This window comes from Planktothrix sp. PCC 11201 (assembly GCF_900009135.1).
In the GTDB taxonomy this organism is placed as follows: domain Bacteria; phylum Cyanobacteriota; class Cyanobacteriia; order Cyanobacteriales; family Microcoleaceae; genus Planktothrix.
Map to the genome: position 1 here is coordinate 301471 of NZ_LT797711.1, position 57671 is coordinate 359141.

Below are 57671 nucleotides of genomic sequence, written 5' to 3' on the forward strand. Positions count from 1 at the left end.
TCACATCAGGAAACGGAAACTGCACTACAAACCGAATTCTTCGCAAAAATGCACTATCTAATGCCCCCTTTAAATTCGTAGTTAAAATTGCTAACCCTCCATAGGCTTCCATCCGTTGCAATAAATAACTAACTTCAATATTGGCATGGCGGTCATGGGAATCTTTCACATCAGAACGTTTGCCAAATAAAGCATCCGCTTCATCAAAAAGTAAAATCGCTCCACCCGTTTCCGCCGCATCAAAAACCCGTCGCAAATTCTTCTCCGTTTCCCCAATATATTTACTCACCACCGAACTCAGATCAATCCGATATAAGTCCAAATTTAACTCCTGAGCCATCACTTCCGCCGCCGTGGTTTTTCCCGTCCCACTAGGGCCAGCAAATAACGCACTAATTCCTAAACCCCGTCCGCCTTTTTTAGCAAACCCCCAACCTTCATAAACTTTAACGCGCTGACGAACATGGGCAATCACCGCTTTCAGAGTTTGTGACTGCATTTCAGGTAATACCAAATCCTCCCAACTCGCACTTGGTTCAATTCGTTGGGCCAAATCTTCCATACGAGGACGAGCTTGGGCGCGACAAGCCTCCCATAAAGTATCATTCAGGTGATCATAATTCTCACTTAGCCCCATTTGTCCGAGGGTACTAGCACAAGCCGCAGCAATGGCGGGGGCATTCAGGTTAAATTGTCCGACTAGGTGTTCTATAATCTCCGGCAACTCCTCCCGTTCCATCACCAATGCCTCCTCCCATAATAGGTATTGTTCTGAGTTGGTAGGCTTGCTAACTTCAAAATTCACTAACGGGCGCTGTCTCTGACTAATCCGATCTCGTGCGGTGATAATCAGAGGACTATTAATTTGTTCAATGATATGGGCGACGGCATTTCCGTCCCGATCTGAACCGTCTACTTCGTCGCAGTCCAGGACTAAAGCACTATTACACAAAACCGCTTCTCGATCCCACAACCGCAGCAGTTGAGACAGTTCGTTTCTGTTGCTGGGTAAGTGATCGGCCCTGAGTAAATGGGCATCTAGTCCCAATATTTGGCAGGCGGATAGGGCGATCGCCCGCTTGCTACTGGTATCTTCTCCACAGAGTTGCACGGCGGGCACAGTGTCGTTTCCGGCACTCTGAGACAGGGTTTCTGCCAACTGTTTAGCTAACTGTTGATGAGAAGGAACTAATTGATTTTCTCCTTTTAGTGGCTCAATTATTCCCATCAGTCGCTCATCTAAGTGTTGGACTCCCACCAAGTAATGCAGGATGCGCTCGTCAATACGGAGGGGACTCTGGGTAAGTGCCGATCCACTACCGATCTCAATCAATCGCCAGTGTCGTAGGGGAGCCGTAGGGGTGAGGGCGTTCCAATGGGGATTATCCAGGCTACTGAGGGCTAAACTGAAGGTGGGATAAAGTTTTTGCGAGTCCCCTTGAGCTAGGGCGCACAAGCTGGCAAAACTGGCGTCTAATTCCATACCTGCACAGATGATCAGTAAGTCTCGTTCAAAGGTGGACAGGCCAAAGATGCGACAGATCTGTTGTAGAGATGAATGCTCCGATAGTTCCAATGTAGCCGTCGGCTTTGGAGTGTGACTATCTTGACTGGCTTTCCATTCCAGTACCAGTCGCACTTGAGCCAGTGCCACCATTAGGGATTCTTGGTTCGCTTTTTGCCAGTTTTGCACAGAAACAGCGTTCATTTTGGGTGAGAAAATTCAATTGTAGTGAGTTTTTTAGGACTCTTTGCCATATTTGTATATAAGCCTTGAAGAAGCCCTGAAGGGCTTACTACTAGGGGATGGTGATCGTTGGACTAATATACTGATCAAAGGTGGGACTATGGCGATCGCCATCAATTTGACAGAGACTTTCTGCACCATCGACTTGAATCCTCACTAAATAGTTGCTATTTTTAATAGCTTTAAGTGAGAAGATAAGCCGAACAGTATTATTATTCCGAGGCTGGGCGTTAAAAATGTAAGCGGCAGGCTGTAGGGCGGTCTGTTCATTTAAAATCAGAATCACTCGCTGATCTTGACCGATCCTCACGTCTGTCACCACTTCTACCTCAGCATTACGAGGCTCGTCGTCCGTTCCTGACCCATCCAGCAAATTCACCTCCTTGATACCGGGTCGCAACACAAACGGAGCCACATTGGACTCAACCCGCTCCTGGATGGGGCTATTCGTGCTTCCCCTTTCTAACCTTTGACCGTGAATTACCTGTAACCCCTGAACCCCGGGTCGCAGTGCCTCTGGTGGCACTAAAGTCAGAGCTAAGGTAATCGACTGATCTTGCACCGTACCTGGTGCCACTTCCACACCCCCAATTCTAATCGAGGTATTGGCATTGGCAAGCATTTTACCTCGAATTAATAAGGTACTATGGGTGAAAATAGGCTGATATCGACCTTCGGTGGACATGACAAAATCAATCGTCGGTTGTTTGCTAAATGCCCAGGCGTTCAGGCTGCGATCGCGGATCGGCAGTGCTACCATGGCAGGTTCCTCACCATCTAACACCACAACTGTAATTTTATAGATCACAGATAAAACATAAGGGGTTTGAAAAAAGACTGACCAAACTTTCGATAATTCATCCGTTGAAACCGGAACAAATTCCGCTCGGATCATCTCAATTTGTTCCGATAAATCAGAATTTGCTAAAAAAGGATAACTGGGATCATTGACTGTTTCTCGAATCATTTGAGAGGATAAAACCGCTCTGTCTTCTAGTGTTCGTATTGCACTTCCTAATAAGCGCTGGGGTTCCAATTCTATCTCATTTCCATAACAACTTAACAAATAATATAAATCTACAGGTAATTGATTCCGCTTTGTTAATTCTCCCTTCCTTTGACGGGGTGGCATATCTGCATTTCCCAGGGATGTATTGCGCTTCAAATGGTAGAGGTAAATGCTAATTCCTGTTTCTGGAGTTCCCCCAGTATTTTCTGGACGGTTTGTTGTCACTCTTGCCCCCTCCACATCCATCTGCACAGATTGTTGTAACATCCTCTGCAATGTTGCCGTCACAGTGGCAATACCTAAATAATTACTCATACTTTAATTTGTCTTAAACAAGACCCATCTGTAACGACCGAACAATCGCTCGACTACGACTATCTACCTCTAGTTTTTCAAATATTGTTGTTAAGTGAGCTTTGACTGTGGCTACGGTAATATAAAGGGAACGAGCTATTTCTTGATTTCGGTATCCTTCTACCAACAATTTTAGGACTTCCCGTTCTCGATTTGTTAAATTATAGGGATTAGAGCTATTTAATTCTGTCAGTTGATTAGAGGGTTCCTGGGGTTGAGTGGCTGTTGATTGATCTTGGTTTATCTGAAAAGCTCGAAAGAATCGGGCCGTAACTTCTGGACATAAATAAACTTGATTATTCAGAGCCGCCGTCATAGCAATAGGCAGTTGCGTCGGTAAATTTTCCTTCAACAGATATCCCCAAGCTCCGGCTTGCATCGTCGCAAAAATACTACTTTCCTCTCCTAAAGAAGACAACACCAAAATTTTGCTGCCATTCTGATTCTGTTCTGATTTCTGACTTAAACTTCTGATCATTTCAATGCCCTGATCAGGTGCCTGAAATAAATCCCAATCTAGGAAAATCAAACCGGGTTTACATTGGGCAGCCATGGTCAGGACAGATTTGATTGAACTTGCTTCACCAACTAGCTTAATTTGCCATGACGAACTCAAATTATAAACTTTAAGTAATACCTGCAAACTCTTGCAAAAAGGCAATTCACAGGCTACCAGCATAACTGCAATTGTTTCTGGTAAAATGTTCTTAGGCATAAGCCTAGAAACACTGGCAGGCCCCCGATTAGAAGTGTGATTAAGTTGATGTACCCACATATCAAGTCCAATTAAAACTAATATGGTTTGATGCCCCAGAAGGAAGTTTGTGTCATGAACACTATGTTTTAATATAACATCTATCTTCAGATATAAATTTAATTTTTGCGACTCAGTTCTCAATACATTTGTATAGAAACCTAACAAATTAATAAGAAAAATAAAGTAATGTTAATTAAATATAGCAGTCCTAAATCATTATCAAGAGCATGATATAGCAAGTCTAAATGAATTGTACAGTCATAATGATCGGGGTTATTAACCCTAAAAAATACTTACATTCCCCCGTAGGGGCGAGGCGCGCCTCGCCCCTACAATTATTTGGATTTCCTGACATCCCGTTGAAATAGGCCATAACTAAGCCCTAGCATTAATAACCCATTCAAAAAGCCAAAAAATTTCGACCAAAGTCTATAACCCCTGGGGTCTATTTCACCTTAATCTAGGCACATTAACTAATAGTAATCAGGACAAACCCGATCTGGGCTGCATAGCAAATTGTTGAGCAGCACTCGAAGGCTAAATATTGATATAAGGAAAAGAAATATGGCAAGACTTGACTATTTTGCTCCAGGTGTGTATGTAGAAGAAGTTGATAGAGGAAGTCGTCCGATAGCAGGAGTCCCCACCGCGGTCGCCGGATTTTTGGGCTTTACCGAAGATGTGCGCGGTGGTGCCGAAATGTTCAAACCGATGTTAGTCACCACTTGGAGCCAATACCTCCAGTATTTCGCTCGCCCCAATTCCGACGGCTTCACCGACTTCAACGCCTACCTGCCCTTTTCAGTTTACGGCTGGTTTTTAAACGGTGGCGGCCGTTGTTGGGTAACCAGTATCGGCACCAGATTACCAGGTTCTGCTGCCCCAGCACCAACGGAATTAGGCACAGAGGTGATGAACCGCGCCAAACGTCCCGCCCTGCGGTTTTCCCTGAGCGATCCCGCAATTGCCTCAATAGAGAACATTAACGGCGCTTTAGTATCAGCTAACGAAAGAACCATCCGCGTTAGAATTACCGAAGGCCTACCCAAAGCTCCAGCACCCGCCTTACCCCCAACCTCCTCAGCAGAGGCAGGTACAGAGGCAGGTACAGAGGCAAGGGCAATAACTGCTATGCCCGCGAACACAGGGGAATACTTCACCGTTGTTATCACCCAAGGCGGCGAGGAGCTAGAACGCTACGAACACCTGACCATGAACGCCCAAGCCGACGTCGCCGTGGCAGATTATGTGTTCAATGCCCTGCAAGAGTCCCGCTATGTTCGGATCACAGACATTTCCCTCACAGGCAGCCCCCTAGCAAAACGCCCCAATAATGGCTTCTATGAAGTCAGTCCCCCGCCACTGGACGTTCAGCCCGAACTATTCAGTCAATATGTCGAAGGTGGACGGGATGATCGCACAGGGGTACGGGGTCTATTTGAAATCGACGACGTGACCATTGTTGCCTGTCCTGACTTAATGCGCGTGTACGAAGCTGGATTGATGAATCTCGATCAGCTTCATGGGATCATGGATATGATGCTCAGTCTCAGTGAAGGTGCGACGGCTGGTGATATCCCCAACCCACCAAACCGAATGGTGATTCTCGATACCCCTCCTGATCGGGTTAAACCCCAAGATGTGGCCCGTTGGCTCACCGAAGACTTTAACCGTCGTTCTCAATTTGCGGCCCTCTACTATCCTTGGATCAGAGTTCCCAACCCCCGGAATGCCGGGCGTCCGATTTCCATTCCTCCCTGTGGATATGTTGCAGGTGTCTGGTCACGGGTGGATGAAACCAGAGGCGTCCATAAGGCGCCCGCCAATGAAGTCCCCCGGGGTCTGGTCGGTTTGAGTTATGACTGCAACTTCCGGGAACAGGAATTATTAAACCCCTTGGGAATTAACTGTGTCCGCAGTTTCCCCAACCGTGGTCTCAGGATTTGGGGCGCCCGTACCCTGGTGGAAGCGGATAATATTCAATGGCGTTATATTAACGTCCGTCGCTTGATGAGCTACATTGAGAAATCCATTGAACAGGGAACCCAATGGGTCGTCTTTGAACCCAACGATGAAGACCTCTGGCAACGGGTTAAACGCACCCTCGGTAATTTCCTTGACTCCCTCTGGCGCGAAGGCGCTCTAGTTGGCGGTAGTCCGGCTCAAGCCTACTACGTCAAGTGTGACGAAGAAATTAATACCCCACAAACGATGCTCCTAGGCCGTTTGTACGTTGAAGTCGGTGTAGCCCCCGTGCGTCCTGCTGAATTTGTGATCTTCCGCATGAGTCAGATCACCGGCGATGAAAACGAAGAAGAAGGTAACGAATTCTCTTAAATCAACAAAGGTTTTGGGTATTAGGGAATTTAAGAGGATGACGCAGATTAAAATCCGTGAAATCCGTGAAATCCTCTTAAATCCGTGATCCCGATTTCCACACTAAAAACTTACAAAAGGAATAAAAACATGGTCGGAGTTGTTACTACTGTTGCCTCTCGGTTTTACGTTGAGTTTGATGGAATTACTCAGGCTCAAATTAAAAGTATGGCTCAAATTTCCTATGAAGGTAAAGTTACAGGAAATGCTAAACCCATAGGTTCATCAAAAGGCGGAATTCATGACCGACAAACCACCTCTGGCGGTTACGATTCTAACCCCGCCATGACCGTTGAAGTTTACCTGTGCGATTCCCCCCAAGGTGCCAGCGCCCAAATGTACAAATGGTTTCAAGAATGCTTACCCGTTAGTGAGGGCGGTAACGGCAACTGGTCAAATAACCGTAAAAGTGGTTCAGTTGTTGTTTATGATCCCAACGGTAAGGAAATCCTCCGGTGGAATTTAGAACGCGCTTGGCCGAAAAAATACTCCATTGCCGATGCGGATGTCACAGGTCAAGATCTGGCAGTAGAAACCTATGAACTGGTGGCTGAACGAATCAATAAAGTCAAATCCATCAGTGGTGCTGCTGTTACCTATGGTGGTCGGTGACATATAATGAATTACGAATTACGAGACAATTAGCTAACTCCTAATTTATTAATTCATTAATTCGTAATTGATAATTCGTAATTGGTAATTGCCAACATACCCCCCCGATAAATCTGGCTAGACGAGCGACAGTAAGTTAAAACAAAATCAATCTAATTATTGATCAGGAGGAATATTTAAAATGACAGCAGCAACTCAGAGAAGCTTAATGGAATACCTGACGGTTTCTCGCTTTTACTTAGAAATTAATAATAATACAAGGTTACTGATTTCCAAAGCTAGTGGACTTTCAATTACTATTGATCCAGCCTCTGAGGGCAAGCCCATCGGAACCCGTAAGGGCATGGCTACGGATACACAAACCACTCCCGCCACCGTCAGTTATCAAAATATTACCCTGGAGTTTGTAACAGCAATTGACAACGATATTCTCTTGCAATGGTATGTGGATTCACACCCACAAGCCATGGGAGGAGGCGGTCGGCAAACTATGGCTCGGCGTTACGAAGCTTCCCTGGTTTTCTACAAACAAAATGGTTCAGAAGGTGCCCGATGGAATATTAAAGATGCCATTCCCGCTAAATACAAAACTACTCAGGTAAAAGCTGACAGCGCTGATATTTTTAAAGAAACCATTGAGGTTGCCCACGCCGGGATGATTCGGGTTCCTGTCGGAGCAACGAAACTCTAACGATAGGGAATAGGGAACGGGCAATGGGCAATAGGTAAAGATATAGCAAGAGGCAATAAAGAATAGGCAATCTCGCTATAGGTAAATACTTACTGTGAGCAGCTTTTAGCTTTCAAGAATGTCCTAATAGATGTGGCGACTGCTATATTATCTATTTATTGCCTATTGCCTATTCCCCATTCCCTGTCTTTCTCCCATTGCCCATTCCTTATTGCCCGTTTTTCCGCCTGTTGCCTATTACCTATTCCCTATTTGATATGCAAATTAATCAAGACCAATTAAAACAAAATTTATCAGAGATTCTTACCATTGCTCGCTTTTATGTTGAGTTAAAACTCAATGGAAGCAGCGAGCCTGTTGATGCCTATTTTATGGAATGCAAAGGGTTTAAATATACCCAAAGTTTAATAGAATTAGCTGAAGTTTTTCCCCAACGGTGGGGGAAGGCTACACGGGGACGAGTCCTGCGAACAAAAATGCCTGGAAATGAAAAAGTTAATAATATTAATTTGCGTCGGGGTCTAAGTGCATCAACTACCTTATGGAATTGGATTGAAAATGTGCAATCAGGTCAATGGGCAACTCAAAGCTATGATGGTTCTTTAGTTATCTATCGCCAAAGTAGTGAAGAAGGCGCTCGGTTTAATTTTAAAGGTGCTTGGCCGGTTTCCTACACCGTTGCTGATAGCATTGTTTCTGGTTCAGATCTCGCCTTTGAGGAACTAGAATTAGCAGTAGAAACCTTTAAGCGAGTTCCTACCCTTCCCAAATCCTTGTCATGATCCAAACTGAATTTGAGTTTACCCTACCCAAAGGATACCTAGATGAACAGGGGGATTGTCACCGTCAAGGGGTGATGCGGCTATCGCGGGCTATTGATGAAATTGTTCCCATGCGCGATCCTAGAGTTAAATCAAATCCAGCCTATGCGACCGTGATTATTCTCTCTCGCGTTATTACTCAGTTAGGCACTTTAGAAGAAATTTCACCAATGGTAATTGAAAATCTATTTGCCTCCGATTTAAGCTATTTACAAAAGTTTTATCGCTACATTAACGAGTTAGAGGGGGAAGATCAACCCGATCCTCCCACCCCATCCCCTGTTTATGATCAACCTGAATAGCTCTGAAACTCCCGCTATACCTGGTACTCCAGGTTAGCGGTGAGTAGTTCACCGATTGGAAATCGCATAATGGACTAAAGCCGCCATGCGTTTTCTCAGGGTTTCTAAACCTAACGCTTTAGAAGCAGAAATATAAACCGCTTGGGGGTATTTTTCCTGCGCTAATCGTAAATTTTCCCCATCAGTTTGATCGATTTTATTAAACACTAATAATCCCGGGCCAGGAGTCACCGGCATTTCCCTTAAAATCTGCATCACTGACTCAATTTGACTTTCCCAAGCGGGATGGGACAAATCCACTAAATGAATTAAGGCATCAGCGTCCGTCACCTCCTCTAAAGTAGCTCGAAACGCATCTACTAAAGGAGGTGGGAGTTCATGGATAAATCCGACTGTATCTGTAATAACCACCGTTAAAGGCTCCTCCGTTATCGTATCAGGAATCTCTAAACGGCGAGTTGTGGGGTCGAGGGTAGCAAAAAGTTGGTCAGCCGTATAGACTTCCGACTGGGTTAAAACGTTTAATAATGTTGACTTTCCAGCATTGGTATAGCCGACTAAAGCCAAGGTGGGAACCTCTCGAACTTGACGATTTTGGCGTAAACGGGAACGATGGGCTTGGAGTTGATTCACTTCCTGCTGGAGCCGGGAGATGCGGCGTTGGATGGCCCTGCGTTCCGTTTCCAGTTTGGTTTCCCCTGGCCCCCGGGTTCCAATGCCACCCCCTAAGCGAGACATAGCCCGACCTCTACCCGTTAAGCGGGGTAAACTATATTCCAGTTGGGCTAGTTCCACCTGTAATTTTCCCGCCCCCGACTGGGCGCGTTGAGCAAAAATATCAAGGATAACTTCAGTTCGGTCTACAACCCTGACCCCGATTTGGGTTTCCAGGTTCCGAACCTGGGCGGGGGATAGGTCACGGTCAAATACAATTAAATTAGCTCCGATGGTTTGGGCAACCAAGGCAATTTCCTGGACTTTACCCTCTCCGACAACGGTTTGGGGGTGAGGTTGCGATCGTTTTTGGCGTAAAGTTTGTAACACCTGACCTCCGGCGGTATCCACTAAACGCACCAATTCCGTTAGCCCATCTTCAAACCGTTGGGGGGATATTTTCTCTGTTTTCACCCCCACTAATAGCACTTTATCCTGACTAGAATCGACTTCCCGGGCAACAAATTCCCGTTCAAATTCCGTTTCTAGTTCGTTGACTAAATCGAGAAAATCCTGTTGCGATAGGGCATCCAGACTCATGGGCAACGACAAATAATAGGGAATCGCAGAAAAACCGTTATCAATTTGTTGATGATTTCCCGTGTCCATATCCGGGACAAGGTGAGCCAGATAGGTGTCTTTAATATAGCCTGTTTCACCCCCGCCTCGTCGCAGAAAACCGCTTCCGGTTAGGGTAAGAACCACTAGAACGTCTAACCGTTGAATGGCCATGGCAGTCAGGGCTGCTTCTTTGGGCGGTTCCGGGCTAGTTTGGGTGGCAATACAGCGAATGCCACTCAGGCGTCCATTCCCATAACGGGGCAGTTCTAAGGGGGGAATTTGAGTTTGGCGAGGAGTTCCGACTCCCACCCGCATTACTTGTCCCCTGCGGTTGATATAGGCGCACAGAGGCTGATCAATTTCTGTACTAATGGCCGCTAGTCGCTGGGCAAATTCTACGGTTGTAATCAAATCGCCAGGTAATCGTTGATGATACAGGCTTTGCAACCGTTTAAGCTGACTGGCTTTTAGACCTTGTAGTTGACCATAAATCGTTTCGATAGGCAGGTTTTACCAGTTTCCTGGCCCTCCATAAACAATAGGGGTTGATTTGAGATTATGATAGCTTGAATTTTGATCGGAGTGTGGGCTGTCGGCTGTTCAGACCCGACTGGGAACTTAATATTTTCTTGAGGATTATTAGATATCGAATCTGCCAAAATCCTTGGATATTTAGGGCTAAATTCATTAAATTTGTGATTAATCTTTAATCAAATGACAGGCTACAGAATGGTTTAAACCCATATCTTTTAATCGGGGTTCTTCCAGCCAACATTGTTCCATAACAGAGGGACAACGGCTACAAAATCGACATCCTGTTGGCGGGTTAACGGGACTAGGAATTTCTCCAGTTAATAAAATTCGTTGTCGTTTGGCTTCTAATTCCGGGTCAGGAATGGGAACCGCAGATAATAGGGCTTGGGTATAGGGATGCAGAGGATTTTCATACAAAGAAATTCTATCTGCAAGTTCAACAATTTTGCCCAAATACATCACCGCAACTCGGTCAGAAATATGGCGAACAATACTTAAATCATGGGCAATAAACAGATAGGTTAACCCTAAATTTTGCTGTAGATTTTGCATTAAATTAATCACTTGGGCTTGAATTGAAACATCCAAAGCCGCAATCGGTTCATCGCAAATAATTACATCAGGATTCATGGCTAAGGCTCTAGCAATCCCAATTCTTTGTTGTTGTCCCCCTGAAAATTCATGGGGATAACGATTGATGACATCATTATTTAATCCCACTAATTCTAATAATTCTTTAACGCGATTTTCGGCTATTTTAGGAGTAGCTAATTGATGAATAATTAAAGGTTCACTAATAATTTTTCCTACGGTCATTCGCGGATTTAAAGACGAATAGGGATCTTGAAAAATCATTTGCATTCGCCGACGAAAGGGCTGCAACTCTTTGGAATTTAAAGCGGTTAAATCGGTATTTTCAAAGTAAATTTTTCCCCCCGTAGGACGAGCAAGCTGTAAAATCATTCGTCCCGTTGTACTTTTCCCACAACCTGATTCTCCTACTAAACTTAGGGTTTCTCCCCTATTAATATTAAAGGTAATTCCATCAACGGCTTTAATGGCTGCTACTTGACGTTGTAGTAAAATTCCTTCCATGACTGGAAAGTGTTTTTGTAAGTTTTCCACCCGAATTATGGGAGTATTTTTGGGATTAGATTTAAGTTTGGATTCTAAGGTATTAACCATATTTTTATTATAAAAAATGTTTATATAGGAAATCAGGAAATTCGGCGATTGGAAATCGCGTCTACAGAAACGAAGTCCGCCTACGCGGACTGGGAAGGGAGCAGAGAATTGGCAATCGAAGATTCTTACAACCCGCGCAGGCGGGTTTTGTCTGTGTAGGCGCGATTTCAATCGCCAAGCAATTATAACGATTATAGGGAAATCCGGCGATTATAGATTATAGAGATCCGGCGAAAGGAAAGTTATTTGGTAGTCCGATTTTTGAGTATGACAGCCGAGAAAATGATGCGACTAAGCGGTGTCATATTCTCGTATGGCTAAAACAAAATCCCGAAACTTTGAACTCCGCAAAGTCGGCTTTTAACTTTTACTTGATTAATCTACTTTGTTCTCGCGCTAAAATCGTATTTGTCTATCACGAAGCTGGGAAAAAGTATCGCAAAGCACAGCAAATAGTCGGCGAGTTAGAAAAGAAACTTCCCGAATTCGATGAAATAGAAAGCGAACAAAATCGAGAAATTAAGTTGCAGAAATTAAAGAAATTGTTAGATAAAGTCCGAACTAAAATGTTTAATTTTTCTCAACAGATGCGGTATTTGCAAGAAGATAGAAATACCATTGATACTAATGCTGAAAATTATCGTGAGGCTTTGACAAAAATTAAAAGTTTGTGCATTGACGGCGACAATTTAGACTTTTTGCAGAAGTTTTTAGATTTAGCTGAGAATAAATATCAACGGCAAATTGAAATAGATTTAAACTACTTAATTGCTAGTCAAAATTTGTTCGAGCAGTCGATATCTACTGTGCGAGGGATGGTGGAAATTGAGCAGGTGGAATTAGATACGGAACAGGAACAAAATGAAAAAACGCGCGATCGCCAACTTGAGAATATCATCTTTTTTGTCGGAACTGCGATCGGCGGCGGACAAATATTTTCCGCAGCCTATCCTTTAATTAAGGATACACCAATTCAATGGCAACCCAATTTTTATCTACCTTTGCATCCCTTTTTTGCGACACTTATCTATAGTGTGCTATTCGGTTTAGGATTTGGCTTGCTAACATTGCTGATAGTTTGGGCAGCCCGAAAAATATTTCCCAAGTAAACCCTAAGACCTAACCACCCACCCCCACTGTTTCATTTCACTGTCAATCAGACTATTTATTAACAATCCATTTTAGGAACTACCCAACAAGCCACTTGATGACCAGGTTCAATTAATTCTAACCTAGGATTTTCTTGAAAACAATGTTCAATGGCAAATCGACATCGCGGAGCAAAGGGACATCCTGGGGGATAATCTATTAAACTGGGTGGCATTCCAGCAATGGCTTTTAACGGTTCTTGACGAATTTGATCCAGTCGAGGTAAACTTTCTAATAATCCAATAGTATAGGGATGACGAGGATTTTTATACAGTTGATGAACCGTGGCTTGTTCCACAATTTGCCCCGCATACATGACTATAATTCTATCGGCTAATCCTGCTAATAATGCTAAGTCATGGGTAATCCAAATCACAGACATTCCCTGTTGATTTCGCAGTTGTTTAACTAATTCTACAACCTGTGCTTGTACTGTTACATCTAAGGCAGTTGTAGGTTCATCTGCGATTAATAATTGAGGTTGACATCCTAAACCCATGGCAATCATTACCCGTTGACGCATTCCCCCTGAAAATTCATGGGGATAACTTTTTAAGCGTTTTTCTGGGCTAGAAATTCCCACCTGTTGTAATAGTTGAATAGCTCGGTTTTTAGCTTGTTCTGATGTTAATTTAAGATGAATTTGTAGAGCTTCAGTCAGTTGTTTACCAATAGTTAAAACCGGGTTAAGGGAAGTCATGGGGTCTTGAAAAATCATGGAAATTTCATGACCCCGAATTTGTTGTAATTGTTGAGGATTGAATTTAATTAAATTTTTACCTTCAAATAAAATTTCACCTTGGGTAATTTTCCCCGGGGGTGATGGAATTAACCCTAAAATTGATAAGACACTAATACTTTTTCCTGACCCCGACTCCCCAACAATTCCTAGGGTTTCCCCTGGATAAACTTGATAGGAAATTCCATTCACAGCATGAATTACCCCATCAAGGGTAAAAAACTTAACGGCTAGATTTTTAACCTCTAATAAAGGAATCATTACGAATGGGTAATGGGTAATGGGTAATGACTGATAACTGGTACGGGCGGGTTATTTTAGATTGTTGTTAATCACCTAAATCTTGATGAACCCGCCCCTACAACTGGTACGGGCGGGTTATTTTAGATTGTTGTTAATCACCTAAATCTTGATGAACCCGCCCCTACAACTGATGACTGATTATTTTACTACTCGTAAACGTTGCGTGACTAAGGTTAATCCTCCTTGACGCATTAAAATAGCAGAAATCCAATTGTTTCCGGCATTATCAGGGGCTTTACCTATTTTGAAAATACCGCCAGAGGGTAAAAATTCTAATTGTAAAAGATCAGAATTGTTATAGGTTTCTGCGGTGATAGGTTGTGTAATGGCGGTTCCAATTAAAATATCATTCTCCAAAGGTTCTTGAACAATTGCATCAATATGAAATTCCTGACCCGCTTTGACTTGTCCTGGGAGATTAAAAACTACCGTCGGTGGTTTATTCCCTAAAGTCAGTTGATTTTTTTCCGCTAGAATTTCCTGTTTAATAATTTTTTCCCCTTGAATTTGTTGCTGTGATGTGATGGTTGAGGTTAAAGAAAACTCGCGATTATCAATTTTTTTAGTTCCGGTAATTTCCGTAATGGTTGTCGTGGTTAAAATATCGCCATTTTGTTGCCAAGATTGTAATTCTGTGCGATAATTAAGTTGAGAATATTTATTCCAAAATTCTTTAAGAACCTGTCTCAAACTTTGATAAGTTAAGCCATCGGAATTGGTGAAATCTGAGCCATAAAAGCCCATTACCTTTTCCACATCTCGACGGTTAGCGGCGGCATCAATTTGATTTAAAAGATTAGTCACATTGGCGGGGGCTGTTTCTGGGGTTTGGGCATTTGCCTGTGGGGAAATTCCTGTGCCTATTCCCCACAGTGTTGTTCCTAGAACTACAAAAAATAATGGCTTTGCCCATAAATGGCGCATCTGTACACCATACCTGTTCTGAAAAGATTGTCGTTGAACTATGGGGAAGATTGTCATTGGATTTTCAAGATTAAGAATAGCGATTTCGTGTAAGTTTTATGGTAGCTTAAAAAGCTGTAACACAAAGTTGAACCGATTCTAGGGGAAAAAACTTGAGTCAGACACCCATTCGCTTACTCATTGCCGCCAGTGGGACAGGTGGACATTTATTTCCGGCGATCGCCACCGCCGAAAACCTGTCGGATTTTAAGATAGAATGGTTAGGTGTGCCCGATCGCCTAGAACGAGAATTAGTCCCATCCCAATATCCCCTCCATACCATCTCTGTTGAGGGCTTCCAGCAACGCCCGGGTTTAGGAACCCTGAAAATTTTGGTCAAATTCGCCCGTTCCCTGGTGCAAGTTCGCCATCTTCTGAAAAAAGGTAACTTTCGCGGGGTATTCACCACCGGAGGCTATATTGCAGCCCCCGCTATTATTGCGGCTCGTTCCCTCGGTCTGCCCGTAATTCTCCATGAGTCCAACGCCTTACCTGGAAAAGTCACCCGCAATTTTGGCCCTTGGTGTCATACCGTGGGTCTGGGGTTTGAAGCGGCTATTCCCTACCTTCCCCGCGCCCATACCGTTGTCGTCGGAACTCCCGTGCGTTCCAACTTTCTCCAGACCTCTGCCCCCTTATCTTTTTTCCTCCCCGATGATGTTCCGGTAATTGTGGTAGTTGGGGGAAGTCAAGGGGCGGTAAGTGTGAATAAATTAGTCCGAGAGGCGGCTCCAACTTGGTTTGCAGCCGGGGCGTGGGTTGTCCATTTAACGGGAAATAATGACCCCGATGTCGAGGTGTTAAACCATCCTCAATATATTAAAATGCCTTTTTATAACGATATGGCAGCCCTGTTTCAACGGGCGACTTTAGCCGTGAGTCGGGCCGGGGCGGGAACTTTAACGGAATTAGCCATTACCCACACCCCCTCGATTTTAATTCCCTATCCCTTTGCCGCCGAAGACCATCAAACCTACAATGCTAAAGTTTTTGCCGAGGCGGGTGCGGCGTGGATGTTCCAACAAAAAGACTTGACCGCAGACCTGTTAGGGAGTAAAGTTTTGTATCTGTTACAATCACCGGAACAGCTACAACAAATGGCCCAAGCCACCGCCTCCGTCGCCATCACCAACAGTGCAGAACAATTAGGGGATTTAATCCGAAAGGTTGTGGTTTAGGAGGGACTGTATCAACAGCAACGGTTTTTCTCAGTGATTTCCGTCACACGGGGATCAAAACAATATCACATACAACTGGGATTTCACGCATACCCCAATGCCCGATAATAATAGATGATGTAGAAGATAAAGTTTTTTGAGGGTGTGGGTATGAAATTCGCAACAGTAGCCACCACAGTAGTAATGATGATTTTGGGTTTAACTGTTCCCGCTCAGGCTGAGAACCCCGCCCATCTCAAGCAGCTATTGGAAACCAAAAACTGCCCTGGATGTGACCTCAGTGGCGCTCAGTTAGCAGGTGTGAATCTTCAGGGTGCTAATCTTCGAGATGCCAACTTGAAAGGAGTTAATTTACAGGGTGCTAATCTGAATGAAGTGAATTTTAATCGGGCTGTATTGACCGAGGCAAATTTAGAAAATGCCAATCTGGTTGCAGCTAAATTACATGGGGCTAATTTAGAAAAATCTAATTTAAGCCATTCTAACTTGAGTTTGGCGGGTTTAGTGATTGCTAATTTGAATAATGCTAACTTGAGTCATGCTAATCTGATTGGAGCAAATTTAGAGAGTGCCGATTTAACGGGTGCTAACCTGAGAAATGCTCAACAATCTGTTGCTACTTTAGGTCAAGTGAAGCTACAAGAAGGCAGTTTATACGGATTTGATGTCAGTGGTGTTAATTTCCGCGATGCTGATTTAACAGGTGCTAATCTCACGGGTGCAAATTTAACCGCTTCAGACTTAGCCGGGGCGACTTTGGAAAATACTACAATGATTAATGCCAATTTAATGGATATTCGTCGCTAAGAACAAGATTCCATTTTCCCACGCCCCATCTTTAATGGGTAATGGGTAATTACGAATTACGAATGGGAATGGGTAATAGCAAAAGTTTACCTCCCCTATTCCCTATTCCCTATTTTTATCGACTATAAAGTTGATTTAACTTGAATAAGCGATCGCTTAATTCCTGAGTTAATAATTCCGAACTTTGATAACGCCAGCGCCAATTTCCATCATTATGACTCGGATCATTCATTCTGGCATCATGCCCTAAATTAAGAATATCCTGGAGAGGAATAATGGCTAAACTAGCCAGGGAACTTAAGGCTAAACGAATCAGCACCCAATTAATATTAGTGATTTCATCGGGAGAAGCATAACCCAAATATTCAGCAAAATGCTGTTTTTCTGCGGGACTGGCCGTTTCCCACCAACCGATGGCCGTATCATTATCATGGGTTCCTGTATAAACCAAACAATTTTGCATATAATGATGGGGAAGATGAATATTATTGGCATCCCCACCAAAACCAAATTGTAAAATTTTCATTCCCGGGAAATGATAATGATCTCGCAATTGTTCCACTTCTGGAGTAATAATTCCTAAATCTTCTGCTAAAACTGGTAAATCTCCTAACTGTTGTTTGAGGGTATCAAAAAATTCATAACCAGGTGCTTTAATCCATTCACCCTTAATCGCATTTTTTTCATGTCCAGGAACCCGCCAATAGGCTTCAAAGGCTCGAAAATGGTCAATCCGAACATAATCTGCATATTCCAAAGTGGCTTTAAATCGTTCTATCCACCAAGCAAATTTTGTGTTCTGTAGTTCCTGCCAATTATAAATCGGATTTCCCCATAATTGTCCGGTTTCACTAAAGAAATCAGGGGGAACTCCGGCAATATAAATAGGTTCTAAAGTTTCCGAATCTAGTTCAAATAAATTGGGATTTGACCAAACTTCGACACTATTATAACACACATAAATAGAAATATCTCCAATAATTTTTATGCCTTTTTGATTGGCATATTGACGCAATTTTTCCCATTGTTGAAAAAAGATAAATTGGAGAAATTTTTGATAGGCTATGGGTTCTTTTAATTCTTCGGTTTTGACTTTTAAGGCATCGGGATCTCGATGGGCTAAAGCGGGTTCCCAATCATTCCAACCTTGGCCCCCATGGGCTTCTAATAAGGCCATAAATAAGGCATAATCATCTAACCAAGAGGCGTGTTTTTGACAAAATTTTTCAAAGTCTGGAGAAAGGTTTTGGTCTAATTGTTCTTGAAAGCGAGTGTAGGCTTTTTTGAAATATAAGGTTTTGTGGGGAATAACCGCTTCAAAATTAACCTTGCTAGAGTCTTTATCCTCTAAGGGAATAATTTCTTGAGCTTCTAATAATCTTTCTTGGGCTAGTTCTTCTAAACTAATCATTAACGGATTACCCGCAAAGGTACTATAATTCATAATATAAGGAGAATGTTCTTCTCCTGTTGGCCCCAGGGGTAATATCTGCCACAATTTATAACCACTTTGTTGTAAAAAATCAATAAATTCATAGGCGGATTTTCCTAGATCTCCAATTCCATGTTGACTGGGAAAAGAGGTGGGATGAAGTAAAATTCCACTAGAACGTTGAAATAACATGGTCATATTAGGCTAATTTTTTATTTTCATAAAAGTACCATAGATTGAAACCAACAGCATCTTTCTCAGGATAGGGAACTGCTGAAAAATGTTAAGATTAGATAAAAAAGACTTCTCAAAAATAATGAATTTCTCTGATTGATCAATTGCAAGAGTCTATAACTATAGTAAGATTCCCCATTCCCCATTCCCCATTCCCCATTCCCTCTCTTAAAATTAAATTCTCTGACTTCTGAACTAGATGAAAATCAAAATATAGGGTAGCATGATACCCAGATTCCCAGTTTTCATCGGAAAAACCATCAAGAGTCGTCAGTTAATAGTCATAAAAGGACAATTTATTTTATGGACGCTGTATTTTCAATTGATTCACCCTCCTCTAGCGCAATTCCTCTTTTCAGTGGAGAGCAACCATTAGAACTTCCCCCTTCCCTGGGTTTGAGTGCTAGTGGCCTAGTTCCTGCGATCCCGGTTACCATACTAGAAAGCCAGGATCTCACAGTACCTGTAGACCCTAATATTGATGCGATTACTAGGGAAGGTCTCCAAAACCCGGCTCCTGTTGCAATAGCTTCAGGACAAAACCTCAGCGGTGTTAACTTCGGAAATACTCAATTAGGCTCCATCAGTGGAATTAAATTTAACGATCTCAATCGTGATGGCCTGCTAACGACAGGGGAACCCGCTTTAGCCGGATGGACTATCTTTATTGATGCCAATAATAATGGAACCCGGGAAGCAACAGAACCCAGCACGGTAACAAATGCCACGGGTGCTTATGCCTTCAGCAGCTTAACTCCAGGCAACTATACCATCCGAGAAGTACAGCAAGCCGGATGGGTACAAACCACGGTTAACCCAGCCCCAGTGGGTGTCACTGGAGGGGGCAATATCACCGGAATTAACTTTGGTAACAACCAATCTGGCACGATTACAGGGATTAAATTCAACGATAATAACGGTAACGCTTTACTTGATGCCGGGGAAACCCCATTACAGGGCTGGACAATTTTTGCCGATGGCAATGCTAATGGCATTCTCGATGCCGGAGAAGGAAGGGCCGTGACAGGCACCGATGGTCGTTACACCTTCGCTAATCTTCCACCAGGTAGTTATACCATTCGAGAAGTACAGCAATCAGGATGGACACAAACCACGCCAAACCCCGGCGCTATCGGAGTCACTGGTGGAACAAATGCCATTATTAACTTTGGTAACCGTCAGTTTGGTTCCATTAGTGGGGTGAAATTTAATGACCTCAATAGCAATGCCACCTTCGATACCGGGGAAGTAGGTTTAGCCGGGTGGACTATTTTTATTGATGCCAATGGCAATGGCACCCTGGAAGCCACAGAACCAACTACGGTAACAAATGCCACGGGTGCTTATGCTTTCGCCAATATTCCCCCGGGTAACTATGGTGTTCGAGAAGTCCAGCAACCCGGATGGAAACAAACCACCCCCAACCCTGGCCCGGTGAACCTAACCGGGGGAGCTAATATCACCGGAATTAACTTTGGTAACAACCAATTGGGAACTATCACCGGTTTAAAGTTCAGTGATACCAACGGTAACGCCCTACTGGATGCGGGTGAAACCCCCCTACCCGGGTGGACGATTTTTATTGATGCCAACGGCAATGGCACGCTTGAAGCCACAGAAGCAGCTGCCGTCACAGGTGCAAATGGTCGCTACTCCTTTGCGAATGTTCCGGTAGGAAATTATACCCTGCGGGAAGTACAGCAAACTGGATGGACACAAACGACCCCCAACCCTGGCCCCGTTGGCATTACTGGTGGCACGAATGCTATCGTCAACTTTGGTAACCGTCAATTCGGTTCCATCAGTGGCATAAAGTTCAATGATGCGAATGCCAATGGTGTGTTTAATGCGGGTGAAACCCCTTTGCAGGGGTGGACAATTTATATTGATGCCAATGGTAACGGCGTTGTTGACCCCACCGAACCAACAACCGTAACGGGAGCAAATGGTAGTTATACCTTTACTAATGTTCCTCCCGGTAATTATGTGTTGCGGGAAGTTCAACAACCCGGATGGGTTCAAACGGTTCCCCCATTACCTGCTTAGTTAGAGTAGGAAGAATAAGAATTGAGAATTAGGATAACTTCTTGTCTTAATTCTTAATTCTTAATTGCTGACACAGGCAGAGAAATTCCTAACCATTGGATAAAACGATCCAGTTCAAAATGTTTTTCCATGAGTTGATTCACCGCAGCAACTTTGATCGGTTCATGGAGACGAACTTGACCAAAAGTTCGATCAATAATTTCCACCGTTGCTAAGGTGTCTAAATCAACCGAAAGAACTGGAACTTCTAAATCTTCAGCCCGACTTAAAACCATAGGTGCCGGGGGAAGTTGACCGGTTAGAATTAAACAGTGAGTGGACTTTTCTAAGGCCGCCAGTTGAATATCCGTACGGTCACCCCCGGTAACCACAGCCATATTCACAGATTTATCAAAATACTTCATTGCTGAACTCACATTCATCGCCCCAACACTTAGACTTTCTACCATCAAATCTAAGCGTTCCCGACCACAAAGTACCTGGGCTTTCAACTGTTTAACTAATTCTTTAACCGTAACACTGCGTAAAATAGGATTTCTGGGTAAAACTCCAAATACTGGAATCCCTTGGGCTTCCAAAAAGGGTTGGATACGAGTTGTTGTAACTTCTAGTTCTTCGGGGGGAACATCATTAATAATAATACCTAATAAGCGATCGCCTAAACGTTGTTGAGCGTACAGTAAATCATCTAATGCCAAATGGGAATGCAAACGCGCCACCAACAAAACTGACGCATCTAGTTGATCCGCGATTTGAGGAACAGATAAACCAAATAACAGCCCCTCTTGTAAGGTTCTTGGCCCTTCGAGTAAAATCAAATCAGCAGAGGATGTTTGTTGATAGGAAGTCAGGGATTCACTATATTTGAGCGGATCTTCCCCCTGTAAACGCCGATAAATTGTGGTTTCATCTAGGGTTAAAATCGGAAATCGCAATTGCTCCTGAGATAATTTTAAGGTTTGAGCCACAAACTGAAGATCAGCATCAAAGGATTCATCCTCATCACTGATATCGGTAGCCAAAGGCTTACCATAAACTATCTTTAACCCTTTATCCTGGAACAGATGACCCAGACCCAAGGCAATTGCTGATTTGCCGGTGTAAGGCTCTGTTGACCCGATTAATATAGACTTTCCAAACTCAGTCACGAAATTTACTCCTCAATTTGTTATCGATTAATTCAAAAAATTATGACATTTTCCCCAGTTAGACTGAATTCTTAAAATACTCTTAGTTATCAGTCTTTTCAACAGAAATTGTCAGGGTTTGACCATAGCCTTTTTATTGTAGAGTGAATCCTTATTTAATGATCCAAATGCAAAAGTTTCTTGTAGAACTCTTGAGAAAAATCAACGGTACGAGTCCGGCTAAAATTTTGCAGAACTTCAATTAAATACTTAATAAACTCGTGGTTGCACAGGATCACTTCATAACTGAGATCGGCATTGCCATCAAACTGTACTCGACAACGGGTTAAATCGGCGGGGAAAGAAGAAGGATTTCAGGGTTGCACAAAAGGNAGAGTGAATCCTTATTTAATGATCCAAATGCAAAAGTTTCTTGTAGAACTCTTGAGAAAAATCAACGGTACGAGTCCGGCTAAAATTTTGCAGAACTTCAATTAAATACTTAATAAACTCGTGGTTGCACAGGATCACTTCATAACTGAGATCGGCATTGCCATCAAACTGTACTCGACAACGGGTTAAATCGGCGGGTAAAGAAGAAGTATTCCAGGTTGCCACAAAGGGAATTCCATCCCCACCATCAATATTGCGAGCGCCTTCCAAACTTTTTTCTTTATAGAGACTAATCGAATAGGGTAAGTATTTCCGCTTCTTCTCATCATAGTAGGGCAGGTAGACCCCAATTTCCCGTTTCTCAGCCGCTTTGAGTTGAGTCAGAGCCACTGTGGTGTCAGTCATAGATTTTTGCTCCTGCGATCGGATTACCTACTCTTAATTTATCCCATTTTTTTGGTCACAATATTAGATACACTGGTAGCAGATTGGACGAATATTGAGGGGTAAATTAGATTATCTATGCCAAAACAGTCTTGGCCAGAACAGGATTCTGATAATAGTGACATCAAGAAGCTCACCCGTGATCAAGAGTGTCCTGGTGAATCTCCGGCTCCCCAGTCTCAAATGAATCAGGAGGAAAGTCGATACCGTGAGACTGGATCATCCGTGCTTTACCCCTCGGTTGCCCCTTCGACTCAAAGCCACTCAAATTTCCAGGTTTTTCCCCATTGGTATCAAGGCCGCAGACGCAAAGCCGCCCTTGCCTTAATCTTAATTTGGGGCGGGATGATTGCCCTGCATTTTGTGTCCTGGGGGATGGAGTTTATCCTGGGTTTAACGGGTCTATTATCTATTCACGCCATCAGAATTTTCTCGGCCAAAATACCTTCCCTACAGTTAACTACGCCAGTACAACCCCAACAGGATTGGCCCTATATTTCCCTATTAGTGGCGGCTAAAAACGAAGAAGCCGTTATTAGTCAGTTAGTTAAAAATTTATGTAACTTGGATTATCCCAGTGATTGTTATGAATTATGGGTTGTTGATGATCATAGTAGCGATAAAACCCCTATAGTTCTGGAAAAACTCGGCCAAGACTATCCACAACTCAAAGTATTGCGGCGCTCGGCGAATGCCAGTGGGGGAAAATCAGGCGCCCTAAATCAAGTTTTAGCCTTAACTCAAGGAGAGATTATCGGGGTCTTTGATGCCGATGCCCAAATTGCACCGGATATGTTACGCCATATTGTTCCCCGATTCCATCGAGAATCAGTGGGAGCCGTCCAAGTGCGAAAAGCAATTAATAATGCCTCCGAAAATTTTTGGACTCGCTCCCAAGCCGCAGAAATGGCTTTAGATGCCTATTTCCAAGAAAAACGCATTAGTATTGGTGGGATTGGAGAACTGCGGGGCAATGGGCAGTTTGTCCGACGGGAAGCCCTGTTAAGCTGTGGCGGTTGGAATGAAGAAACCATTACCGATGATTTGGATTTAACCATTCGGCTGCATTTGGATCAATGGGATATTGAATGTTTATCCTTTCCCCCCGTATACGAGGAGGGAGTCACCAATTTTCAAGCCCTTTGGCATCAACGCAACCGTTGGGCAGAAGGTGGCTATCAACGCTATTTAGACTATTGGCAGTTGATTGTAAGCAACCGCATGGGAACTCAAAAAACCCTGGATTTGCTTTGTTTTTGGCTCACCCAATATATCTTACCGACGGCGGTAGTTCCTGATTTGGTGCTATCGCTAATTCAACGCCGTCTACCCTTAACCACACCCCTAACCTGTTTTACCCTAATTCTATCTCTATTGGGAATGTTCTTAGGATTACGAAGGATTCGTCAAACACAAGGGACAATGGTTAATGTTAACCCGGAATTGGGTTCAACCCCTAGCGGCAAGACATCGCCTCCCCTCTCCGAAAAATTAACCCTTTGGACTGATACCCTGCGGGGTACGGTATATATGCTCCACTGGTTATTAGTAGTAGGAAGTACAACCCCTCGAATGGGGATTCGTCCCAAACAACTCAAGTGGGTCAAAACCGTACATCAAGGCAATAACCAGTAATCACCTCATCAGTCAACAGTTATCAGTTGTAGGGGCGGGTTCTTTTAGATCTTTGTTAATCACCGCGCATCTCGATGAACCCGCCCGTAGCAGTTAACTCTTTACTGTCAACCGATGACTGATAACTCTTGCACTGATAACTGATGACTAATAACTAATAACTAATAACTAATAACTGATTATGGATTTGCTAGAGTATCAAGCTAAAACCTTATTTCGTGAGATGGGGATTCCGGTTTTACCCTCACAACAGATTGATAACGCCCAAGACTTAAAGGGTTTAAAAATTCCCTATCCAGTGGTGTTAAAATCCCAAGTCCGGGCTGGAGGTAGGGGAAAAGCTGGAGGAATTCGCTTTGCGGAAAATACCATCGATGCGGTTGCTGCGGCCCAAATGATTTTTAATTTGCCGATTCGGGGTGAATGTCCCCAAGTCCTATTAGCAGAGGCTAAATATGATGCAGATCGGGAATTATACTTAGCCGTCACCTTGGATTCCGGGTCACGGCGTCCGGTATTATTGGGATCGCAACAAGGCGGGGTGAATGTGGAAGCAACTCTCTCCAAAATTCAGCAGGTGATTGTGGATCAAGATTTTTCTCCTTTTTATGCTCGACGGTTAATCCTAAAAATGGGATTGCAGGGAGATTTAATTCTCTTGGTCAGTGCCATTGTGGAAAAAATGTATCGTCTGTTTGTGCAGAAAGATTTGGATCTCGTAGAAATTAATCCCCTGGGGATTAGTCCCACCGGAGAGGTGATGGCATTGGATGGCAAAGTCATTGCCAATGATGGAGCATTAGGACGCCATGAAGACTTAATTACTTTACTCAAAGCTCAAGAAAAATGTAGTTCTCTCTCACTGCCGATAATTTCTGATCAATTGTTTCACCCCGAACTAAATTTAGTCGAATTACAAGGTAATATTGGGATTTTATGCAATGGTGCAGGTTTAACGATGGCAACTTTAGATTTAATCATGCAATCCTCGGGAAAACCCGCTAATTTCTTAAATTTAGGTGGGGCAGATCACTATGAAATTACAGAAAATTTTCGCCAGCGTTTATATCAAGGAATTGATCAAATTACCCAATCTAAACAGGTTAAAGTTGTGATTATTAATTTTTGGGTTCAACCAATCATTCGTTCTTCGTTATTAGTAGAAATTGCCACATATTTGAAACGAAAAGCTAGAACCAGTAATTTACCTAAATTTGTTCTGATGTTAGCTGGAATTAAACCGGAATCTGATATAGAACAGTTTACTGATTTACCTGTGAATTTGTTCGATCAGTTGGATTTAGCTGTGACGGCGGCCATTAATTTAGCCAAATAGTTTTTTTTGATTAACTGTGTAAAACTTCCTCGAATTATGAATTTAACTCCTGATAGTAAAGTCATTATACAGGGTACAACAATATCACCCTCCTTAACTCATGCAGTGGTGCAAATGAAAACCTATGGCACTCGTGTTGTCGCCTGTGTCTGTCCGGGTCAGGGAGGACAGGAGTTAAGTGAAATTCCGATCTTTGATTTGGTAGAACAAGTAATTACAAATGTGGGTGAAATCGATATTAGTGTAATTTTTGTTCACCCCTATCAAGTTTTAGATGCGGCATTAGAAGCAATGGCGGCGGGAATTCGTCAATTAATTATTGTGACGGAGGGAATGCCCCCTTTAGATATGGTGCATTTAGTTCGGAAGGCGGAAATTACAGAAACCTTGGTGGTTGGCCCTAATTGTTCGGGAATTATTATTCCTGATCAATTGTTATTAGGAACCCATCCGGTTGAATTTTATCAACACGGAAATGTGGGATTATTAAGTCGCAGTAGTACCTTAACCTATGAAGTGGCGGCGGAGTTAACTAAAGCGGGATTAGGTCAATCAGTTGCTGTTAGTATTGGCAGTGATTTTATTGTTGGTTCTTCGTTTCTGCAATGGTTAGAAATTTTGGATGAAGATGAAAATACAGATGTTATTGTTTTAGTCGGAGAAATGGGGGGAACTAGCGAAGAAGAAGCCGCTTCTTATATTGCGGAATCGATTGATACACCCGTTATTGCTTATGTTGCCGGGTTACACGCTCCGACTACTAAACTTTTGGGTCATGCTAGTCTATTAATGACTTCAAAAGTTGTTAAGAATATGCTTGATCCTGGAACAGTTGAAAGCAAAGTTTCTGCTTTTAAAAATGCTGAAGTTCTGGTTGCTAAACAGCCCTCGGAAATTCCAATATTAGTTAAAAAAGTGATCAAAAAACACAAAAAATAACTGATTTTATCCCTGGGAAAAGGATCGGGTTAATCTCTGTCACCTCCTCGCTTCTACAGATTCATGATCTAGCTTCATTTGATAAAGACTGATTGTGATATTTTGATTCAATCACTTTAGCGATCGCACTTCCCCATATTATCAAATTGCCATCTTTTAGGGGCAGGTTCTCCTCAATCTCTGTGACATCAACCCAATCTTGATCAACCCGCCGCCATAGTTGTTGAAAAAAATCCGAAAAACTGTTATGAACCTGCTGCAACTGAATTAGAATTTTGTGATAACAATTCAGAGGGTGATCGCTTTCCTTTTACCAATAGTTTAACGGATTCAGACATTCCTAATAAAGCTCTTCGTCTCTCCGGTTTAGGGAATTCTTCGGTTGTTAATTCCAATTTCCATTGGCTTAAAAGAGTGGCTAAAACCAGCTTCATTTCAAACCAAGCAAACGCCATCCCAATACACCGACGATTTCCGCCTCCAAAGGGGATATATTCATGGGCTGCATATTGACGATCTAAAAATCGTTCAGGATTGAACTGTTTTGGATTGGGATATAAATCTTCTCGATGATGGATTGAATAAATACTCGGAACTAATAACGTTCCCGGTTGAAATTCATATCCGCCAATTTTTAAGGGAGATTTAACAAGCCGACTTAACATTAACATTGCTACCGGATAAATCCGTAGTGTTTCCTGACAAACAGCATTCAAATAGGGGAGTTTCATCACCCCAGTAGCATCGGTAACATCTTCTAAAGTTCCTAACTCTTGTAAGAGTTTTTCTTTGATTTCTGGAAAACGATGAATCCAATATAAAGCCCAAGCTAATGAGGTAGCTGTGGTTTCATGACCCGCTACTAATAACGTAATTAATTCATCTCGGATTTCTTCATCGCTCATGGGTTGTCCCGCCTCATCCAGCGCCAAAAGCATCATTGATAAAATATCGGTTCGAGTGGCATCAAAATTCTCTCGACGCTCTGCAATTTCGGCATAAATAGCTTGATCAAGCTGTTTTTTTAATTCTAAAAAATGACCCCAAGGACTCCATGAACCTAAATCTCGTTGTAACGCCGGAAACAAAAACGCTAAAGTTTGTGTTAAAGGATTTTTGGGATTCATAATCTCTAACAACAATTCCTTGATTTTATCATAGCGTTCTCCCGATTTTAAACCAAATACTGTTTTTAAAATGACTTCAAAAGAAATCGCTTGCATTGTCGGAAGTAGAGTAAAAGATTCACCCAAATACCAATGCTGAGTCACTTTATTTGTAATCTCAATAATCACCTGACTATAATTTCGCATCCGTTCCCCATGAAAGGGGGGAATTAATAATTTTCGTTGTCGTTGATGCGGTTTTCCTGCTAAACATAACAGTGAGTGTGATCCCAATAGAGGGGAGGTCACTCCTGCTTCTAATCCTGAATCTAACTGTTGAGGGTCAGTGGTCAAAATTTGTTGAATCGCTTGGGGGTCACTAATAAACACTTGCGGCTTAAATACCGGGCCAAGGGTAACCGTAAACATATCCCCATATTTTTGAGTATATTTATCCATGAAACCTAACGGATCTTTCATCCACTCTAAGGTTTGCAGCCAAGGGTGGGTTTGGGGGCCATTGGGAAGTTGAGCATTTACCATGATTTAAGCTTTTGTGGATTTCTGAAAGGGTGTTTTCAACTAATATAACTCATGGCTCGAAGGATTTAATTTTGATAGCAATCATGGTAATCTAATCTCGTATCTCATCTGTTTAAGAAACTGGCTAAAGATATCTCTTTGCTGAGGTAGAGACGTTATCTAAGCCGTCTACAAACCGATGAAACCTGTGTGTGAGGAGTTTAAGGATGCGTCAAGTGTGGCGTTGGGCTACAACGGTAACAGCTAGTATGGCAATGATCTTGGGTCTGGGACTGACTCAGACACTTCCTTCCCTGGGGACGGCTTCAGAATTGTATGGGGCTGGTTCTTTAAAAGAGTTAATTAACCTACGCGATCGCTTAATTCAAGAGTTAGAAACTCCTCCAAAAAATAAACCCGAACCTAATTTTTTTAACTCTTTATTTACCGATCCCCTGAAATTTGAGCCGAACGAAGTTTTATTACAAAAGTTAAAAACCGTTGAGATTCAAATGTTAGTTGAAGAACGTGCCGAGGATAACTGGCAACAAGCTATCCGTTTAGCAAATCAAGCTCGAAAAGTTGCTAATCCTGATGATCCTTCTCCTCAGCAGCGAAAACAAGTTCAAGAACTTTGGGGAAAAGCAATTAATAATTTAGAGGAAATTTCCCCCCGTTCCTTATTAGCCCGTCAAACTTCTAACAAAATTAAAGAATACAAATTCAGCTTATCAGAAATTACCGATGAATTGTTAGACGCTCGCTCAAAAATATTAGAACAAATTCGTCAAGAAAGTGGCTTAACTCGTCAAGCTATGTTAACGGTTTGTACCTTAAAACGAGACTGCGTTAATTTACGAGGAAATGAACCTCCGGCGAGTCCTGCGAGTTTAATTAAAGTTCCCGTGGCGATCGCACTTTTACATAAAACAGGTGAAGAAAAAATTAGTTTAGAGCAAAAAGTTCTGGTCGTGGGGGGTAACTTTACCGAAGATGCTTCATCGATTCAAGCTCGTCAATCCTACTCCTTAAAAGACTTAATGGGACAAATGATTGATCACAGTAGTAACATTGCTACCAATCAATTAATTGATTATTTGGGTTCCGATTATATTAATAAATATTTAGAATCCCAAGGCTATAAATTCACCAAAGTTAATTTTAAATTAATGGGTGATCGGATTATGCCTTGGCGACCGGGAACTGGAAGAAATAGATTAACCAGTAATGAACTCACGGAAATGATGGTACAGGTTTATAATTATGAACATCCCTCATCCCAGGTATTAATTGATGCCTTAAATCGTCAATATGATCGGGTCATTGGTTATGCGGGGTTACAAGGATTACCGAAAACTCAATGGTTAGGAGAAAAAACTGGTCAAAATTCCCGGGTAATTGGAACAACGGTGGCGGCTCAAATTAATGGAGAAAAATATATTATTACCGCTATTGATAATAATACAGCCAATGTTCCCCAAATTAGCACGAGCGTTCATAAAATAGCTGAATATATTGTTGAGAATGGGCAACTTTAATCAGTTAACAGTTATCAGTTATCAGTTTAAGAGTTATCAGTTATCAGTGTAGAAATGTTACAAAAGCCTGAATGCTGCTTGCAGGTTAAAGTGTAGGTAGTTGACGACCGATCTAAATTCACGAGGTTAGCAATTGCGGTTAAATACCCAAATTCAAGGTCAAGGATTTCCGATTATTTGTTTACATGGACATCCGGGTTCGAGTCAGTGTATGTCTGTTTTTACTAACCGTTTTTCGCAACGGTATCTTACCCTCACACCGGATTTAAGAGGTTATGGAAAAAGTCGCACCCGTCAACGGTTTGAAATGGGGGATCATTTGCAGGATTTAGAAACAATTTTTCAAGACTTTAATATTGATCAATGTCTGGTTTTGGGATGGTCATTAGGGGGAATTTTAGCCTTAGAATTAGCCCTAAAATTTCCCGAAAAAGTTAAAGGTTTAATCTTAATTGCTTCTGCGGCAAAACCGAGGGGAAATCATCCTCAAATTTCTAACTTAGATTATATTTATACGGGTTTAGCCGGAATTATTAATTGGGTATTCCCGAGTTGGCGATGGAATATTGAAACTTTGGGAAAGCGATCGCTATTTCGCTATTTAATTCAACAACATAATTCTATTGCCTACCACTATTTAGCAAAAGAGGCAATTCCAGCTTTTATACAAACTTCTGGGTTTGCCACTCAAGCCTTAAATGAATCTTTGAGATTAGGTTATAATCGCTTAGAATACTTACAACAAATTCACTGTCCGACTTTGGTTTTAGCGGGAGAATGCGATCGCCATATTACCGCCGCATCCAGTCAAGAAACGGCGCAATTATTACCCAATTCCCAGTTTTATTGTTACCCGAATACCGCCCATTTATTCCCTTGGGAAATTCCTCAAACAGTGCTGACAGATATTGATCATTGGATCGCTGAATTATCGTTAGGCGATCGCCCCTACTCGGAGCGCTAAAGCGCAACAACAAACTGTCTTATTATTTATGCAATGGTTAGGATATTGGGTTTACACCGTTTAATTTTAACTTTAATTCCTTGTGCGTGTTCTGCTTCTAGGTCTTCGAGATAACCAAATTGAGAAGTTCGAGCCTCTTGTTGACTGATAAATGGCCCGAAATAGTAGGTACAGTTTGGAGTTTCTGTCAGAATTTCTACCCAGAAAGCAAATCCAAAAACGTTGAGTAGGCTAATCAGAATTTCTTTCATATTCACTATCAATGATCTTGATTTTTTCAATAAACTGAGCAAAGTCTTTATCTGCAAAAATCAACCCTTATCAATGAATTTTAGATTAAACAAATATTTTAATTGCTCAGAATAGGCGAGAGAGTTTCCAGGGAAAAGTTAAATTTTTTAGATGTAACTGATCTGAAAACTCTGTATTTATGAAGCTCGAATTCCATAGGGTTGTTATTGAATGGTTTATTTAAACAATTCCAACCCTAAAGCATCCGTTTATACTTTTTTTAACTCAAATCAGGTGCAGGAAATTGTCTTTGACGATAAATTTCATACAGCGCCATTCCCGTTGCTACGGAAACATTTAAACTGGCGGTTTCTCCCGATAGGGGAATTGAAACTAAAACATCACAGTTTTGTTCAATTAAATGACTCAAACCTTCCCCTTCATTCCCAACAACTAGGGCGATCGCACCATTAAACGCCACAGTCGGTAAGGATTGTTGGGCGGTAGATGAAGTGCCATAAATCCAAAATCCAGCGGCTTTGAGGTCTTCTAAAGCCCGACTCAGATTAACCACTCTGGCGACGGGGAAAGTTTCCAATGCACCAGCGGCAACTTTCATCACCGTTGAGGTAATACCCACAGCCCGACGTTGGGGTATAATCAGACCCTGCGCTCCAATGGCTTCTGCTGTCCGAATGATAGCACCTAAATTGTGGGGATCATGAATCCCATCGGCAACCAGAATTACGGGTTGAACACTTGCGGTTTGGGCACTTTCGATTAACTCACTCAGATCTTTATAACTATAGGGAGAAACTTGAGCGGCCACACCTTGATGATTAGCGCCTTGGGTGAGTTGATCTAAGCGCTGATAAGTGACTTCATCCAGAATCGCACCGTTGGCTTTTGCTTCTTGCAATAACTTGAAAAATCGGGGATCGGATTTGAGTTGGGAAACAACCCAAATTCGACTTAGCGCTCGCTCATTTTCTAAAGCAGCTTGAACAGTACGTCGTCCATAAATTAATTCATTTTCAACATCTAAGGATTCGATATATTCATCAACAAATTCTGGTTTGACATCTTCAATAATTCGTTGACTTTTTTGGGGATAAGGTAAATAATTTTGATGTTGTCTAGGTTGGTGTTGATCCGAGAATCGGCTAGGTTTTTCTCTTGTTCTTTCTTCTGGTTGGGAAGGAGAAAAAGATTGCTTTCTTTCGTCTGAAAATTTTCGATAGTTGTCGGATTGCTCATCAGAAAATCGGTAGGATTTTCTGTCATCGACAAATCGAGACGGTTTTCTGTCATCGGAGAATCGAGACGGTTTTCTGTCATCGGAGAATCGAGACGGTTTTCTGTCATCGGCAAATCGAGACGGTTTTCTGTCATCGGCAAATCGAGACGGTTTTCTGTCATCGGCAAATCGAGAAGGTTTTCTGTCATCGGCAAATCGAGAAGGTTTTCTGTCATCGGCAAATCGAGAAGGTTTTCTGTCATCGGCAAATCGAGAAGGTTTTCTATCATCGGCAAATCGAGAAGGTTTGCTGTTATCTCGTTCTCCAGATTTAGAATTAAACTTAGAGCGAGTCGATGGTTTTTTAGAAGATTTCGATGGAGAATTGGAACTACTAAACTTTGGCATAATAATTAGCGAGATAGGAAATAGATGGTTGTAGAGATAGGGGCTTGATCAATTGACGTTAACGACCGCCTAAAACCCCTGTTTTTGTTCTATATTTGATCCCCCTAAATCCCCCTTAAAAAGGGGGACTTTGAAAATCCGTTTCCTTAATAAAGGGGGACTTTGAAAATCCACTTCCCCCCTTTTTAAGGGGGGTTAGGGGGGATCGGATCTAGGCTGTAATTAGGAGTTTTCGACTAAATTTGACAGGTTTTCCCCGCGTCATTGAGGAGCCAACAGTCAAAAATCAACAATCTTTAGAATCAAGCTCAAGATAATTAAACAATTCCTCTAAACGTTGCGGATTCGTTAAATACAAATACCCGAATAATGCTTCTAAACTGGTGGCTTGCTGGTAAGTTTGGGGATCGAGCCTTTTGGGATAACTAAAAGCAGCATTTCGACCCCGTTTTAAAACTTCTAATTCCGTTTCGGTAAGGTGAGGTTCTAGCGATCGCAAGTGACGAGCTTGACTTTCGGCGCGAACTTGAGACACGACTAACTGATGATACAAATGCGATCGCTTTGGGGGCATCAGATAAAAACTACGAATGTAGAGTTCATAAACGGCATCTCCTAAATAGGCCCAAGACGCAGGAGAAATCCGTTGAACCTGTTCTGGTGATAGGCTTTGATCGAGCATTTGATCCAGAGGTAGAGACTAACCAACAGATTAACTCGTTAGTCATTAAAAAGTCGTCGTAAAGATTTTTCCACCCTTATCCCACTGACTGAGTAACCTCACCTTATCAAGGGTGGCACTACCCAATTGATGTTCACATCTGGGCGTTTTTGATGTTTTCTATCGCATCTTCTACAGATGGCTGTAAAGAGAGAAACTTTTCCAAGCGAACCAGTTTAACAGTTTGAGTTACACGAGGATTGGAAACAATCTGTAAAGTTCCATCGTCGCTCTGTTGAGCTCTTTTCACAAGCTGCACGAGCGCCCCTAATCCCGAACTGTCTACAAAATCTATCTGAGAGAGATCCAATATAATGTGCTTGGGGCCTTTTTCTATATAATTACTAACCACCTTCGTAAAAGTGCCTTCTGAGAAAGCATCCATCAATCCAGTTAGCCGAAAGATCTGATAGTTGTCTTGGACATACCTTGTACCGCGTAGGCTCACGGTTAAATTCAGTTTCTCAGAAATGATACCCTCCTAACTACATAAAGCTTGACATCGCCGATCTAGTATAAGGGCTTTTCAAGGAATTGTCTACTGAGTTAGGAGGGAGAAAGGATTTTAATTTTGTTCTTGCTGTTGCCGCATAGCTTGAACAAAACGCTCAAACAGATAGTCAGCGTCATGGGGGCCAGGACTGGCTTCGGGGTGATATTGAACCGAAAACAGAGGTAAAGTTTTGTGTTTCAAGCCCGCAACGGTGCGATCATTCAGATTCAGGTGGGTAATTTGGACATCTGAGGCTAGGGTATCGGGATCAATAGCAAACCCATGATTTTGACTGGTAATTTCCACTTGTTGCTGTGCCAGACCTGCGGGTTGATTTAACCCACGATGGCCGAATTTGAGCTTAAAGGTTTCAGCCCCTAGGGAGAGACCTAAAATTTGATGGCCCATACAAATCCCAAATACGGGTTTTTCCGCCTTGACTAACTCTTTTGTGGTGGCGATGCCTTCGGTAACGGCGGCGGGATCACCAGGGCCATTAGATAGGAAGATACCATCGGGATTATATTTAAGAATCTCCTCTGGGGAGGTACTCGCTGGAACCACAATCACCCGACAGCCATAACTAGCTAACCGTCGCAGAATATTGCGTTTCACCCCAAAATCTAAGGCGACGACGGTATAGCGGGGTTCTTGATCTCCGGTGGCAGAATTATTAAATTCCCAAGCACTGTCCGTGGGTTCGAGCCATTCATAGGTTTTTTTGGTGGTGACTTCTTTAACCAGGTTTAACCCAGCCATACTAGGGGCTTGTTCCACTAAAGTTCTGAGTTCGCCAGGATCTAAAATTTCCGTGGAAATCGCCCCATTTATCGCCCCAACGGTACGAATTTTGCGAGTTAGGGCGCGGGTATCAATCCCATAAATACCGGGGATATGGTGCTGTTTTAAATAGTCAGGTAGGGACTGAGTGGAACGCCAATTACTGGGACGGTGACAGATATTACGGGCGATCGCCCCCCGAACCTGGGGATGGATAGATTCTTCATCTTCAGGATTAACCCCAGTATTGCCCAACTCGGGATAGGTAAAGGTAACAATTTGTCCACAATAGCTAGGATCGGTCAATACTTCTTGATATCCGGTCATACCCGTATTAAAGACAACTTCTCCAATCACGGTTCCCGGAGCGCCGAATGACCAGCCCGTATAGGTGGTTCCATCAGCAAGAACAAGTAAAGCGGGTTGTGCAGAGGTCAGGGACATTTGATCTACCTTGAATCTGGAATCACCTCAATATTATTCCAGACTGACGAATGGATCTTGTCCTGGTGTTGTGATTACATGACTTTAGGGAATGGGGAATGGGGAATGGGGAATTGAACCTGTTTAACTTCTTCAATATCCGACTACCTAATAACTAATTTGCAAGGTGACAGAGGCTCTAACTTGCTGTTCTCCACCTACAACGGGAGTGGCTGGGGCTGCTGCTACGGCATCGGCTCGATACATTACGGGCATGGGGACGGGGGCGCTGGCATTATTGACTTGAATTCCGATAATTTCTCTACTGGTTAAATTCAAGGCGCTTAATACGGCGTTAGCCTGACTTTCGGCCTCTTGGGTGGCAAGTTTTAAAGCCTGTTGTTGGGCGACGTTAATTTCGGTATCGGAGGCAATGAAACTAATCCCGTCAATGCGGGTTGCTCCGGCTTTGACGGCATCATCAAGCAGACTTCCGACTTTTTCGGTGTTTAATTTGAAACTGACGGTATTGGTGGCGGAATATCCGGTTAATCGTTGTTGATCGTTGGCATAACTGTAGGTGGGGTTGAGGCGAATTCCGGTGGTTTCGAGTTTCTCAACATTGCGCGATCGCAGTAATTCTATCACCGAGGCTGTCCGTTTTGCGGCTTCCGTTTGAACTTCCTCGGCGGTTTTCCCTAAAACTTCCACCCCTAACTGTACTTGGGTTTGGGTGGTGGGAATGGTAACTACTCCTTGACCACTAACCGTCAGGGTTCTTACCCGTTGCTCCTGGGCGAAAACGGGAGCAATTAAGGGAATACTCACTAATCCTAAACTTAAGGATAAGGCGGTAATTAGACTCCAGGGATTGATTGAAGAAGATTGAGTTAAAGACATTGTAGACGTTCTCTCAAGTACGAAAGGGGTATAGCCATCAGGATATTATGACTGATACAGAAGTTGTTTTTATCCCGGCTATTCTTCGATTTCGCTCTATTATTCCAAGATTCGGGATGAACAGTCATCTGTAGGGGCGGGTTCATCAAGATTTAGGTGATTAACCAATATCTAAAAGAACCCGCCCGTACCAGAAATCAGTCATCAGTTAAGCTCTCTAGTTTGTCTTGAATATTCTTAGGAATATTTGTTAAAAAATCTAATCCTGTATGTGTTTCAATTTCATCGACGGAAACTCGATAATCTTGCCAGTTATTTTTTAAGGAATTAGAGTTGGGGATTCTCACCGCAATAATACGGGTATTTTCCGTAATCTTCTGATTGGGTTTATCTAAAATAACAATAATTTTCCAATTCCATTTCGGAACAGTTACTTTACCTTTAGCAATGGTTTTTAGTTTACCTTCACCGCCAGTAATTATATATAATTCCTTGCCTTTTTCTAGCAATTCTCGACAGTCCTGTTCTAAATCGCTCCAAATCCCACGATTTAATGCTGGGGCTTGGGGAATAATATTAGTCATGAGAAAAGTTGTGCTATTCTGGTCAAGGTTTTTGGTGCGATCGCCCGATGGAACTAAATGACCCCGATCATAACCTGTACCCCGATAATCATTAGGTTTGACTTGATACCAACCTGGGGGTAAACTCGGATCAGGTCTTAAATTATTTTGACGTTTTACTGTTCCTAACCAAGATGAATTAAGTTGCCAACTGACCCAATTTGCTGTTCCGGTTTGGCTATTATAAGAAAGAACAAATTCAGGTTTTTCGATTAGAAAATTAGTGGGATTTTCAGGGTCAGCCGTTGCTCGACTCGGGTTTCCCAGTTTCAGATGAATCTCCGATGCTGTTGGCGGTTTAAATAGAGTTTGACATCCGGTTAAAGTCAGGAAAACAGCAAACCCAATACCCAAATAGCGTAAGATATTCAACCCTGATACTTTACTTAATTTCATATTAACCCTAAACCATAATTCATACTATTAATAATAATCCATAGCCCAGAAAAAAAATACTAGCCATTATCAATCGCGATCGCGCTACAATGAATAGGGTCTGAAAACCATGTTATAGGAATCCCTAATTAATCGATAAATCGGTATGACTACGCTCAAAAATTACTACAGTACCTTACAAGTTAACCCCGCAGCCACAGCCGCAGAAATCAAACAAGCTTATCGTCGATTAGCAAAAGTCTTCCATCCTGATAGTCAAAATCAATCGGCGGATCACAACCAAATTATTCAGATTAATGCGGCTTATGAAATATTAAGTGATCCAAAAAAACGTCAGTCCCATGATCGAGAACTCGGTTTAGACAAAAATCCCGATTTCGACTCCGTAAAACCCTTTGTTTCCAAGATTAAAAAACAAGCAACCGAAGCCGATGCAGAATTAACGATTTGGATTGATAAAGTTTATAAACCCATTAATCGTTCTATCAATCAAATTTTAAAACCCCTAAAATCGGAAGTCAACAAATTATCAGCCGATCCCTTTGACGATCAATTAATGGAGGAGTTTCAAGCCTATATTGAACTTTGTAAAAACTTGCTAAGTCAAGCTCAAACCCTCTTTCGTTCTCGACGAAATCCCTCCCCCGTTGCCGGAGTTGCTGCCCATATTTATTATACCCTAAATCATGTAGAAGATGGACTGAATGAATTAGAAACCTTTACTCTGAATTATGATTATTCTTCCCTACATACGGGACAAGAAATGTTTAGAATGGCATCCGGTTCCCGTCGAGAAGCCCAGGAAGAAATGAAAAAGATTTCCTAATAACTAAAAAGGTGTTATAATTGAACATATATTTTGAGACTATTGCAACCGTTATGGATACAATAATTTCTTTACCTAATCCCCTGGAATTGCAAATCGACTTAACCGATGAACAGTATTTTCAACTTTGTCAAAATAACCGATACTATAAATTTGAGCGATCAGCAACAGGAGAATTAATTATCATGTCACCAACAGGGGGTGAAACCGGAAACCGTAACTTTAACCTAGCTGGAGAATTAGCAATTTGGAATAAACAAACTAAACTGGGATTAGCTTTTGATTCTTCAACAGGTTTTAAACTACCCAATGGTGCAGATCGAGCGCCGGATTTATCTTGGGTTAAACTGGAACGATGGAATGGGTTAACTCCTGAACAAAAAAAGAAATTTCTGCCTCTATGTCCAGATTTTATGATTGAATTACGTTCAGAAACAGATACTCTCAAAACCCTAAGAAACAAAATGCAAGAGTATCTGGAAAATGGGACTCAACTGGGTTGGTTAATAGACCCTCAAAATCAGCGTGTAGAAATCTATCGTTTCGGGAAAGAAGTGGAAATTTTACAATCTCCAGTTAATATATCGGGGGAAGATGTGCTCCCGGGGTTTGTATTAGATTTACAAGAAATTTGGAACATCGGTTAAAATATAGAAATATTAAAGCTGATCGGCGTCTTTATGTTCATTATGATGTAGCTAAATTTCAAGAAGATATCAAAACATTGCAGGAAGTCGGTTCATATTCATGGTAGGGGCGAGGCGCGCCTCGCCCCTACAGGATAATCGGATAATTGAAGTATTTTTATGCTCCAAGGCGATCGCAGTATTCTATTATAGAAATAAACCCAATTTCTTTAATAAATCGGGTTTGTTGGGTTGATTTCATCCAACTGAATATTCCAATTAATCATTATTGATTAAGACGAAATTCGCTTGTAGTAAAACCTCTCTGACCTGCTAATAGACAGGACTCATAAATGTTCGGCTGATTACCAACCCACCGACAAAAATCAGCCCTTGCATCTCCATTGACATCTTCCATCCATCTCGGCATATCATTATATCCTTTGTCAACTCCTGCTATAGTATTAAACGTATACTGATTAGGGTGGAAACCATCATTAGTTCCTAACTGACAAGATAAGAAAACTTTTCCTTCGTTACCAACAAAACGACAAAAATCTGGTTTGCCGTCTGCATTTACATCAGCCATCCAGTTAGGAAGCTCTACATATCCTCTATCTGAACCCAGTGGTGCTGCTAGAGATGATTTCATCACAAATATTGAGCTTATTCCTAATATAATCAGAAATATTTTTTGGCTTTTATTTTTCATGTATTTACTACCTCAAAGACTATTATTTATAAGTCTTACTATTATATTATCCTATATAATTAGAGTCTGTCTATTCGTAAAAAGTATTATTTTGTAAGCTGTTTTGTTGGTGTTTTTAATCTTTGTATTTGGAAAATGTTGGCAATTGTTGGTAATTGTTTAGTATAATAGGAATAATCATAAAATCTGCTATACTGTATGACTTTTGACGAAATGTTGAAACTGACTGATGATCTGGTATTTGCTAAAACAGGTCAGCACCTTAATGACTTACAGGAAAAAGTTGTACGGGGAACTATACAAGGAGAGACTTATGAAAAAATTGCGGAAGACTTTCATTGCAACGAAAGCTATGTTAGAGATATTGGATCAAAGTTATGGCATATTTTTTCCGAATCTTTAGGAGAAGAAGTTAATAAATCGAATTTAAGATCAGTCATGCAGAGGTTTCAAGTCTCTCTATTTTCAAATGTTGTACAAGATCATGTTCAAGCTGGTAGTATTAATTTTTGTGAAAAAACAAGACAACCGCCAGATATACCTAGCTCAAATTCAGATTATCAACAATCACCAACTGAAAATCACAAATTAAGTGAAATGCCAGGATTAGGTGTTTTTTATAATCGCACTTCCGAACTTGAAACCCTACAAACCTGGATTTTACAAGAACGTTGTCGCCTGATTACTATTACTGGTATCAGTGGTATTGGAAAAACCCAACTTGCGGTAAAACTTATACAAGAAATAAAACATGATTTTGAATATATTCTTTGGTACAATTTAGATCACGCCTCAACTTTTACTGAATTTCAAGCCGAATTAATAGAATTATTTTACCCAAAAACAGAAAGTGAATTAATCGCCAAAAATGGAAAGCGTTTCAAACCCATTAAATATTTACAGAAGCATCGCTGTTTAGTTGTTATTGATAATATTCATTGCCTGTTTTGTAGTAATCAACTAGCAGGACAATATCAACCAGAATATGAAGAATTTCGCTATTTATTCAAACAGATAGAAGAATTATCTCATCAAAGTTGTTTTCTGCTCATCGGTTGGGAACAACCCATAGAATTAGCTGAAATCAGAAGCTCAAATCCTAAATTTAAAACCCTAACCATTAGAGGATTAGAAACAAAAGCTATAGCAGAGTTTTTTCCAGAACAAGAATTGGGAGAATATGAAAAATTAACCCCCAGGATTCATCACTATCAAGGTAATCCATTATGGTTAAATATAATAGCAAATTTTATCCCAGAAATGGAAGATTTTGGGGATAAAATTATTGAAAATAATACTATTTTTTTACCCCAAAGTTTAAAGGATAATTTACAACAGCAATTTAATCGTTTATCTCCTCTGGAAAAACAAGTTCTATTAGAATTAGTTCAGGATGAGCAACCCGTAAATTTAGCCCAACTTTTGCAAAGGAGACAAATTAATTCCTCAGATTTATTCAACGCCCTACAATCTCTATTAAGAAGGTGTTGGCTAGAAAAGCAAGACCATTTTCATTGTTTACCTGCTGTTATCAGACAATACATCACAGACCGGAATGATTGACAGTGCAGGTTTTTATTAAATCAAAGTTGAAATTATCATCAAAAAAGCTTAAAATTAAGTTTATATAACTTAACAACATCCCTCTGGCTCAGATTTTATGGAATGCGTGATCACCCGTCGGGCGCAATTTTCCGCCAGTCATCGGTATTGGTTGCCCGAATTGAGTGCCACCGAGAACTTAAAGCGGTTTGGCCCCACATCTCGCGCCCCTGGACATGGACATAACTATATTTTGTATGTGTCCATGGTCGGAGAACTTGATGAATATGGCATGGTCTTAAACCTGTCCGACGTCAAACACACCTTGAAACGGGAAGTCACCAACCATTTAGACTTTTCCTACCTGAATGATGTTTGGCCGGAATTTCAGCAAACCTTACCCACCACGGAAGCTCTGGCCCAGGCGATTTGGCATCGGTTGGCCCCCCATCTTCCCCTCACCAATATTCAGCTATTTGAACACCCCGAACTCTGGGCAGACTATCAAGGAAACGACATGGAAGCCTATCTAACTATTAGTACCCATTTTAGCGCCGCCCATCGGCTGGCCCATCCTGACCTCAGTTTTGAGGACAATTGCGAAATTTATGGCAAATGCGCCCGTCCTAACGGTCATGGTCATAATTACCATTTAGAAGTAACAGTTAAAGGGGAAGTTGATCCTCGGACGGGGATGATTGTAGACTTAGAAGGGTTACAAAGAGTGATTGATGATTATGTTGTCGAACCCTTTGATCATACGTTTTTAAATAAAGATATTCCCTACTTTTCTAAAGTTGTACCAACGGCGGAAAATATTGCGGTTCATATCCGAGATTTATTGCAAAAACCGATTCAAGATTTAGGGGCACAATTGCATAAAATCAAACTGATTGAAAGCCCGAATAATTCCTGTGAAGTGTATTGTACAAATACGGAATCTGAGTCTAGCCTTGCTCAAATTCAACAGCCTGTTTTAGCTCAGGTTTAAAAATTAGAAACAAAATTAGAAACCGGGTTTCTGCATTAGTCTATTACTAAAATCAATAGATCTAGTTTAGAAACCCGGTTTCTGCTGCAAAATCCTGATCACGCGGTGTCAATTCGTAAGATAGAACAGCACTCCCCCTAAACGAGTTGACACTTATGCGGTTATCGACAGTTACCCTTTTAACCTTAGCAGCCCTTGTTGCTCAAGAATCCTGTGTTGAAGCGAGTTCCATTCCCGAACAAAACACAAGTCCTCTCCCCAATGCTTCCGAGTTGGGTCAGCCATCCGATGCGGTCGAAATTATTGCATTAGCTCCTAGTTTAGCAGTCAGTATGCCGGAAATGATCGGCAGTCCGTCTTTTAGTGATGCGGAATATTCCTCAACAGAAGTTGTATCCTTATCGATGACTAATGTTCTGGATCAAACTTGGTTAGCAAAATTAGTTAAAATGGGTCAGGGGAAAGCCCAAAGTGCCATCACAACCCCCATTTCTGTCGCCCAAATTAGTCCGGCTTCTGCGTTAAATTATGAATTTAGTCAAACGATTACCTTACTGAATACTTTATTAATTGTCGCCACATTAATCCCCAGTGTCACGATTTTATTCTTTTGGTTAGTTCGTCGCTTAATCGTTAAAGAGATTGTAGCTCAAGCTCAAAAGCAGTTGAACCGGATTGATAATTTAGAATCACAATTAAAAGCCTCTAAACAGCGTTATCAACAGTTAATTAAAGAATTAGAAATACAAATAGAAACTGCTCAAGAATCCATTAATTTTTTAACCCGAGAAGCCAAACTATCTAAAGCGTCTATTGAACAAGTAGAAACCCTTAAATCCCAATTTGTATTCCGGTTACAAGCCATGATTTCTGAGGTGCAAGAGATCAAAGAGGAGTCTTTAAAAGAATTACAACAGAAACCGATAGAAACAAAAAAATCGATTTCTCTCAATGGATTATTAAAATCTTCTGAACCGGAAAAATTAGTAATTTCTCCAGTAGCTAAGGTTGATAAATCTGAGCCTGGTTCGGAGTCAATGATTGCTGATGATTATTTGAAAAAAGCCGAATCGTTAATTTTAGAAGCTAAGTTTAACGAGGCTTTAAAGTTATTAGAAAAAGCAATTGAAGCTAATGCTAATTTAGATCAAGCCTGGTATAAAAAAGCGGGTGTTTTAGTTAAATTACAACGTTATCAAGAAGCGTTATCAGACTATGATCAATGTGTGAGTTTACAACCCCAAAAATATGAAACTTGGTACAACCGAGGCAATATTTTAGTGCGGTTACAACGGTATACAGAAGCAATTGAATCCTATGACCAAGCGATTAAAATTAAACCCAATGACTATGAATCTTGGCACAATCGTGGGGCATTATTGAGAAAATTCAAACGGTTTGATGAAGCCTTAGAATCCTATAATAAAGCTTTAGAAATTGCTCCTGATAAATATGAAACCCTGCATAATCGGGGGAACGTTTTAGCAAAGTTAGAACGATATGAAGAAGCGATCGCTTCCTATGAACAAGCGATTAAACTGAATCCCAATAAATCAGAATTATGGTTAAATCAAGCCAATGCTTTATCCGCTTTACAACGTTATCAAGAAGCCTTACAATCCTTAGAAAAAGCCTTAACTTTAAATCCTAATAACTTTGAATTATTCAAAATTCAAGGTAATATTTTAGGAAAACTCAACCAAAATCAAGAAGCCTTAGAGTCCTACAAAAAAGCCATAACAATTAAACCCGATAGTTATGAAACTTGTTTTGAATGTGGAGAAATTTTAGTTAAATTACAACAATATTCAGAAGCGATCGCCCTGTATGAACAAGCGATTAATTTAAAACCCGATTCATCAGAATCCTGGCGATCTAAAGGGGTCTGTTTAGAAAAATTAGAGCAATATCCTGAAGCCTTAGCTTCCTATGATGCGGCGCTTTCTTGTCAGTCTGATGATGCGGAAACCTGGCGTTATCGAGGTTCTTTATTGTCGAAGTTAAAACAATATCCTGAAGCAATTTCCTCCTTGGGAAAAGCGATTTCTATTCAAAAAGAATTGAGAAGTACCAAAAATCATTTGGTTGGTTAATCTGGTGCTTTTATCCCTTAACCTAAATTAAATTTAAGTAACTCAATCGAGCTTTAAATCTAGCTGGCTTTAAAGAATTTAGAGGTAAGGTTTCTCGGGTCAAAATCATATTTTTTAAAATAGAAAAATAAACTTCCAGAGGGTCAACGGTTTTGGGTTTAACTGGGGAATTCCATTGAGTTAAACGGGGGTTAAAACGGGATTGTAGAGTTTGACGACAAGGAGTATCACAGATCGGTTTAGATTGAGTTTCCATAGGTTTAACAGGGTGGTTATTACCTTTAATTGTGTTGGATAATTTTAAAAACTTTGTGCTAAAAATCTTGATATTCTGTGAATTTGATCTAGTAAATTGATGGATCAGATCAAAGATTAGAGGTGAGATCAGGCAGATTTTGAAGTGATTTTGATCACAACATCACGAAAAATCATACAGTGGGTGTATGTTGTTGATGGCGAATTTAATTTATGACTCCTCAACCCGTAGTTAACCGACCTCAAACCACGGTTATTTTAGCGATGAGTGCGGATGGTAAAATTTCCGATGAAATGCGATCGCCCGCCCGTTTTGGTTCAGAACAAGATAAACTACATTTAGAAAAACAAGTGGCACAAATGGATGGGGTTTTATTCGGTGCGGGAACATTAAACGCCTATCAAACCACTATCAAAATTAATTCTCCTCAATTATTAAAACACCGAAAACAGCACGGAAAACCTCCTCAACCCATACAAATAGTGGTGTCTGCTTCAGGAAAAATTAATCCGAATTTACGTTTTTTTCAACAATCTGTTCCCCATTGGTTACTAACCACAAATCAGGGTCAAAAATTATGGCATAATACCCCAGGGTTTGAAAATATAATTATTGCCGATAATAATCATCATCAAATTAACTGGAGTATGGCTTTTGAGCAATTGCAAAAATTAGGCTTAAATAAGTTAGGAATATTAGGAGGAGGTCAACTGGTGGCTTCCCTCTTAAAACAAAACCTAATTGATCAATTCTGGTTAACCATTTGTCCCTTAATTTTAAGTGGTAAAAATTCTCCCACCCCCGCCGATGGGGAGGGCTTTTTATCCTCCGTGGCTCCTCGTTTGCAATTATTGGAGGTAAAAACCCTGGGACAAGAAGTATTTTTACATTATCAAGTATTAACTGACCGATAATCCTGTCCTTTCCCATTTTTGTAAAAATTCGATTACCCTAAATATTGAAGAATGCGTCGCTGATCATTTTTGAAACAATATGGTAAAACCCTTAACTTCCGCCTATTCCACCCGTTGGATTAATACGGTTGCCGAAGTCCCTCAAACGGCTTGGGATGCCCTGGCCCAACCCTTAATCACACCCTTTTTTGAATGGGATTGGTTACATAATATTGAATCCTCGGGAAGTGCCACCGGACGCACGGGTTGGTTACCCCATCATTTAACCGTATGGCGGGATCAACAATTGGTGGGAATTGCGCCTTTATATGTAAAAGGGCATAGTCGCGGGGAATTTGTCTTTGATAATCAATGGGCGGATGTGGCCCATCAATTAGGGATTCAATATTATCCCAAACTATTAGGAATGTCACCGTTTACCCCCGCCGAAGGTTATCGATTTCTGATCGCGCCAGGGGAAGATGAAGAAGAAATTACGGGGTTAATGGTACATTCCATTGATCAATTTTGCATTGAAAATAAAATTTCTGGCTGCAATTTTCTCTATGTTGATCCTGAGTGGAAACCGATGTTAGAAAAATTTGGGTTTGCCTCTTGGTTACACCATAGTTATATTTGGAAAAATCAAGAATATGAAAGTTTTGATGATTATTTAAAAGGGTTTAATGCTAATCAGAGACGCAATATTAAACGGGAACGCAAAGCCGTTACCCAAGCCGGATTAAACTTACAAACCTACACAGGAGATCAAATTCCAAAAGCCTTTTTTTCGGAAATGTATCAGTTTTATGCCAGTACCTGTGATAAGTTTGGTTGGTGGGGAAGTAAATATTTAACCCGCAGGTTTTTTGAACAATTACATCATAATTATCGGCATCGGGTGTTATTTGTTGCGGCGTTTGATGATACCACCCAACATCAACCCATGGGAATGTCATTTTGTTTAACCAAAGGCGATCGTTTATATGGTCGCTATTGGGGAAGTGTTCAGGATATTGATTGTTTACATTTTGATGCTTGTTATTATTCTCCCATTGAATGGGCAATTGAAAACAAAATTTCTCTATTTGATCCGGGGGCAGGGGGACGACATAAAAAACGTCGCGGTTTTCCCGCCACACCGAATTATAGTTTGCATCGATTCTATGATCAACGTTTAGCTCAGATTTTAAAGTCTTATATCGGACGAATTAACGAGATGGAACAACAGGAAATTGATCATGTTAATCAGGATTTACCTTTTAATAATGATAAATCAGATTGACAAATTCCCTAATTATTTTAATATTACCCCAACCGTAGGGGCGGGTTCGCGTCAAAATTTGTCAATTAGCAGAAATTCTAATAAACCCGCCCACTTAACTTAATTAGAAACCGGGTTTCTTGGGTTTTTACCATCGCCTTCGGGGCGGGTTTATCAAGATTTGGGTGGGGTGGCGGAGATGGTCTCGAACCCGCCCCTACGATAGGGGGATTTAATAATAGGAGAAACTTTGTTAATTAACAGAAATCTCAATAAACTCGCCCTCTTAACTTAATTAGAAACCGGGTTTCTTGGGTTTTTACCATCGCCTTCGGGGCGGGTTTATCAAGATTTGGGTGGGGTGGCGGAGATGGTCTCGAACCCGCCCCTACGATATGGGGATTTAATAATAGGAGAAACTTTGTTAATTAACAGAAATCTCAATAAAATCGCCCACTTAACTTAATTAGAAACCGGGTTTATTGGGTTTTTGCGATCGCCTTCGGGACGGGTTTATCAAGATTTGGGAGGGGTGGCAGAGATGGTCTCGAACCCGCCCCTACGATATGGGGATTTGGTAATAGGAGAAACTTTGTTAATTAACAGAAATCTCAATAAACCCGCCCCCAACCTGTAAAATAGAATCTCAAATTGGTACAGGTAATTGGAAAAAATGGTACAGGAACGCACGTTACCGACGTTTAAGGCGGATGCAAATGCTGTAACCCGTGATGAAGGGTTAATGCTGTATGAGGATATGGTGCTGGGGCGGCTATTTGAAGATAAATGTGCCGAGATGTATTATCGGGGCAAAATGTTTGGTTTTGTCCACCTGTACAACGGTCAAGAAGCCGTAGCCACGGGGATGATCCGGGCGGGTCGCCGGGATGAGGATTATGTTTGTAGTACCTATCGGGATCACGTTCATGCTTTGAGTGCGGGGGTTCCACCCCGGGAAGTCATGGCGGAATTATTTGGTAAGGCTACGGGCTGTTCTAAGGGTCGGGGCGGCTCAATGCACCTATTTTCCTCAGCCCATAATTTATTAGGGGGGTTTGCCTTTGTTGCTGAGGGAATTCCGGTGGCTACAGGTGCGGCTTTTCAAACCAAATACCGCAGGGAAGCGATGAATGATCCGAATGCGGATCAGGTAACGATGTGCTTTTTTGGCGATGGGGCCTGCAATAACGGCCAATTCTATGAATGTTTGAATATGGCGGCATTATGGAATTTGCCGATTATTTATGTGGTAGAGAATAATAAATGGGCGATCGGGATGGCCCATGACCGGGCAACCTCTGACCCGGAAATCTACAAAAAAGGCCCAGCTTTTGGAATGCCGGGGTATGAAGTTGATGGGATGGATGTTTTGGCGGTTAGGGAAGTGGCGAAAAAGGCTGTTGCTCGTGCCCGGGCGGGTGAAGGCCCAACTTTAGTGGAAGCTTTAACCTATCGTTTTCGGGGACATTCTTTGGCTGATCCCGATGAATTACGCGATAAAGAGGAGAAGGAATTCTGGTTTGCCCGTGATCCAATTAAAAAATTTGCCGCCCATTTAACGGAACACAATTTGGCAACCCCGGAGGAATTGAAAGCTATTGATCAGCAAGTTCAAGCCATTATTGATGATGCGGTAGAATTTGCCCAAAGCAGCCCGGAACCTGATCCGAAAGAGTTATACCGTTATATTTATGCCGATGATTAATAAACTATAGAATCAGGAATTAAAACGGCATATTATTTCTGTAGGGGCGGGTTAAAAAAATTTATAATAGCAATTATTGATTGTACTAAACCCGCCTTTTTTATCAGATTATTAATTTTTCCAAGCGGTGCCTCCAGGTAATTCTATTAAGGTTTGATCAACTTGAGCAGCTAATTCTTTAGCCGGATAACGATAGGTTAAATCGAGTAAACTTTGAGATTTCATTAAAATTGAATCTCGTTCTACTATTTCTGATAATTTAAACGGGGTATAGGTTCCATTCATGACTTCAACACTGGCATCTCGAATGGCATCTTCCAAGCTATCTTCTAACCAAGTTTGCCATTCATCTTGTTGAATATAATAGGATTTTTTATTATCTTTAAGATTAAGTTTTTGGATTTCTCTAATAGAACCTCGGATAGAAGCGGCCCAAGAATTGGTTAATCTTTGTTCAATTTGATTTTTAATTAAATGAATCAACAGTCTAAGTAAATAAGACTGAATATTGCGTAAAATAGCTTGTTTTCCCATTCCTTCCAATTCATCAATAATCATTAACGCTTGGTCATAGCGTTGTGCTTCGATGCAATTTCTTAAATCAATCAGTTCTTGTACCATAGTGAATTTTTGCAAATGTGGTTGTTATTTTTAAAACTTTTTAACTCATAACTTGAGAGTTGGCAATTTTCCAAATTCCATCCCAATATTCTAAATTATAACGCACTAATTTGGTATTAAAGCTACTTTCAATAATTTTTCCATTTTTGTATAGGGTTGTATCTTCGGTAACTTTAACTTCTATGGTAGCTTTATTTCCCGATGCTGCAAATCGTTCTACGGATTCAACTTTCTGGACTCCATATTGATAATAAGCATTATTTTCCTGTAAATAATTAATCCCTTTTAAGCTATCGGCATATAATACACCCGTAGTTAAATCTCCGAGCAGTGCCCGGTCAAAGGGGGAGGCAAAAATTTTGGATTTGGAATTCAACCATTGAGTGATTAAATCGGCGGCTTTTCCAATGGTTATTGTTTCGGTATTTTGAGTGATTTGATTCACAATAGGCGAATAGTCTAAACCCACGGGTTGATTTTTGATGGGGGTTTGGGCTTCAACTATTTGACTAATACCAAAGGAGAAAATGAAAGTTAAGGTCAATAGAGTTGTTTTCATAATAGGTAAATAGGGATCACGGATTTAAGAGGATTTCACGGATTTCACGGATTTTAATTTGTGTTAATCTGCATAATCCTCATTGGAAAGGGAGATTTAGGGGGATCTAATCTCGGAGGTAATCATAGATTAACCTGATAAACATTCCCGATAGAATGATCGGGATTAATGTCTGTAATTAAATCTACAAATCCAGGATTTTCCATTAAGGAGTTTATAAATAATTCGGGATGTAAGGCTTTCCAGAAATAATCAACAAATTGACTAATTTCTCCATCGGTCATCCCCGATTTTCCTGTGTCAATCATATCATGTTCGGCTTGGATTCGCCACTGTTTTGATAAGCGATAATCTACAGGATTTAAAATTAGTAACCGATCCAATTTTTCCCATAATGGAATATATTCATTTAACTGTTGATTCATGTCCCGAGCAAATTGTTGATCCAAGGGAGTAATAATTGGAATCGGGGCAAAATCAAACAGTTGGGGATCAATTGGTCTACAGCCTACAAACCAACCTTCAAATAAAATAACATCAATTCCGGTAACGAATTCGGGGGAAATGCGATCGCCTGCCCCCTGCCATAAGGACTTATCAAACCGAGGAATAGCGATGGTTTGATCGGGCAAGGGTTGACGTAATTGTTCTAAAACCTGGATTCCCAATTCCAGATCATGGGTTCCTGGTGGCCCTCGCCAAATTAAACGCGGATCAGCCTTTTGTAACTGTTGACGTTCTGAATAAGTTTTATAGAGATCATCTAAGGATAAGCTAAGTGTGTCATAGTGAAAAAGAGACAGAATGTAAGTTAAGACTTTCCCTAGGGTTGTTTTTCCCGTGCCTTGCCCTCCTAATATTCCCTGAACCAGAGGACGACCTAACTGTCGGCGATGTTCAGCCAGTTGGGTTGCTAAGGGTAGCCAAAATTTCCATAGGGTTTCTAGCTGTTCAAATAACAGAGGAAACTCAATCTTTTTCTGTTGAAGTTGACAGAATAGACGGGATCGGGCTTCTATCCTCACCCTAACATTTTCCGGTGTAATTCCAAAGGCATTTGAACGTTGATGATCAGACAGTTCCCATTGTTCTAAAACTTTTAAATCTGAGGAATGGGGTTTTTGTCCATTTCTCCAAGCTTTGAGAATTTCAATCATAGACCGTTCTAATTCTATTCAATGAATTTTTATTATGAACCTAACATTGAGGCTAATAAAAATAACCCATAACTCAAACCAATTTTGAGGGCATTTAGGTTTTCTACCCAAAAAGATTGTCGCAAACGGGGGGAACTACTGTATGCCAACCAGTTTATTCCTTCAACCAGGATAGATACCACTAAAGCCACCGTCACATCCAAGCGCGCCTTTTGTCCAGTTACTGCGACAATGCCCAGTGCGAGGAAGATCCCAAACAGCAGACTAATGATTAGCAGCGAAATCCGTCGCCAAGGATTCATTAACAATCGCCCTACCTGGGCATTAATTACATTGAAAAGTCGATTGAGACGGGTATTTTGCATAAAACAGAATGTGAATTGTAGTGGGATTAATGATCTAATTTAAAGCAAAAGATTATGAAAGCTAAACTTTATCCAGCCTTTCTAATTACTGGAATAATTTTATTAACTTTAATTAGTTTAAGGCAATTCCTATTTCGCTATTGTATCCTGTCAACCCAGCGCAAATCCCCGGAAGCGGAGGTTGTGTCGGTTTCGGCTTCCTCGTCCACTTTTGCTGAACCCTCTGTTCCCAGACCTTCTGTCCCGACTAGAACCCTGTCTCTGAGCCCCGGGATAATTCCTCCAAAACTGTCTTTGCCTCCACTGTCAAAAAGCTATCACCAAGGGTCATTTCGAGTCAGTAACCTGACGGAACATCCGGTGCGTGTGGCCCTACTCAGTCGTTCAGCCCCGAATATCACAGAACCTGTCCACTGGGATTTTGCCCCAGCCGAGGGCAGCAGGGAGGGTTTGATTTTATCCCTTCCCCAAGAAGATTTAATCCTCAAATCCGGTGATATCTTGGTGGTTTTTGCTCCTGATGGTTCTCGCTATTACTGGGGGCCTTATATTGTCGGGGAAACCTCCCTTCCGGCTTGGAATCCCCAAGACCAGGAATGGGAATTGGTGATTAAACCGACCCCATGAAGAAATAATTGTGGAGATGAATGTGGATTCGTTTTTTGTACCAGTGATCCATCTCCTTCCCGAACTCCGTTCTATCTGCGGCAAGGCAAAAAGCCTACTTCTGTTGTGTTTAGCCTGTCTGTTCCGAAACAGTCGGTGGGTCAGTGACCAGGCCCATGATACCACAAATTTTGTATTTTTTTATTTTTTTTGTGGGATCGAATTGACTCAGGCAGCAATCTTCCTAATGATGTGGGTATTCTTGCTCCCGTGTACGATAATAACTAATTGATATATTGACTTCAGTGTTAGTTAATTAACACATCAACAGTAAACTGTCAATATCTCAATCGTTAATATCTGCATTTTTAGCCAATGAAATCAAGTTCAAATCGAAAGACTCCCACCCTTTTTTCATCTCTGATCAAAACTCCTATATTCCCTTGGCTAGTTTTTATTTTAGGTTTAGGTTTAATCGGTTTCCTGGCTTTTTTTTGGAACTTAGGAACTGCGGGTTTACTGGATGAAACAGAACCCCTGTTTGCGGAAGCCTCCCGTCAAATGTTGGTAACTGGGGATTGGATTACTCCCTATTTTAATGAAGAAACCCGTTTCGATAAGCCCCCATTAATTTATTGGTTAATGGCAATTTCCTATCAGATAGTTGGGGTGAATGAATGGGGAGTCCGTCTTCCTTCGGCATTTTCTGGTTTTTTTCTCGTCTGTTTAGGATTTTATACTTTAAGTTATTACGTCCAACAAACCCAATTTTATCCCATAAAAGATGATCAAAAACAAGATTTTATTTCTCCATGGACTCAACCCGATTTTAGAAAGATTGTTTTACATCCTTTACCTTGGATGGGGGCTGTATTAATCGCATTTAATCCGGGAATTCTGGCTTGGGCAAGAATTGGGGTTTCGGATATGTTATTAACCGGGTGTTTGGGTTCGGCATTATTAGCTTTTTTTCTGGGATATGCCAAGTCAGAATTGCAGGAAGGGGAAGATTTACCTCCTGGTTGGAATTCTTCTCAGATTTGGTATTTGGCTTTTTATATTTTAACCGCTTTAGCTGTTTTGACAAAAGGCCCGGTGGGGATTGTTTTACCGATTTTAATTATTGGTTCATTTTTAATTTATTTGGGGGAATGGCGCCAAGTTTTAAAAGAAATGGGGTTATTGAAGGGAAGTTTAATTTTTTTGGTGATTACAATTCCTTGGTATATTTTAGTAATTTTAGTTAATGGTCAAAACTATATTAACTCTTTTTTTGGTTATCATAATTTTCAACGATTTACCACCGTTGTAAATCACCATTCTGCACCTTGGTATTTCTATTTTATTGTGGTTTTAGTCGGGTTTGCTCCATTTTCTGTCTATTTACCCCTGGCGATCGCTTCCACAAAATTTTGGAAACGTCGCTATTGGCAACATCAAACTCGAATTGAACAACTCCAATTATTTGCTATTTTTTGGTTCAGTGGAGTTTTTCTGTTTTTCACCCTAGCGGTTACTAAACTTCCTAGTTATATTTTGCCCCTGATTCCTGCCTCAGTTTTATTAGTATCTTTATTTTGGAATAAAAATATTATCTCTAAAAATAGATTTAAAAAAAATAAATTTAATTTCACAAATACTTCTATTTTGATTAATATTGTATTTGTTTTTATCGCCTCTATCGGAAGTTATTTTAGTAAAAATTTAATTGGATATGATGCAGATATGCCGGATTTTAGAGGGGATTTACAAGCCTCTGGAATTCCAAATATATCGGCTTTAATTTGGGCTATCACAACATTGGGAATCGCCCTAAGTTGGTGGAAAGGTCGAATTTCATCCATTTTTATAGTTAATATTTTAGGGTTTATTAGTTTTTTTATTTGGGCGGTGACTCCCACCTATAGTTTACTCGATCAACATCGACAAGAACCCTTACGACACCTAGCCCAAACCGTCGTACAACAGCGAAAATTAGGGGAAGAATTAATTATGATTGGTTTCAAAAAACCCAGTTTAGTTTTTTATACTCAATATCGAGTTAAATACCATCCTGAACCCTGGGATACTATGGCCTACATTCATAACCCATTGGTACAAAAGTCTTCGCCTCAAACTCTTTTGATTTTGGCACATCCCCAAGAATTAATTGATCTAGGATTAAAACCTGATCAATATCAAATTGTAGATCAAGCGGGTGCTTATCAACTCATTCGTGTTCATAAAACCTAATTCGGTACCTAATTGTCCTAAACTGAACTATGGAAATCTAATCGGCTTTTGAACAGAAAATATGAGTTTAGTTGAACTTTTAGAACCCATTGCTAATCTATTTCGGGGTTTGGGTATTCCTGAACCTATCACCCATTGGGGACATCCGGTGATGATGGGAACCGTTATTTTTACGATGGGGAGTTATGTGGGTTGGACGGGATGGCGCGGACGTCTAGCCGCAGATAAGGAAGTCGCCCTAAAAAATCGTGCTGACCACCGAAAACTTGCCCCTTTAATGTTTTTGTTTTTGGCTTTAGGTTACACGGGAGGTTTATTATCTTTAGTCATGCAAAAACAACCCATTTTAGAAAGTCCTCACTTTTGGACAGGCACAATATTATTAGGATTGTTATTAACTAATAGTCTGATTGCTTTTACCGGATTTAACAAAGATAACTCGGGTTTTAGGGCGACCCATGCTTATATTGGAACCGTTATCTTAGGATTAATGTTAGTCCATACCGTTTTAGGTTTAAAGTTAGGATTGTCTATCTAATATTGTTGAATGTTGGTGCTGGCGCTGATTGCTTACACACCCTACAACAATGATACCCCCTAACCCGGACTATCAAAGTCCCCCTTAAAAAGGGGGATTTAGGGGGATCAAATCCAGGATACTCCCATTGATCCGTATCTTATTAAATCATGAATCAGACGGTGATTTTAATTCTGGCTTTTGCTTATCTCTTAGGTTTGCTAGTGGGTATAATTCCTGGGGGAAATTATGCAATATTAGGTTTAGGAATTATATTGGCAATAGCCACCGCCCTAAAACAAGTTTATCAACAGAAACAATCTCGCCGGGTTCGAATTAAACAATTTATTCAGCAAAAACAAACCCGCAAAGATGCCCTAACCGAGCCGATTGAATTTGCGGATAAAATTCCTAAAATCCCCCGACCTAAGTTGCCTTTTTGGGTATGGTTATTAGCCGGAATTATTGCTTTTTTAGCCAGTATTTATTTACAAATCAGAACCCCTCAACCCGCGACCCATGATATTAGTCAGTTAATTATTAATAGTGGAAATAGCCAAGATTTATTAATTACGGTTCGGGGAGAAGTGACTAGTATTCCTCGGTTGACTCGTTCGGGACGGGGACAATTTTGGTTACAGGTGCATCAAGTTAATGAAATTACTAATAATAATACTCCGATCGCCGTGAGTAAAGATGTCAGTGGTTTGGTTTATGTGACTGTTCCAATATTAAAAGCGACGGGATTATATCCGGGGGAAAGTATCGCCATTACCGGAAGTTTATACAAACCTCAACCCCCTTCTAACCCAGGAGGATTCGATTTTCAAAACTATCTGGCTCAACAGGGATCATTTACCGGACTTCGAGGACGTTATATTAGTCATGATGATAGTCAACCGTCTCCTTGGGGACTGTGGAAAATTCGCCAACGGATTACCCGCGCTCAAGCTCAATTATTAGGAGTTCCCAAAGGTTCCCTATTAAGCGCGATGGTCTTAGGACGTTTAGCTGTTGATTTACCCTACGATATTAGAGATATTTTTGTTCAAGTTGGACTCGCTCATATTCTAGCGGCTTCGGGATTTCAAGTATCATTTTTATTGGGAGTTATTTTATCTATAACTCAAAGGTTTTCCCCGACCGTTAGATTTAGTTTGGGATTATTAACTTTACTGATTTATTTGGGATTAACGGGAATTTCCCCTTCGGTATTACGAGCAACATTAATGGGTTTGGCGGTATTAATTGCCCTATTAACCCAACGTCAAACCAAACCTTTAAACGTATTATTAATCGTCGCTATTTTATTATTAATTGCTAATCCGACTTGGATTTTTGATATTGGATTTCAACTCAGTTTTTTAGCCACTTTAGGATTAATGGTTACGGTTCCTGCCTTAATGGAACGGTTAAATTGGATGCCCCCTTTCTTCGCGTCCTTAATTGCTGTTCCTTTATCAGCAATGATCTGGACATTGCCTTTGCAACTCTATTTTTTTAAAGTATTATCTCCCTATAGTATTTTGGTTAATATTATCGCATCTCCCCTGATTTCTATTATCACTTTAGGAGGGATGGCGAGTGCCTTATGTGCCTTATTATTACCCGGTTTGGGAAGTGCGATCGCCCAATTTCTTGATTATCCGATTTTAGGTTTAATAGAAATTGCTAAATATTTTAGTCAGCTTCCGGGAAATTCGATTGCCGTGGGCAGTATTTCCCTAATTCAGTTGATCAGTCTTTATAGTTTAGTTCTGGCAATCTGGGCTTATTTTACTTTAATTAACCCTGAATCAAACCTCCAGTTTTCCAGATCAAAAAAAGGGTTGATTCCCATTATATTTGCCGTCACCTTGGCCGTATTCATAGTCATTTTACCCAGTTGGTATACTAAAACCCTACGGTTTCAAGCCACCCTTCTGAGTACCCCTCAAGAACCGATTTTAGTGATTGAAGAAAAAGGACAAGTTACCTTGATCAATAGTGGCAGTCAGAACACCGCTAAATTTGCCGTTTTACCCTTTTTAAATGCCCAGGGGATTAATGCTATTAATAACGCCGTGGCGACCCATTCTCAACTGGGTTTAAGTATTGGTTGGCCGTTAATTTTAGAAAATATTCCGATTCAAACTTTTTATGATAATCCTACTCCGAAAAAAAACTATCAAGCCACTAATGAAATCATTTTAAAAGCCTTAGCCCAACAAAAAGGAAATTATGTTTCCCTAACTGTCGGTCAACCGATTATGTTAGGTTCTGTAGAATTGGAGTTATTAAGTGCTCAACCTCCGGTAATTCAATTTAAAATTGGTCAAAATCTTTGGACATTACTGGGAGAAACTTCCATCTCCCAACAACAACAGTTAATCCAAAAGCTCAGGTCAACTCAGGTGTTATGGTGGTCGGGAGAATCCTTAACCCCAGAACTTTTATCTTTATTGAGGCCGAAAATTGCGATCGCTTCTTCCAATTCTATTGATCCGAAAACCGTAGAAACCCTAAATCAACAGCAAACTCAAATCTTCTGGACGGGTCGAGACGGCTCCTTGAGATGGACGCCGACCCAGGGTTTTGAAACAACTTTAGATTTTGATCAAACAGATGGCTCCCTTCTTTGATATAATTCGAGGAATGGTTTAGAATCAGATCTAGATCATTTCTAACTTGGAGAGGTGGCAGAGTTGGTCGAATGCGACACACTCGAAATGTGTTAGGGGCTTTACGGTTCCTCGTGGGTTCGAATCCCACCCTCTCCGTTTTTCGGGCCCCCTATCGTTAAAATATTTGAATCACTGATAGAGGGGTTGTGTCCATGTCCTTAACGCCGTTGAGCGAAGCCATACAAGCCAATGCACTCGATAATATTCGTCTAATTGCAACGGATGTCGATGGCACTTTAACCCAAAACGGAAAATTTACCCCGGATTTATTCCAGGCTTTGTTTGCATTAAAACAGGCTAAAATTCCGGTAATTTTAATTACAGGACGGTCGGCGGGATGGGTACAAGCCTTAAAACATTATCTTCCGGTGACAGGTGCGATCGCGGAAAATGGCGGTTTATATTATCCCGTGGAGTCTGACCAGCCACAATTTTTAATCCCTTTAAATTCCCTATCCCAACATCGGCAAAATTTAGCCCTAGGGTTTCAAATTCTTCAAGTTCAATATCCCCATCTCCAGGCTTCCGCCGATAATCCTTTTCGGTTTACAGATTGGACATTTGATATTCAAAATATTAGTTTATCGGAAATTCAACAATTAACAGAACTCTGTGCAGAATTGGGTTGGGGATTTACCTATAGCACTGTTCAAGGTCATATTAAACCTCAAAACCAAGACAAAGCCACGGGATTATTAAAGGTTATTCAGCACTATTGGTCAGACTTAACCCCGGAACAAATTCTTACTATTGGCGATAGTCCTAATGATCAAACTCTATTTAATTCTGAGTTATTTCCTCAGTCTATTGGAGTTGCTAATCTATTAGAATATAGGGATCAATTAACCCATAAACCCCGTTATATTACCGCAGGTTTAGAAGTTGAAGGATTTTGTCAAATTGCGAAAGTTTTTAATTGATAATAGTGTTGGTTGTTGTTGCTAAGACCTCTTGTAAGAGTGCGCTGAAGCGCAACAACGAGATCATAATCTGAAGTTGTGTTATTATCGGCTCAACAATATATTCCCTCTCCTGCGATGAGTTATTGTATGACCGTAGGATGTTCCCATCCAGAAAATCTCAACTCAGCCGAATATTGTCAAGGTTGTGGTCAATTTCTATTACTCCAAAATCGTTATCTCGCCATAAAACCTTTAAGTCGGGGCGGTTTTGGTCGGACATTTTTGGCAATTGATCAACAAATTCCGTCCCATCCCTATTGTGTGATTAAACAATTCTTTGTGCAATATGAAAACCCCCAGGATTATCAAACCGCCGCTAAATTATTTCGTCAGGAAGCAGTGCGTTTAGAT

Annotated in this window: 52 protein-coding genes, 1 tRNA gene and 1 pseudogene (2 of these 54 only partly in view); 29 read left to right on the plus strand and 25 right to left on the minus strand. The window is 41.2% G+C overall.

The features are described 5' to 3' along the window. From PL11201_RS23635 to PL11201_RS23645, 3 genes are all read right to left on the minus strand, one after another. Positions 1-1708, minus strand: the 5' portion of a protein-coding gene (locus tag PL11201_RS23635) for an ATP-binding protein (protein ID WP_079681302.1). Its footprint begins 254 nt before the window's first position; 1708 of the gene's 1962 nt are visible here — the first part of the coding sequence; the start codon lies at positions 1706-1708; its stop codon lies beyond the left edge, outside the window. 91 nt (positions 1709-1799) lie between these two features. Then, positions 1800-3071, minus strand: coding sequence for a Pvc16 family protein (locus tag PL11201_RS23640; protein ID WP_079681303.1), 1272 nt, complete (start codon positions 3069-3071; stop codon positions 1800-1802). Between the two features lie 13 nt (positions 3072-3084). Next, positions 3085-3825 (minus strand): LuxR C-terminal-related transcriptional regulator, encoded by a 741-nt coding sequence (locus PL11201_RS23645; RefSeq protein ID WP_159451575.1) that lies wholly within the window; start codon positions 3823-3825, stop codon positions 3085-3087. 606 nt (positions 3826-4431) lie between these two features. Here PL11201_RS23645 and PL11201_RS23650 point away from each other — a divergent pair. The 5 genes from PL11201_RS23650 to PL11201_RS23670 all read left to right on the plus strand — a co-directional run bounded on the left by PL11201_RS23650 (position 4432) and on the right by PL11201_RS23670 (position 8669). Continuing rightward, positions 4432-6204, plus strand: coding sequence for a phage tail sheath family protein (locus tag PL11201_RS23650; RefSeq protein WP_079681305.1), 1773 nt, complete (start codon positions 4432-4434; stop codon positions 6202-6204). A gap of 129 nt (positions 6205-6333) precedes the next feature. After that, positions 6334-6855: a phage tail protein gene (locus tag PL11201_RS23655; protein ID WP_079681306.1), complete on the plus strand. Its 522-nt coding sequence runs from the start codon at positions 6334-6336 to the stop codon at positions 6853-6855. 181 nt (positions 6856-7036) lie between these two features. Then, entirely contained in the window at positions 7037-7546 is a 510-nt protein-coding gene (locus PL11201_RS23660) for a phage tail protein (protein ID WP_234996823.1), read from the plus strand. 257 nt (positions 7547-7803) lie between these two features. Then, positions 7804-8328 carry a phage tail protein gene (locus PL11201_RS23665; protein ID WP_079681307.1) on the plus strand — a complete coding sequence of 175 codons (525 nt, stop codon included), beginning with the start codon at positions 7804-7806 and terminating at the stop codon, positions 8326-8328. Then, the gene (locus PL11201_RS23670) at positions 8325-8669 is read left to right on the plus strand and encodes a hypothetical protein (protein WP_079681308.1); all 345 of its coding nucleotides are present in this window, start codon (positions 8325-8327) and stop codon (positions 8667-8669) included. The genes PL11201_RS23665 and PL11201_RS23670 overlap by 4 nt, the downstream gene beginning before the upstream one ends. Positions 8670-8717: 48 nt before the next feature. Here PL11201_RS23670 and hflX read toward each other — a convergent pair whose 3' ends face one another. Both hflX and PL11201_RS23680 read right to left on the minus strand, forming a co-directional pair. Then, the gene (hflX, locus tag PL11201_RS23675) at positions 8718-10259 is read right to left on the minus strand and encodes a GTPase HflX (protein ID WP_339394376.1); all 1542 of its coding nucleotides are present in this window, start codon (positions 10257-10259) and stop codon (positions 8718-8720) included. Between the two features lie 384 nt (positions 10260-10643). Then, positions 10644-11663, minus strand: coding sequence for an ABC transporter ATP-binding protein (locus tag PL11201_RS23680; protein ID WP_079681310.1), 1020 nt, complete (start codon positions 11661-11663; stop codon positions 10644-10646). Positions 11664-12034: 371 nt separating this feature from the next. On the opposite strand from PL11201_RS23680, the gene PL11201_RS23685 reads away from it, so the two are divergent. Then, a complete protein-coding gene (locus tag PL11201_RS23685) occupies positions 12035-12772 on the plus strand; it encodes a hypothetical protein (RefSeq protein ID WP_234996824.1) in 738 nt (245 codons plus the stop codon). Between the two features lie 59 nt (positions 12773-12831). Here the strand turns inward: PL11201_RS23685 and PL11201_RS23690 are convergent, their stop codons facing one another. Next, entirely contained in the window at positions 12832-13812 is a 981-nt protein-coding gene (locus PL11201_RS23690) for an ABC transporter ATP-binding protein (protein ID WP_079681311.1), read from the minus strand. Positions 13813-13992: 180 nt separating this feature from the next. Next, positions 13993-14835, minus strand: a complete 843-nt coding sequence (locus PL11201_RS23695; protein WP_079681312.1) for a hypothetical protein — start codon at positions 14833-14835, stop codon at positions 13993-13995. Between the two features lie 95 nt (positions 14836-14930). Here PL11201_RS23695 and murG point away from each other — a divergent pair, with 95 nt between their 5' ends. Both murG and PL11201_RS23705 read left to right on the plus strand, forming a co-directional pair. Further along, positions 14931-15995, plus strand: coding sequence for an undecaprenyldiphospho-muramoylpentapeptide beta-N-acetylglucosaminyltransferase (gene murG, locus PL11201_RS23700; protein ID WP_079681313.1), 1065 nt, complete (start codon positions 14931-14933; stop codon positions 15993-15995). A gap of 150 nt (positions 15996-16145) precedes the next feature. Then, a complete protein-coding gene (locus PL11201_RS23705) occupies positions 16146-16802 on the plus strand; it encodes a pentapeptide repeat-containing protein (protein WP_079681314.1) in 657 nt (218 codons plus the stop codon). Between the two features lie 115 nt (positions 16803-16917). Here PL11201_RS23705 and malQ read toward each other — a convergent pair whose 3' ends face one another. Continuing rightward, positions 16918-18426: a 4-alpha-glucanotransferase gene (gene malQ, locus PL11201_RS23710; protein WP_079681315.1), complete on the minus strand. Its 1509-nt coding sequence runs from the start codon at positions 18424-18426 to the stop codon at positions 16918-16920. Between the two features lie 345 nt (positions 18427-18771). Between malQ and PL11201_RS23715 the strand changes: the two genes are divergently transcribed. Next, positions 18772-20514, plus strand: coding sequence for an SdrD B-like domain-containing protein (locus tag PL11201_RS23715; RefSeq protein WP_079681316.1), 1743 nt, complete (start codon positions 18772-18774; stop codon positions 20512-20514). 53 nt (positions 20515-20567) lie between these two features. Here PL11201_RS23715 and PL11201_RS23720 read toward each other — a convergent pair whose 3' ends face one another. From PL11201_RS23720 to ebsA (PL11201_RS23730), 3 genes and pseudogenes are all read right to left on the minus strand, one after another. Then, on the minus strand, positions 20568-21662 hold the full coding sequence (locus PL11201_RS23720; protein ID WP_079681317.1) for a phosphotransacetylase family protein: 1095 nt from the start codon (positions 21660-21662) through the stop codon (positions 20568-20570). A gap of 155 nt (positions 21663-21817) precedes the next feature. Next, positions 21818-21997 (minus strand): annotated as a pseudogene (ebsA, locus tag PL11201_RS27585) (type IV pilus biogenesis protein EbsA); the annotation flags it as partial. A 52-nt stretch (positions 21998-22049) separates the two neighbouring features. Then, positions 22050-22439 (minus strand): type IV pilus biogenesis protein EbsA, encoded by a 390-nt coding sequence (ebsA, locus tag PL11201_RS23730; protein ID WP_200816858.1) that lies wholly within the window; start codon positions 22437-22439, stop codon positions 22050-22052. A gap of 117 nt (positions 22440-22556) precedes the next feature. On the opposite strand from ebsA (PL11201_RS23730), the gene PL11201_RS23735 reads away from it, so the two are divergent. The 3 genes from PL11201_RS23735 (at position 22557) to PL11201_RS23745 (ending at position 26388) form a co-directional block, all read left to right on the plus strand. Further along, on the plus strand, positions 22557-24113 hold the full coding sequence (locus PL11201_RS23735) for a glycosyltransferase family 2 protein (RefSeq protein WP_079681318.1): 1557 nt from the start codon (positions 22557-22559) through the stop codon (positions 24111-24113). A 181-nt stretch (positions 24114-24294) separates the two neighbouring features. Further along, positions 24295-25449 carry an ATP-grasp domain-containing protein gene (locus PL11201_RS23740; protein ID WP_079681319.1) on the plus strand — a complete coding sequence of 385 codons (1155 nt, stop codon included), beginning with the start codon at positions 24295-24297 and terminating at the stop codon, positions 25447-25449. Positions 25450-25485: 36 nt separating this feature from the next. Next, positions 25486-26388 (plus strand): succinate--CoA ligase subunit alpha, encoded by a 903-nt coding sequence (locus PL11201_RS23745; protein ID WP_079681320.1) that lies wholly within the window; start codon positions 25486-25488, stop codon positions 26386-26388. A 245-nt stretch (positions 26389-26633) separates the two neighbouring features. Here the strand turns inward: PL11201_RS23745 and PL11201_RS23755 are convergent, their stop codons facing one another. Further along, positions 26634-28037, minus strand: a complete 1404-nt coding sequence (locus tag PL11201_RS23755) for a cytochrome P450 (RefSeq protein WP_079681322.1) — start codon at positions 28035-28037, stop codon at positions 26634-26636. Between the two features lie 206 nt (positions 28038-28243). Here PL11201_RS23755 and PL11201_RS23760 point away from each other — a divergent pair, with 206 nt between their 5' ends. Next, positions 28244-29554: a serine hydrolase gene (locus tag PL11201_RS23760; protein ID WP_079681323.1), complete on the plus strand. Its 1311-nt coding sequence runs from the start codon at positions 28244-28246 to the stop codon at positions 29552-29554. Between the two features lie 133 nt (positions 29555-29687). Then, positions 29688-30518, plus strand: a complete 831-nt coding sequence (locus PL11201_RS23765; RefSeq protein ID WP_234996825.1) for an alpha/beta fold hydrolase — start codon at positions 29688-29690, stop codon at positions 30516-30518. A 26-nt stretch (positions 30519-30544) separates the two neighbouring features. On the opposite strand, the gene PL11201_RS23770 is transcribed toward PL11201_RS23765, so the two are convergent. The 7 genes from PL11201_RS23770 to PL11201_RS23800 form a co-directional block, all read right to left on the minus strand. Further along, positions 30545-30769 carry a DUF1816 domain-containing protein gene (locus PL11201_RS23770; RefSeq protein ID WP_079681324.1) on the minus strand — a complete coding sequence of 75 codons (225 nt, stop codon included), beginning with the start codon at positions 30767-30769 and terminating at the stop codon, positions 30545-30547. A gap of 260 nt (positions 30770-31029) precedes the next feature. Then, positions 31030-32394: a 23S rRNA (guanosine(2251)-2'-O)-methyltransferase RlmB gene (rlmB, locus tag PL11201_RS26950; RefSeq protein ID WP_079681325.1), complete on the minus strand. Its 1365-nt coding sequence runs from the start codon at positions 32392-32394 to the stop codon at positions 31030-31032. A 286-nt stretch (positions 32395-32680) separates the two neighbouring features. Next, positions 32681-33076 (minus strand): Mini-ribonuclease 3, encoded by a 396-nt coding sequence (locus PL11201_RS23780; RefSeq protein WP_079681326.1) that lies wholly within the window; start codon positions 33074-33076, stop codon positions 32681-32683. A gap of 133 nt (positions 33077-33209) precedes the next feature. Further along, entirely contained in the window at positions 33210-33575 is a 366-nt protein-coding gene (locus PL11201_RS23785; protein WP_079681327.1) for an STAS domain-containing protein, read from the minus strand. 105 nt (positions 33576-33680) lie between these two features. Next, the gene (gene carA, locus PL11201_RS23790; protein ID WP_079681328.1) at positions 33681-34832 is read right to left on the minus strand and encodes a glutamine-hydrolyzing carbamoyl-phosphate synthase small subunit; all 1152 of its coding nucleotides are present in this window, start codon (positions 34830-34832) and stop codon (positions 33681-33683) included. A 147-nt stretch (positions 34833-34979) separates the two neighbouring features. Beyond that, positions 34980-35711, minus strand: a complete 732-nt coding sequence (locus PL11201_RS23795; protein WP_079681329.1) for an SIMPL domain-containing protein — start codon at positions 35709-35711, stop codon at positions 34980-34982. 197 nt (positions 35712-35908) lie between these two features. Next, a complete protein-coding gene (locus PL11201_RS23800; protein ID WP_079681330.1) occupies positions 35909-36730 on the minus strand; it encodes a DNA/RNA non-specific endonuclease in 822 nt (273 codons plus the stop codon). A 145-nt stretch (positions 36731-36875) separates the two neighbouring features. Between PL11201_RS23800 and PL11201_RS23805 the strand changes: the two genes are divergently transcribed. Then, complete coding sequence (locus PL11201_RS23805; RefSeq protein WP_079681331.1) at positions 36876-37556, plus strand: J domain-containing protein; 681 nt, start codon at positions 36876-36878, stop codon at positions 37554-37556. Between the two features lie 53 nt (positions 37557-37609). Further along, a complete protein-coding gene (locus PL11201_RS23810) occupies positions 37610-38203 on the plus strand; it encodes a Uma2 family endonuclease (RefSeq protein ID WP_079681332.1) in 594 nt (197 codons plus the stop codon). A 265-nt stretch (positions 38204-38468) separates the two neighbouring features. Here the strand turns inward: PL11201_RS23810 and PL11201_RS23815 are convergent, their stop codons facing one another. Further along, positions 38469-38894: an FG-GAP repeat domain-containing protein gene (locus PL11201_RS23815; RefSeq protein WP_079681333.1), complete on the minus strand. Its 426-nt coding sequence runs from the start codon at positions 38892-38894 to the stop codon at positions 38469-38471. A 198-nt stretch (positions 38895-39092) separates the two neighbouring features. On the opposite strand from PL11201_RS23815, the gene PL11201_RS23820 reads away from it, so the two are divergent. The 3 genes from PL11201_RS23820 to PL11201_RS23830 all read left to right on the plus strand — a co-directional run bounded on the left by PL11201_RS23820 (position 39093) and on the right by PL11201_RS23830 (position 43520). Continuing rightward, positions 39093-40457, plus strand: a complete 1365-nt coding sequence (locus tag PL11201_RS23820) for an NB-ARC domain-containing protein (protein ID WP_200816859.1) — start codon at positions 39093-39095, stop codon at positions 40455-40457. 97 nt (positions 40458-40554) lie between these two features. After that, entirely contained in the window at positions 40555-41427 is an 873-nt protein-coding gene (locus tag PL11201_RS23825) for a 6-carboxytetrahydropterin synthase (protein ID WP_079681334.1), read from the plus strand. A gap of 155 nt (positions 41428-41582) precedes the next feature. Further along, entirely contained in the window at positions 41583-43520 is a 1938-nt protein-coding gene (locus tag PL11201_RS23830; protein WP_079681335.1) for a tetratricopeptide repeat protein, read from the plus strand. A 22-nt stretch (positions 43521-43542) separates the two neighbouring features. Here PL11201_RS23830 and PL11201_RS23835 read toward each other — a convergent pair whose 3' ends face one another. Next, complete coding sequence (locus tag PL11201_RS23835; protein WP_079681336.1) at positions 43543-43776, minus strand: hypothetical protein; 234 nt, start codon at positions 43774-43776, stop codon at positions 43543-43545. A gap of 212 nt (positions 43777-43988) precedes the next feature. Between PL11201_RS23835 and PL11201_RS23840 the strand changes: the two genes are divergently transcribed. The 3 genes from PL11201_RS23840 to pdhA all read left to right on the plus strand — a co-directional run bounded on the left by PL11201_RS23840 (position 43989) and on the right by pdhA (position 47638). Next, positions 43989-44690, plus strand: a complete 702-nt coding sequence (locus PL11201_RS23840) for a RibD family protein (protein ID WP_079681337.1) — start codon at positions 43989-43991, stop codon at positions 44688-44690. 79 nt (positions 44691-44769) lie between these two features. After that, positions 44770-45954, plus strand: coding sequence for a GNAT family N-acetyltransferase (locus PL11201_RS23845; protein WP_079681338.1), 1185 nt, complete (start codon positions 44770-44772; stop codon positions 45952-45954). Positions 45955-46606: 652 nt separating this feature from the next. Continuing rightward, positions 46607-47638 (plus strand): pyruvate dehydrogenase (acetyl-transferring) E1 component subunit alpha, encoded by a 1032-nt coding sequence (gene pdhA / locus PL11201_RS23850; protein ID WP_079681339.1) that lies wholly within the window; start codon positions 46607-46609, stop codon positions 47636-47638. Positions 47639-47749: 111 nt separating this feature from the next. Here the strand turns inward: pdhA and PL11201_RS23855 are convergent, their stop codons facing one another. The 4 genes from PL11201_RS23855 to PL11201_RS23870 all read right to left on the minus strand — a co-directional run bounded on the left by PL11201_RS23855 (position 47750) and on the right by PL11201_RS23870 (position 50340). After that, on the minus strand, positions 47750-48259 hold the full coding sequence (locus tag PL11201_RS23855; RefSeq protein WP_079681340.1) for a DUF29 family protein: 510 nt from the start codon (positions 48257-48259) through the stop codon (positions 47750-47752). A gap of 40 nt (positions 48260-48299) precedes the next feature. Beyond that, positions 48300-48818, minus strand: a complete 519-nt coding sequence (locus tag PL11201_RS23860; RefSeq protein ID WP_079681341.1) for an ARC6/PARC6 family protein — start codon at positions 48816-48818, stop codon at positions 48300-48302. 122 nt (positions 48819-48940) lie between these two features. Further along, a complete protein-coding gene (locus tag PL11201_RS23865) occupies positions 48941-49975 on the minus strand; it encodes a glycerate kinase (RefSeq protein WP_079681342.1) in 1035 nt (344 codons plus the stop codon). Between the two features lie 32 nt (positions 49976-50007). Next, positions 50008-50340 carry a DUF565 domain-containing protein gene (locus PL11201_RS23870; RefSeq protein ID WP_079681343.1) on the minus strand — a complete coding sequence of 111 codons (333 nt, stop codon included), beginning with the start codon at positions 50338-50340 and terminating at the stop codon, positions 50008-50010. Between the two features lie 54 nt (positions 50341-50394). On the opposite strand from PL11201_RS23870, the gene PL11201_RS23875 reads away from it, so the two are divergent. The 7 genes from PL11201_RS23875 to PL11201_RS23905 form a co-directional block, all read left to right on the plus strand. After that, on the plus strand, positions 50395-50967 hold the full coding sequence (locus PL11201_RS23875) for a hypothetical protein (protein ID WP_079681344.1): 573 nt from the start codon (positions 50395-50397) through the stop codon (positions 50965-50967). Between the two features lie 354 nt (positions 50968-51321). Next, positions 51322-53178: an ArnT family glycosyltransferase gene (locus tag PL11201_RS23880; protein ID WP_079681345.1), complete on the plus strand. Its 1857-nt coding sequence runs from the start codon at positions 51322-51324 to the stop codon at positions 53176-53178. A 61-nt stretch (positions 53179-53239) separates the two neighbouring features. Continuing rightward, positions 53240-53716, plus strand: a complete 477-nt coding sequence (locus PL11201_RS23885) for a DUF4079 domain-containing protein (RefSeq protein WP_079681346.1) — start codon at positions 53240-53242, stop codon at positions 53714-53716. Between the two features lie 149 nt (positions 53717-53865). Further along, positions 53866-56316, plus strand: coding sequence for a ComEC/Rec2 family competence protein (locus PL11201_RS23890; protein ID WP_079681347.1), 2451 nt, complete (start codon positions 53866-53868; stop codon positions 56314-56316). A gap of 48 nt (positions 56317-56364) precedes the next feature. Then, positions 56365-56454: transfer RNA gene (locus PL11201_RS23895), tRNA-Ser, on the plus strand. A gap of 56 nt (positions 56455-56510) precedes the next feature. After that, complete coding sequence (locus PL11201_RS23900) at positions 56511-57278, plus strand: HAD family hydrolase (RefSeq protein WP_079681348.1); 768 nt, start codon at positions 56511-56513, stop codon at positions 57276-57278. Positions 57279-57356: 78 nt separating this feature from the next. Next, positions 57357-57671 carry the start of a serine/threonine-protein kinase gene (locus tag PL11201_RS23905; RefSeq protein ID WP_234996826.1) on the plus strand. Its footprint extends 1371 nt past the window's final position, so only the first 315 of its 1686 coding nucleotides appear in the window; the start codon lies at positions 57357-57359; its stop codon lies beyond the right edge, outside the window.

What these genes read in the sequence shown, in the direction of transcription:
- PL11201_RS23660 (WP_234996823.1), top strand. Translation starts at nt 7,037, where the DNA reads ATGACAGCAGCAACTCAGAGAAGCTTAATGGAATACCTGACGGTTTCT.
- PL11201_RS23800 (WP_079681330.1), bottom strand. Translation starts at nt 36,730, where the DNA reads ATGAAATTAAGTAAAGTATCAGGGTTGAATATCTTACGCTATTTGGGT.
- PL11201_RS23760 (WP_079681323.1), top strand. Translation starts at nt 28,244, where the DNA reads ATGCGTCAAGTGTGGCGTTGGGCTACAACGGTAACAGCTAGTATGGCA.
- PL11201_RS23875 (WP_079681344.1), top strand. Translation starts at nt 50,395, where the DNA reads ATGAAAGCTAAACTTTATCCAGCCTTTCTAATTACTGGAATAATTTTA.
- PL11201_RS23810 (WP_079681332.1), top strand. Translation starts at nt 37,610, where the DNA reads ATGGATACAATAATTTCTTTACCTAATCCCCTGGAATTGCAAATCGAC.
- malQ (WP_079681315.1), bottom strand. Translation starts at nt 18,426, where the DNA reads ATGTTATTTCAACGTTCTAGTGGAATTTTACTTCATCCCACCTCTTTT.
- PL11201_RS23890 (WP_079681347.1), top strand. Translation starts at nt 53,866, where the DNA reads ATGAATCAGACGGTGATTTTAATTCTGGCTTTTGCTTATCTCTTAGGT.
- PL11201_RS23705 (WP_079681314.1), top strand. Translation starts at nt 16,146, where the DNA reads ATGAAATTCGCAACAGTAGCCACCACAGTAGTAATGATGATTTTGGGT.
- PL11201_RS23845 (WP_079681338.1), top strand. Translation starts at nt 44,770, where the DNA reads ATGGTAAAACCCTTAACTTCCGCCTATTCCACCCGTTGGATTAATACG.
- PL11201_RS23780 (WP_079681326.1), bottom strand. Translation starts at nt 33,076, where the DNA reads ATGCTCGATCAAAGCCTATCACCAGAACAGGTTCAACGGATTTCTCCT.
- PL11201_RS23795 (WP_079681329.1), bottom strand. Translation starts at nt 35,711, where the DNA reads ATGTCTTTAACTCAATCTTCTTCAATCAATCCCTGGAGTCTAATTACC.
- PL11201_RS23900 (WP_079681348.1), top strand. Translation starts at nt 56,511, where the DNA reads ATGTCCTTAACGCCGTTGAGCGAAGCCATACAAGCCAATGCACTCGAT.
- PL11201_RS23885 (WP_079681346.1), top strand. Translation starts at nt 53,240, where the DNA reads ATGAGTTTAGTTGAACTTTTAGAACCCATTGCTAATCTATTTCGGGGT.
- PL11201_RS23640 (WP_079681303.1), bottom strand. Translation starts at nt 3,071, where the DNA reads ATGAGTAATTATTTAGGTATTGCCACTGTGACGGCAACATTGCAGAGG.
- PL11201_RS23770 (WP_079681324.1), bottom strand. Translation starts at nt 30,769, where the DNA reads ATGAAAGAAATTCTGATTAGCCTACTCAACGTTTTTGGATTTGCTTTC.
- PL11201_RS23815 (WP_079681333.1), bottom strand. Translation starts at nt 38,894, where the DNA reads ATGAAAAATAAAAGCCAAAAAATATTTCTGATTATATTAGGAATAAGC.
- PL11201_RS23820 (WP_200816859.1), top strand. Translation starts at nt 39,093, where the DNA reads ATGACTTTTGACGAAATGTTGAAACTGACTGATGATCTGGTATTTGCT.
- PL11201_RS23870 (WP_079681343.1), bottom strand. Translation starts at nt 50,340, where the DNA reads ATGCAAAATACCCGTCTCAATCGACTTTTCAATGTAATTAATGCCCAG.
- PL11201_RS23880 (WP_079681345.1), top strand. Translation starts at nt 51,322, where the DNA reads ATGAAATCAAGTTCAAATCGAAAGACTCCCACCCTTTTTTCATCTCTG.
- PL11201_RS23860 (WP_079681341.1), bottom strand. Translation starts at nt 48,818, where the DNA reads ATGAAAACAACTCTATTGACCTTAACTTTCATTTTCTCCTTTGGTATT.
- PL11201_RS23835 (WP_079681336.1), bottom strand. Translation starts at nt 43,776, where the DNA reads ATGGAAACTCAATCTAAACCGATCTGTGATACTCCTTGTCGTCAAACT.
- PL11201_RS23825 (WP_079681334.1), top strand. Translation starts at nt 40,555, where the DNA reads ATGGAATGCGTGATCACCCGTCGGGCGCAATTTTCCGCCAGTCATCGG.
- pdhA (WP_079681339.1), top strand. Translation starts at nt 46,607, where the DNA reads ATGGTACAGGAACGCACGTTACCGACGTTTAAGGCGGATGCAAATGCT.
- PL11201_RS23830 (WP_079681335.1), top strand. Translation starts at nt 41,583, where the DNA reads ATGCGGTTATCGACAGTTACCCTTTTAACCTTAGCAGCCCTTGTTGCT.
- PL11201_RS23690 (WP_079681311.1), bottom strand. Translation starts at nt 13,812, where the DNA reads ATGATTCCTTTATTAGAGGTTAAAAATCTAGCCGTTAAGTTTTTTACC.
- PL11201_RS23650 (WP_079681305.1), top strand. Translation starts at nt 4,432, where the DNA reads ATGGCAAGACTTGACTATTTTGCTCCAGGTGTGTATGTAGAAGAAGTT.
- PL11201_RS23740 (WP_079681319.1), top strand. Translation starts at nt 24,295, where the DNA reads ATGGATTTGCTAGAGTATCAAGCTAAAACCTTATTTCGTGAGATGGGG.
- PL11201_RS23735 (WP_079681318.1), top strand. Translation starts at nt 22,557, where the DNA reads ATGCCAAAACAGTCTTGGCCAGAACAGGATTCTGATAATAGTGACATC.
- PL11201_RS23855 (WP_079681340.1), bottom strand. Translation starts at nt 48,259, where the DNA reads ATGGTACAAGAACTGATTGATTTAAGAAATTGCATCGAAGCACAACGC.
- PL11201_RS23745 (WP_079681320.1), top strand. Translation starts at nt 25,486, where the DNA reads ATGAATTTAACTCCTGATAGTAAAGTCATTATACAGGGTACAACAATA.
- PL11201_RS23665 (WP_079681307.1), top strand. Translation starts at nt 7,804, where the DNA reads ATGCAAATTAATCAAGACCAATTAAAACAAAATTTATCAGAGATTCTT.
- rlmB (WP_079681325.1), bottom strand. Translation starts at nt 32,394, where the DNA reads ATGCCAAAGTTTAGTAGTTCCAATTCTCCATCGAAATCTTCTAAAAAA.
- PL11201_RS23840 (WP_079681337.1), top strand. Translation starts at nt 43,989, where the DNA reads ATGACTCCTCAACCCGTAGTTAACCGACCTCAAACCACGGTTATTTTA.
- PL11201_RS23805 (WP_079681331.1), top strand. Translation starts at nt 36,876, where the DNA reads ATGACTACGCTCAAAAATTACTACAGTACCTTACAAGTTAACCCCGCA.
- hflX (WP_339394376.1), bottom strand. Translation starts at nt 10,259, where the DNA reads ATGCGGGTGGGAGTCGGAACTCCTCGCCAAACTCAAATTCCCCCCTTA.
- PL11201_RS23695 (WP_079681312.1), bottom strand. Translation starts at nt 14,835, where the DNA reads ATGACAATCTTCCCCATAGTTCAACGACAATCTTTTCAGAACAGGTAT.
- ebsA (WP_200816858.1), bottom strand. Translation starts at nt 22,439, where the DNA reads ATGACTGACACCACAGTGGCTCTGACTCAACTCAAAGCGGCTGAGAAA.
- PL11201_RS23645 (WP_159451575.1), bottom strand. Translation starts at nt 3,825, where the DNA reads ATGCCTAAGAACATTTTACCAGAAACAATTGCAGTTATGCTGGTAGCC.
- PL11201_RS23670 (WP_079681308.1), top strand. Translation starts at nt 8,325, where the DNA reads ATGATCCAAACTGAATTTGAGTTTACCCTACCCAAAGGATACCTAGAT.
- PL11201_RS23755 (WP_079681322.1), bottom strand. Translation starts at nt 28,037, where the DNA reads ATGGTAAATGCTCAACTTCCCAATGGCCCCCAAACCCACCCTTGGCTG.
- PL11201_RS23865 (WP_079681342.1), bottom strand. Translation starts at nt 49,975, where the DNA reads ATGATTGAAATTCTCAAAGCTTGGAGAAATGGACAAAAACCCCATTCC.
- PL11201_RS23715 (WP_079681316.1), top strand. Translation starts at nt 18,772, where the DNA reads ATGGACGCTGTATTTTCAATTGATTCACCCTCCTCTAGCGCAATTCCT.
- carA (WP_079681328.1), bottom strand. Translation starts at nt 34,832, where the DNA reads ATGTCCCTGACCTCTGCACAACCCGCTTTACTTGTTCTTGCTGATGGA.
- PL11201_RS23655 (WP_079681306.1), top strand. Translation starts at nt 6,334, where the DNA reads ATGGTCGGAGTTGTTACTACTGTTGCCTCTCGGTTTTACGTTGAGTTT.
- PL11201_RS23680 (WP_079681310.1), bottom strand. Translation starts at nt 11,663, where the DNA reads ATGGTTAATACCTTAGAATCCAAACTTAAATCTAATCCCAAAAATACT.